The following is a 43,934-nucleotide window of genomic DNA, read 5'->3' as shown; positions in this document are numbered from 1 at the left end:
ACAGGGTGCGGCCGTTGCCGTAGACCCAGCCGGTCGCGGGGCCGAACGGGGCGTAGCCGGCCTGGTTGAGCAGCACCGTGCGGCTGCCGCCGTTCGGGGTGACGCCGACCTCGGTGATGCGGCCCTGGGCGTTGCGCACGTAGTCGACCACGGCGCCGTCGGGGTAGTTCACCGTCTTCAGGTCGCCCGCGGCGGTGTAGCTGTAGTTCACCATGAAGAAGCGGCCACCGACGATCTGCATCTTGGTTTCGACCTGGCCGAAGCGGTCGTAGCAGTAGCGCAGCGCGGCGCCGAAGTTCTTGTTGATGCCGGTCAAACGGCTCCGCGCGAACGAAGGCTCGCCGCCGCAGCCGGTGTTGAAGATGTCGTACTGATAGACGATGTCGTTGCCGCCGCTGGTGGCCAGCATCGACACCGAGGTCAAGCGGTTGAGCGCGTCGTAGTCGTAGGTGTGCGCCTGGGCGTCGTTGGCGTCGAGGCGGCTGTCGAGATTACCGGCGCTGTCGTAGCCGTACTGGGTCAGGCCGGTGTCCGGGCTGCTAAGCGCGGTCACGTCGCCGAAGCCGTTGTAGGTGTAGCCGGTGTTCAAACCCTTGGGATCGGTGACCTGGGTGACCTGATCCAGCGCGTCGTACTGGTACAGGGTTTCGGCGGCGATGCCGCCCGGGTCCTGGACGGTGCGCGAGACGCGGTTGAGCGGGTCGAAGTCGTGGTCGACCACGCGGCTGAGCGGGTCGGTGACCAGGTTGGGGTTGCCGTCGGCATCAAAGGTGGTGCCGGTGATGTGGTTGTCGGCGTCCTTGTGCTGGGTCTGCTCGCCCAGGGCGTTGTAGGCGCGGCCGAGTTGGCGACGCAGGATGCCGCCGCTGTCCTTGGTTTCTTCCTGGGTGCGGTTGCCGGCGGCGTCCAGGGTGTAATGGAGGGTGTTGCCGGCGTTGTCGGCGACGTCGGTCAGGCGCTGGGCGGCGTCGTAGGTGAACACGAGGTAGCGGCCATCGGGCTGGGTCAGGCGCTGGACCAAGCCGGTGGGTTCGTAGATGGCGCGGGTGATGCGGTCGTCGGTTTCGCTGGCGTTGTTGGGGCCGCGGACCTTGGTGGCGGTCAGCCAACCGCGCGGGTGGTATTCGTAGTCGGTGACCACGCCGGCGATGTCCTTGACGGACAACACCCGGCCCTGGGCGTCGTACTGCAGCACCTCGGTGACCTGCCCCAGCGCATTGGTGGTCTTCCACAGGTCGCCCTTGCGGTGCGGGCAGGCGGCAGGGGCGGAGGCGCAGCTGGCGTCGTCGCTGGGGTAGTAGGCGTAGGTGGTGACGTCGCCGACATCGGTGCGCGGGCCGTCGACCGACTTGAGCAGGCCCAGCAAGGGACAGGTGCTGTTGCTGGCGGCGACGTCGGCGGCTTCGCAGTAGGCGTAGGCGGTGGTGCGGGTGGCGTTGGTGGCGGTGTCGCGCACCGCGACCGAGGTCGGCTGCTGGCGCGCATTGCGGACGATGCGGGTCTCGCGGTTGCCGACCAAAGTCATCAGCACGCGGTTGGTGGCCAGCTCCGAGCGCTGCTCGGTGGTGCGCGCCTGCGCCGTGCCCTGGGCCTCGGTGACCGTATGCGCACTGACCAACAGACCGGAGACGGTGTCGGTGATCTCGGCGTACTGGTGCTTGGCGACCGTGCCGTTGCGGTCGGTGACGGTGTCGAGGCGGCGGCGGAAGTCGGTGGTTTCGGGGTAGTAGGTGTAGCTGAGGGTGCCGGCGCTGTTGTTGACGGAGGCGACCTTGCGCGGCGCGCCGCTGGGCGGTGTGGCGGTGAGGGCGTAGGTGTTCACGCGGCCGAGCGCATTGGTGGCCTTGGCCGTGCCGCCCGCGGTGTACTCCAGCAACAAGCCTGCGCCCGCGTCTTGCAGCTCGCTGTACTCCACGCGGTCCTTGGCGTCGTAGGTGTAGCTGCTCAGGCGGCGGCCGTCCTCGGCGGTGACGCCGGTCAACAGCATCGGCGCATTGGATTTGCTGTAGTGGTAGCCCAGCTGCGCGCCTCCGGGATACGTCGCCGTCTGCACCTGCCCCTGCGAGGTGTAGCCGTAGCTGGCCAGCACCGCGCCGCCGGAGCTGATCGATGCCACCGGCGCGGCGCCCTTGCCCGAGGCATAGGCGAACTCCAGGGTGCGGCCGCTGCTGTGCGCGATGGTCGTCAGGCGCTTGAGGGTGTCGTAGCTGTAGCTCAGGAAGGTGCCATCGTCGTAGCGCTGCTCCAGCAGCCGGCCTTCGGCATCGAAAGTCAGCACGCGATCGGCGCGGTAGAGCTTCCATTGCGCACCGGACGCAAGCAGGCGGTCGCCGCTGCCTTCGGTCGCCTCATAGGCCGATCCGACGGGCTTGTAGGCGACGTGCGCGCCGTTGCCCTCGATCAGGCCGTAGTGCAGCGTCGCGTTGCCGCTGGCCGGATCGGTGCCGATGGCCAGGCGGATGTTGTGCGAATGCGTCCAGCCGCCGCCGAAGCCGCCGCCAGCGGCGGAGCCGCCGGAGTGGTAGCTGCGCTGAAAGGCGATCCAACCCAGGTCGAAATCGCGCGTCGTTTCAGTCTTGGCGCCGCTGGTGGTCTGACAGCCCTCCTCGGACGGACAGACGCGCGGAGGGTCGCTGACGTAGGCCATCTCCGAGCCCGGCACGCCGGCGCAGGCCTGCTTGGAGGCGCTCCACGCATGCACCGTGATGTTGGGGCATTGGATCGAACGGTTACGCAAGATCGAGCTGTTCTCGTTGGTGCTGCTGCAATTACCGGGCGAACCGACCGCGTAGCTGGCCGTGTAGGTGGTGGACTCGTTGATGCTCTGGCCGTTGTCCCAGCTGCTGTCCACTTGCCAGTTGGGCGACACGGTCACCACGGTGGACGCGGGGCAGCCCTGCCCGGTGCTGTCCGCGTCCAGACGCTGCTTGATCTGGTCCACGACCATCTGCAGGGTCGCGTTCGGCTGCTGCGGGTCGAGCAGGCTGTGATGGCTCCACTCGCCCACCACCGGCGGCACGCGCTCGAACTCGTACTGGTAGATCGTGCGGTCGCTCAGCACGGTCTGCTTGGTGACTTCGAAACTGAAGGGGCCGTAGGGCAGCGAGGCGGCATACAGGCTCTCCATGTCCTGCTGCACCGCGCGCTCGTTGCTATGAGGCCCGTTGAACGCCCAGGGGCTGGCCCAGACCTGGCCGATCTCCTGCGCGGAGGCGGCGCCGCTCAGCAGCGCCAGCAAGCCCAGCGCGGCCGCGAGCGAGCGCCCGCGCACGGCAATGGAGCGGCGGCGGTTCAATCCTTCGTAACCCATACCATCCCCTTTCGAGTTGTCTGCACCGGCCTCGCGGACGGCGTGGTTTGCTGCTGAGGCGTGCGCGGCGCGAGCCGGGCATGACCCACGATGAGGCCTATCCGTCGCGGTCGCTGCGACAGCCTCCAGAAGAAATCCAACAAAGCGATGACACGCCACCGAACGGCGGGCGCGCCGCGTGCTGCACGGTGCCTGCTCCAGCGTTCGGACCAACGCAAGACCTGCCTGCGACGAACACGAGGCTCTGAAGTGATGGCGATGGGGCCGACGGCGAGCGGCCGGCCGATCCACATTCCGTGTGCGTCACTGCTTGGCTCCCCGGTGGGATGCAGCGGTTCCTGTGCGCCCCAGCACGCGGGTTACAGCCCGGTACGGCGTGGGGCCAGCTTCTACACGGCCGGGGGCGGCGTCAAGTGCCGCGCATCGAGGCTTCGAACCTGTTCGAAGCGTCGAGATTGATGGCACGCAAAGCACATATCTGATGCGGGAAAATCCCGCGCCAAACCGTGCGTGAAGTGCGCCGAAACGGTGCGCTCAGCCGCCCAGCGCCCACCAGGCGCCGACCGCGACGACCGCCAGCGCGCCGGCACCGGCGCCGACCAGGATGCGCTCCTGCCGCCGCGCGCGCGCGAGGGCGTCGCCGTAGGGCATGGTGGTGTGCGCGATCATGGTGTACAGCGGCAACCAGGAATGCGGCAGCAGCCGGTTGAGGGCCACGTCCAGGCGCTTGCGCGCGAGGAACCACGGCGACTGCACCTTCTGGCGCAGCTCGACGAAGTTGGCCTTGGACAGTTCGGCGAGGGTGTCGGTGTGCGGGCGCCGCGAGCGTTCGTAGTCGGCGAACGCGTCCGCGCGCCGGCCCGGATGGCGCGCGAGCGCGGCCATCAGCGCCGAGCAATCCTCGAAGGCCGAGTTCATGCCCTGGCCGTAGAAGGGATAGACCGCGTGGCAGGCGTCGCCGACCAGCACCATCCAGTCCTCGCGACTCCACGGCGCGGTGCGCGTGGTCACCAGCGCGCCGACCGGATGCGCCATCCACTCCTCGACCAGCTGCGGCAGCAGCGGCAGCAGGTCGGGGAAGTAGGTGGCGAACAGCGCGCGCACCTCGTCTTCGCTGCGGGTGGTGGCGAAACTGTCCGGGCCTTCGAACGGCAGGAACAGGGTGAGCGTGTGCGAGCCGTCGCGATTGGGGTGCGAGACGAACAGGCCGTGACTGCGCGGCCACACGTGCAGCGCCTCCAGCTCGATCGCCGAACTGCCGTCGGCGAGCGGCTTCAGGGTGAGTTCCTTGTAACCCCACTCCAGGTATTCCTGGTGGTAGTCGGCGCGTTCGCCGCGCTGCATTTCCTGGCGCGTGCGCGAGAACGCGCCGTCGGCGCCGACCACCCAGTCCGGGCGTACCTTCAAGGTCGCGCCGCCGGTGTCGAATTCGAGTTCGCGCGCGGCCTTGTCGGCCGCGACCAGGCGGTGACCGAAGTGCAGGCGCACCTGCGGGTGGCGCTCGGCGCGGTCCAGCAGCAGGCGGTTGAGTTCGTTGCGATCGATCGAGTGCAGCACTTCGCCGCGATCCTTGCCGTAAGGCTGGTAGCGGGTGCTGCCGTCGGGGGCGTGGATCACGCGCCCGGCCATGGTTACCGAGGTCGGCATCACCGCGTCGATCAGTTCGGCCTCGGTCAGCGCCTGGATGCCGCGCTTGGACAGGCCCAGGTTGATCGAGCGGCCGCCTTCGGCGCCGCTCACGCGCGGGTCGGGGCGGCGTTCGTAGACGTCGACGCCATGGCCGAGCGCGGCCAGGCGCAACGCCAGCAGGGAGCCGGCCAGACCGCCGCCGACGATGGCCACGCGCGCGGCGTTATCCGGAGCGGGTGCGTCAGTCATCGACCGCGGTTCCGACAGCGGCGCGACGTGCGCGGGCGGCGGTGCGCGGCACCGCGCTCAGGCGCGGCGTTTCCTGCGCACCGGCGGACAGGCGCAGCTGCAGTTCCGCTTCGACCAGGGCTTCGATCGCCTGCTCGAAATTGTTGCGGCGCAGGTTGGGCCCGAGCCGGCGCAGATAGGAACGCAGGTAGGCCGCGCGCACTTCCGGCGCGTCGATGTCGCGGCGCAGGAACGGCAGGTCGGATTCGACCATGTGCCGGATCGCCAGCATGGGCACCGGGCTGCGCAGCGGGAAGAACTCCGGATTGCGCAGGCCGGGGCTGCTGTTGCGGGCATGGAACTCGCCCAGCATCAGGCCCAGTTCGACGAAGCCGCCCTTGTTCTCGGCCTGGATGCGGTCGACCACGCTGGCGCCGTCGGCGCCGAGGTTGGGGAACACGATCAGGATCGACTTGTTGACCGCGGCCGCGCCGTTGCGCGGCTCGATTTCCAGGAACAGATCGCGGTAATGCGCGATCAGCTCGGCCATGCGCGCAGGATCCGGATCGGCGTCGGCGACCTCGGTGAGCCAGATCGTGTCCAGGCCCAGCGCCAGCGGCGTGAACGGACACACCGGCCCGGTCCGGCCCAGCTCCGGATGCGGCTGGGCGAGGAACTCGCGCACCCAGCTTACGATGGTGGGCAGCGGCGCGCTGGAGGGCTGGTTGCGCTCGACGTCCGAGGCGCGCAGCAGTTGGCCGCGCGCGGCCGCGCCGGCGCTTTCGACGTGGGTGCGCCCCGCCATCAGGGCCGCATCCGGGTCGGGCAGTTGGAAGGAATCGTTATCTGGGCTCATCGCCTCGCTCCTGGTCCCTGGCTCAGCCGCGTGCCGCATTGCGCACGCTGAGCGGGCGCATGTCGGTCCACCACTCGCGGATGCGAGCCAGGCATTCGTCCTTCGATCCTTCGAAGCCGGCATCGCGCCAGCCCTGCGGGATCGCATACGCCACCGGCAGGATCGAGTACTGGTCTTCGTGATTGACCACCACCCGATACGCACCGAGATCCATCTCTTCTCCTTGCATGACGCCTCCATCGCAAACTCAAGCCGCGGCGCTGACTCCCGCCGCCGAACCCGTCGCCAGAATCGGCGCGTCGGGCAATTCGTCCTCGACCCGGCGGATCGCGCGCACCGCATAGGCGCTGGCCGCGACCGCCGTCATCAGGACCCCAAGGACTATGAACATCAGGCCCAGGCCGCGGCCCGGACCGACGCCGATCCAGGCCCCGACCGATGCGGCCAGGGCGCCGCCGGGCGCCATCAACGGTTCGAACACGCGCTCGGCCAGCGGACCAGCCAGGCAATAGCCCAGGGGCATCGCCGCTTCCGACAGCACGCGCTGGATCGCGAAGCAGCGGCCCTGCAGATCGGCCGGCACCTTGCTCTGCCACAGCGCGGCATTCGACGCGTTGAGCACAGGTAACGTCAGGAAGAAGCCGAAACCGGCCACCAGCACCAAGGCGAAGGACGGCGCCAGGCCGTGCACGGCCAGCAGCACGCCGGCGGCCAGCGAGAAACCCAACACGCCGTGGATGCGCCGCTTCGGGCCGCCCCAGGTGCTCATGGCCAGGCCGCCCAGCAGCAGGCCGCAACCGCCGACCGCCATCTGCACGCCCAGCAGCGCGGCATCGGCGAACGACAGCACCAGCGGCGTGATCGCGATGCTGGCGATGCCGAACAGGAAGTTGGTGGCGCCGAACACCAGCAGCAGGCCGTACAGGCCGGGGCGATCGTGCACGTAACGGAAACCGGTCGCGGCCTCGCGCCACAGGCTCTGCTCGGCTTCGGCGCTGCGCAGCGGGCGCGGCACGCGCGCGAAGCACAGCGCGATCACGCCGATCACGAAGGTGAGCGCATCGACGATCAGCACGCCCTGCATCGAGATGGTGCTGACCAGCACGCCGGCCAGCAGCGGTCCGCCGACCTGGGCGACCGCGAAACCGGTCTGGACCAGACCGTTCACGCGCGTGAGCTGTTCCTGGCTGGCGAGCAGCGGGATGCTGGCCGCATACGCCGGCTGCAGGAAGGCGTTGGCGATCGCCGAGATGCCGACGCCGGCGTAGACGTGCCACAGGGCCAGGCGGTCGGTGGCGTACAAGGCCGCCAGCGCGAACATGGTCAGGGCCGAGACCGCGTCGCAGGCGATCATGGTGCGGCGTCGGTCCCAGCGATCGACCAGGGCGCCGGCGATCGGCGAGATCAACAGCGCCGGCACCGCCATGGCGACGAAGATCAGGGCGAACTGGGTGGTCGAGCCGGTGCTCTGGTAGACCCAGATGCCCAGCGCGAATGAGGTCAGGCGCGAACCCACGCCCGACACCAGCTGGCCGACCCAGATCAGCAGGAAATCGCGCAGGCCGGCGTAGCGGTTCACGCTTCCTCCTCCTCGACCGCCAGCGGCAGGGCGCCGCGGCTGCGCAGGAAATCCAGGTAGGTCGCGAACAGGACCCGGTCGGCCGGCGGGCAAACCAGGCCCAGCGCGGCGACCGCATCGAGGGTGGCGCTGCAATCGAAGCGCGGTTCGCGCGGGTCCGGATCCTGCGGGAACAGGCCGGCGAACGGCGCCAGCGCGTTCTCGCGCGACACCGCCGCTTCGGCCAGCAGGGCCTTGCGCCAGGACGGATAGTCGATCTCTTCCACCGCCAGGCCGGCGTCGCGCATGGTCGCGACCGCCTCGACGATGGGCAGGCGGCGCGGATTGAAGAAGTGGTACTGGCCGTTGGCCTCGCCCGCGCCCAGCGCCAGGCGCACGATCGCGCGACCGACGTAATCCACCGGCGCCATGTCGAAGGATTCGTCGGGCAGGTGCGGGGCGTAGCCCAGCTGCACGCAGCCCTTGATCCAGGCGTTGAAGTAATCGCCCAGGTTGCTGGTGCCCAGGCGGCTGTCGCCGGTGATGCGCGCCGGGCGGTAGATCGCCACGGGCAGGCCGCGTTCGCGCGCGGCCAGCGCCAGCTGCTCACCGACCCACTTGCTCTGGTTGTAGCCGCCCATCTGGCCTTCGGCGTCCGGCGGCGGATCGGATTCGCGCACCACCCGCTCGAGGTGGCGCTCGGTGAGGTAGACGCCCAGGGTCGAGACCAGGTGCACCGGCTTGATGCGGTGGCGCGCGGCCAGGCGCAGCACTTCGACGGTGCCGCCGACGTTGGCCGCTTCCAGGTGTTCGTAGGGCGCCAGGAAGTTGACCTGGCCGCCGTTGTGGAAGATCACCTCGGCGCGTTGCGCGAGCGCATCGAAGGCCGCCGCGTCCAGGCCCAGGCGCGGCGCGGCCAGATCGCCGCACACCGGCCGCAGCCGGCGTTCGTCGCCCGCGCGCCACAGCCCGTAGCTGTCGAGATTGGCGCGGATGCGGCGCAGCCCTTCGGCCTCGCCGTCGGCGCGCACCAGGCACAGCAGTTCGGCCTGCGTGGTGTCGAGCAGCTCGCGCACCAGGTAGGCGCCGAGGAAGCCGGTGGCGCCGGTGACCAGGGCGCTGGCCGGTTGCGCGCGCACGGCCGGCGCGCGCGCGCCGCGCGGATCGATGTCCGCCGGCAACACCACGCGCGCCTGCAGATCGGTGCGCGCGTCGGACACGCCGGCGCGCTGGGCTTCGATCGCGCGCGCCAGGCCGGCCACGGTCGGGCTGGCGAACACCGCCGCCAGCGGCAGTTCGACGCCGAACGCGGCGTGCAGCTTGAACACCAGCGGCAGGGTCGACAGCGAGTCGCCGCCCAACGCGAAGAAGTCCTCGTCGGCGCCGATGTCCTCGCGCCCCAGCACCTCGCGCCAGACCGCGAGCACGCCGGCTTCGGTCTCGCCCTGCGCCGCGCGCAGGACGCGCTCGGCCGCGACCGCGGCCGGCGGCACCGGCAAGGCATGGCGATCGACCTTGCCGTTGCGGTTCAAGGGCAGCGCCGGCAGCGGCACGAACAGCGAGGGCAACAAGGCCTCGGGCAGGCGCTGGGCCAGGAATTCGCGCAGCGACGCCGGCTCCAGCCCGGCCTCGGCCACCACGTAGGCGACCAGACGCTTGTCGCCGGGCCGGTCCTCGCGCAGCGCGGCCGCGGCGGCCTGCACCTGCGGGTGCGCGGCCAGCGCGGTTTCGATCTCGCCCAGCTCGATGCGCACGCCGCGCAGCTTGACCTGGTGATCGCGGCGGCCGAGGAACTGCAGGCTGCCGTCGGTGTTCCAGCGCGCGAGGTCGCCGGTGCGGTACAGGCGCGCGCCGGGGGTTTCGGCGTAGGGATCGGGCAGGAACGCGGCCTGGGTCAGTTCGGGCTGGCCGAGGTAACCGCGCGCGATGCCGGCGCCGCCGATGCACAGCTCGCCGATCACGCCGCGCGGCGCCAGGCCGAGTTCGGCGTCGAGCACGTACACGCGCACGCCCGGCAGCGGCGTGCCGATCGGCAGTTCGGCGCCGGAGAATTCGCCGCCGTCGCGGGTGGACAGCATGGTCGCGCAGACCGAGGCCTCGGTCGGGCCGTAGTGATTGCACAGGGCGACGCGGCCGCCGCTGACGCCGGCGTAGCGACGCACCTGCTCCAGCGGCACGCTCTCGCCGCCGATCATCATCAGGCGCAAGGCCGGCAGCAGCGGACGCGTGCGCTGGGCCGCGAACCAGCCCTCGCTCCAGCGCCGCCACAGCGCGGCCGGCGCGTCGATCGCGGTTACGCCGTAGTCGCGGCAGAAGCTTTCCAGTTCGTACGGTCCCAGTTCGGCCGGGGCCGGATGCAGCACCAGCGCCGAACCGCTGGCCAACGCCGGAAAGATGTCGCCGACCGAGGCGTCGAACACCAACGGCGGAATCATCAGCAGACGCTGGGCGACGAAGTCGTGGCGCGCCATGAAGCCCAGGGCCAGGTTGACCGCGCCGCGGTGCTCGACCACCACGCCCTTGGGCGCGCCGGTGGAACCGGAGGTGTAGATCACGTAGGCCGCGTGCTCGGCGCCGGCGAGTTCGGCCGGCGCCAGGTCGGACGGCGGCACGCTGTCGGTGATCACGCAGGGCACGTCGCCGGCGACCGCGTCGGCGCGCGCGATCAGGGCCGCGGGCGCGACCAGGGCCAGCGCGCCGGCATCGGCGAGCAGGAAGGCGATGCGCTCGTCCGGATGCGCGGGATCGATCGGCACGTAGGCGCCGCCGGCGGCGAGCACGCCGAGCACACCGATCAGGGCCTCGGCGGAGCGGTCGGCGAGCACCGCCACGCGGGTTTCGGCGACCGTGCCCAGGGCGCGCAGGCGCTGGGCGATGCCGTTGGCGCGCCGGTACACGTCGCGGTAGCTGAGCTCGCGTCCCGGCTCGACGATCGCGATCGCCTCCGGGCTGCGCTGGGCCTGGCGCTCGAACAAGGCGTACAGGGTCGGCGCCGGCGGCTGCGGCGCGGCGCCGCCGTCGCCCAAGGCCAGCACTTCGTGGCGCGCGTCCTGGTCCAGCAGCGACAGCCGCGACAGCGGCAGGTCGGGGTCGGCGAGCACGCGATGCAGCAGCACGCCGTACTGGTCGGCCAGGCGGGCGATGGTGGCGGCGTCGAACAGGTCGCTGTCGTAGTCGAGCACGCCGTCCAGGCCGGCCTCGGACGCGCCCAGCGACAGGGTCAGTTCGAAGCGCGAGGTGTGCACCTCGGGCTCGAACCATTCGGTGCGCAAACCGCGCAGGGCCAGCGGCGCGGTGCCGGCGTTCTGCAGCACGAACATGCTCTGGAACAGCGGCGTTCGGCCGGGCACGCGTTCCAGGCGCAGCTGGTCGATCACGCGCTCCAGCGGCGCCTGCGCGTGCTCGAACGCGTCCAGGCAGTGGGCGCGGGTGCGCGCGAGCAGCTCGCGGAAACTGGGATCGCCGGACAGGTCGCCGCGCAGGGCCAGGGTGTTCACGAACAGGCCGATCAGCGGTGCGACGCCGTCGACGCCGCGGTTGGCGACCGGCGAACCGATCACCACGTCGTCCTGACCGGCATGACGGCCGAGCAGGGTCTGGAAGGCGGCCAGCAGCGCCATGAACAAGGTCGCGTGCTCGCGCCGCGCCAGGTCGGACAGGCTGGCGGCGACGCTGAGCGGAATGCGCAGATGGTGGCGCGCGCCGTGCCCGGTCGGCGCCGGCGAACGCGGACGGTCGGTGGGCAGGTCGAGCAGGCCGCTGCTGCCTTCCAGGGCCTGGCGCCAGAACCCGAGCTGGTCGGCGACCTGGCGCTCCTGCGCCGGTTCGCGCTGCCACAGCACCGCGTCGCCGAACTGCAGGCGCAGTTCCGGCAAGGCCGGCGCCTGGCCGTCCAGGCGCGCTTCGTAGCAGCGCGCGAGTTCGTCGAACAGGACGCCGCAGGACCAGGCATCGGAAACGATGTGATGGATCACCACCAGCAGCAGGTGGTCTTCCTCGTCCAGGCGCAGCAGGGTCGCGCGCAGCAGCGGCGCGCGTGCCAGATCGAACGGGCGCTCGGTCTCTTCGCTGGCGTAACGGCGCGCCTCGGCTTCGCGCGAGACCAGGTCCAGTCCGCGCAGGTCGATCAGCGGCAGCGTCGTGGCGACCTCGGCCGCGACGGTCTGGCGCGGCTCGCCCGCGATTTCCGCGAACGAGGTGCGCAGCGCGTCGTGGCGCTGGATCACGTCGCCCAGGGCGCGCTCCAGCGCCGGCACGTCCAGGGCACCGCGCAGGTAGTGATGGGCGTAGACGTGGTAGGCGCCGCTGCCGGGCTGCAGGCGCTCGAAGAACCAGATCCGTTGCTGCGCGGCCGACAGCGGCAAGGGCTCGCCGGGCCGGCTGCGGCGCTGGATCGCATTGTCTTCGGGCAGCTGCGCGTCGGCGTCGCGCGCCGACAGGCGGCGTCGCAGCAGTTCGCGCTGCTGCGGCGTCAGCCGGGCCAGGCGCTCGGCCATCGCGCCGGGCGCGTTGTCGTCGGCCGCGCTCATGCGCCGTCCACTCCGCAGGCGATCGTCGCGCTCATCGTTCGGCGCCCTCGCCTGCCAGCAGCAGTTGTATGTCTTCGTCCGACAATCCTTCGAGCTGGTCGAGCATGCCCGCCAGCGCGTCGGCGTCGACGCTGTCCATGCGCTGGCGCAGCAGCAGCTCGGCGAAGCCGGCCACGCTGGGCGCCTCGAACAGGCTGCGCAGCGCGATCTCGCCGCCGAAGGCCTTCTGCACGCGCGTGATCAGCTGGGTGGCCAGCAGCGAATGCCCGCCGAGGTCGAAGAAATCGTCGTGGATGCCGACCCGCTCGAGGCCGAGCACCTCGGCCCACAGCCGCGCCAGGGTCTCTTCTTCGCCGTTGCGCGGCGCCACGTAGGCCTGCGCCTCCAGGGCGTCGGCGTCCGGCGCCGGCAGCGCCTTGCGGTCGACCTTGCCGTTCGGGGTCAGCGGGTACTGCGCCAGCGCCACATAGGCCGAGGGCAGCATGTATTCGGGCAGGTGCTGGCGCGCATGCGCGCGCAGCTCGGCGCCGTCGGCGGCGCCGATCACGTAGGCGACCAGGCGCTTGTCGCCGGGCCGGTCCTCGCGGCAGACCACGACCGCCTGGCGCACCTGCGGATGCTCGGCCAGCACCGACTCGATCTCGCCCAGTTCGATGCGGAAGCCGCGCAGCTTGACCTGGTGGTCGATGCGGCCCAGCACTTCGATGCGGCCGTCGCGCAGGCGCCGGGCGAGGTCGCCGCTGCGGTACAGGCGCGCGCCGGGGCGCGCGCCGTGACGGTCGGGCACGAACTTCTCGGCGCTGAGCTCGGGCCGGGCCAGGTAGCCGCGGGCGACGCCGAGGCCGCCGATCAGCAGCTCGCCGGGCACGCCCACCGGCACCAGCTGGCCGCGCGCATCGACGATATGCAGTTCGGTGTTGGCCAGCGGGCGGCCGATGCTGATCGCCGCACCGTCGGCGCGCACGCGCTCGACCGCCGACCACACCGTGGTTTCGGTGGGGCCGTACAGATTCCAAAGCTGCGCGCCGCAGTCGAGCAGACGATCGGCGAGTTCGCGCGGCAGCGCTTCGCCGCCGCAGAACAGGCGCAGCTGCGGGCGCCCGCGCCAACCGGCGTCGAGCAGCATGCGCCAGGTCGCGGGCGTGGCCTGCATCGCGCTGGCGCCGGCGCTGTCGATCAGCCGCGCCAGCGCGGCGCCGTCGGCCGCGGTGGCGCGGTCGGCCAGGGCGATGCGCGCGCCCACGCTCAAGGGCAGCAACAGTTCCAGCACCGCGATGTCGAAGGACAGGGTGGTGACCGCGCACATCACATCGTCTTCGCCCAGCCCCGGTTCGCGCGCGACCGCGCTGAGGAAGTTGACCGCGGCGCGGTGCGGAATCTGCACGCCCTTGGGCCGGCCGGTGGAGCCGGAGGTGAAGATCACATAGGCCAGGTCTTCCGGGCCGACGCCGCTGTCGACGCGCGCGCCCGGCGCGGCGTCCAACTCGTCCAGCCACAGCGGTTCGCAACCCGAGGACGGCAGCTGCGCCTGCAGGGCGCGCTCGCTCACGATCAGGCGCGCCCGCGCGTCTTCGAGCATGTAGCCCAGGCGTTCGGCCGGATAGCTCGGGTCCATCGGCACATAGGCCGCGCCGGCCTTGAGCACGCCCAGCAGCGCGACCAGCATGCGCGGCGAGCGTTCGACGAACAGGCCCACCAACTGCCCCGGCCCGGCGCCGCGCGCGGCCAGCGCGCGCGCCAGCGCATCGGCCTGGGCATCGAGTTCGGCATAGCTCAGGCGCTGGCTGCCGCATTCGACCGCGATCGCGTCGGGCCGGCGCTCGGCCTGGCGCTCGAACAGACGATGCAGCGGCGTATCCAGCGGCGCCTCCAGCGCGGTGTCGTTCCATTCGCGCAGCAGGCGCTGGCGCTCCTCTTGCGGCAGGATCTCCAACTCGCCCAGGCGCCGGTCCGGGTCGGCGACGATGGAGCGCAGCAGTTGCTGGAAGTGGCCCGAGAAGGCCTCGATCGTGGCGGCGTCGAACAGGTCGCTGGCGTACTCGAAGAACAGCGCCAGGCCGTCTTCCTGCTCGCCCGCGAACAGGGCCAGGTCCGAACGCGCGGTGCCTGGATTGATCCGGTCGAAATCCACCGGCGTCAGGGTCAGCCCGGCCAGGTGGCTGTCGCCGGACGGGAAATTCTGGAAGAACAGCATGGTCTGGAACACCGGCGCGTGGCTCAGCGAGCGCTCCGGCGCGAGGTCTTCGATCAGGCGCTCGGCCGGCAGGTCCTGGTGCGCATACGCCGCCAGGGTGCTGTCCTTGACCTGCGCCAGCAGGCTGCGGAAGCTCGGGTTGCCGGACAGGTCGTTGCGCAGCGCCAGGGTGTTGACGAAGAAACCGGCCAGCGATTCGAGTTCCTCGCGGCGGCGGTTGGCGACGCCGACGCCGACCACCAGGTCGTGCTGGCCGGAGTAGCGCATCAGCAGGGTCTGATAGGCGGCCAGCACGGTCATGAAGGGAGTCGCGCCCTCCTGCCGGCTCAAGCGTTTGACCGCATCCCAGGTCTCCAGCGCCAGCGTGCTGCGCAGCACTTCGCCGCGGTAGCTCTGCACCGGCGGGCGCGGACGATCGCCGGGCAACTCCAGCACCGGCAGCGGGCCGGCCAGGCGCTGGCGCCAGTAATCCAGCTGGGTCCGCAGGGCCGGGCCTTCCAGCAGTTCGCGCTGCCACAGCGCGTAGTCCACGTACTGCACCGGCAGTTCCGGCAGCGGCGATTCCAGGCCGTCCTGGTAGGCGCCGTAGAGCTGACGCAACTCATCGTTCAACAGGCCCAGCGACCAGCCGTCGACGGCGATGTGGTGGGCGTTGAGGGTGAACAGATGGCGCTGGTCGTCGACGCGCACCAGCAGCGCGCGCAACAGCGGCCCGCGCGCAAGGTCGAACGGGCGCCGGGCTTCGGCGCGCGCCAGCGCGAACGCCGCCGCCTCGCGCTCCGGCGCCGGCAGCGTGCGCAAGTCCTGGCGCTCGATCGGCACCGCCGAGGGCGGCTGCACCACCTGGTGCGGGCCTTCTTCGTCGGCCGCGATCAGGGTGCGCAGGCTTTCGTGACGGCGCAGGATCTCGTCGAGCGCGCGCGCGAACGCGGCCTCGTCCAGCGGCCCCTGCATCCACATCGAGGTCGGCACGTTGTAGGCGGCCGAGCCGGGATCGATCCGGTCCAGGATCCACAGGCGCTGCTGCGCGTACGACAGCGGAATCCGCGCCGGGCGCGCGCGCCGGCCGATCTCGCTGCGCGGCGCGGCCGGCGATTGCTTGGCCAGTTGCTGCAGCAGCAGCGCGCGTTTTTCCGGCGACAGGCCGGCCAGACGCTGATTGATCTCAGTCATGTCCGCCTCCGGGCAGGGTGGCGGCCAGGCGCGCGCTGGCTTCTTCGTCGCTGAGGTGTTCCAGGCTGGCCAGCAGGCTTTCCAGGTCCTCCGGCAGCGCCTCGACGCAGGCGTCGGCGACACGCGCGGCCAGGCGTTCCAGGGTCGCGTCCTCGAACAGCGCGCGCAGTGGCAGTTCGATGCCGTACTGCTGCTCGATCCGCGCCAGCAGGCGCGTGGCCAGCAGCGAATGCCCGCCCAGGTCGAAGAAATTGTCGCCGCGGCCGATCCGCGGCGCGCCGAGCAATTGCTGCCAGATCGCGGCCAGGGCCTGCTCCTCGGGCGTGACCGGCGCGTCGAAGTCGGCGTCGTCCGCGGCGCCGGCCACGGCTTCCGGCGCCGGCAGCGCGCGCCGGTCGACCTTGCCGTTGGGGGTGAGCGGGAAGCGATCCAGCACCACGAAGGCGCTGGGCACCATGTAGTCGGGCAGCGCGGCCTTGAGATGGTCGCGCAGCGCGGCCGTCGCCGGCGCCTCGCCGTTCGCGGTCACGTAGGCGACCAGGCGCTTGTCGCCGGGCCGGTCCTCGCGGCAGTGCACCACCGCCTGGGTCACCGCCGGGTACTGCGCCAGCACCGATTCGATTTCGCCCAGCTCGATACGGAAGCCGCGCAGCTTGATCTGATGATCGATGCGGCCGATCACCTCGAGGGTGCCGTCGCGGCGCCACAGCGCCAGATCGCCGCTGCGGTACAGCCGCCCGCCCGGGGCGCCGAAGGGATCGGAGATGAATTTCTCCGCGGTCAGATCGGGGCGCCCGCGATAGCCGGTGGCCAGGCCGTCGCCGCCGATCAGCAGCTCGCCCGGCACGCCGGCGGGCAGCAATTTCATATGACGGTCGACGATGTGGATCTGGGTGTTGTCCACCGGCTTGCCGACCAGGATCGGGCCGCTGCCGGCGTGCACGCGGCACAGCGCCGAGTACACCGTGGTTTCGGTGGGGCCGTAGAGGTTCCACAGCTCGCGCGCGCAGGGCAGCAGGCGGTCGGCGAGTTCGCGCGGCAGGGCCTCGCCGGTGGAGATGATCTTGAGGCCGGGTTTGCCGCTCCAGCCCAGCTCCAGCAGCATGCGCCAGGTCGCGGGCGTGGCCTGCATCACGTCGATCGCGGTGTCGTCGACCAGGCGGCGCAGGCGCAGGCCGTCGCGCGCGGTGTCGCGGTCGACCAGCAGGATGGTCGCGCCCACGGTCAGCGGCAGCACCAGCTCGAACAGGGCGATGTCGAAGGACAGCGTGCTGATCGCGCACAGCACCTGGCCGCTCGCCAGGCCGGGCTCGCGCGCGACCGAACGCAGCAGGTTCACCGCCGAGCGCTGCTGGATCTCCACGCCCTTGGGCTTGCCGGTGGAACCGGAGGTGAAGATCACATAGGCCGGATCGCGCGCACCGGCGCCGCCCTCGGGCGCGCGCTCGGCGCGGGCGTCCAGCGCCGCGTTCGCGTCGGCATAGACCACGACCGCGACGTCGCCGGGCAGGCTGTCGGCGAGTTCGCGCTGGCTCACCAGCACGCGCGCGGCCGAGGCTTCGAGCATGTAGGCCAGGCGATCGGCGGGATAGGTCGGATCCAGCGGCACGTAGGCGCCGCCGGCCTTGAGGATGGCGAGCAGGCCGATCAGCATTTCCGGCGTGCGTTCGACATAGAGACCGACCAGATCGCCGGGGCCGACCCCGGCTGCGCGCAGCTCGTGCGCGAGCGCGTTGGCGCGGCGGTCGAGTTCGCGGTAGCTGAGCTCGCGCGCGCCGCAGCGCAGCGCGATCGCGTCCGGCGTGCGTTCGACCTGGGCCTGCACTTGCGCGGCGATGGTGGGATCGGCCGGCAGTTCGCGCGCGGTGTCGTTCCAGCGCGCGAGTTCTTCGCGCTCCTGCGCGGTCAGCAATTCCAGCGTGCTCAGCGGCGCGTCGGGCGTGGCCGCGGCCGCGGCCAGCAGGCTCAACAGATGCCCGCACAGGCGCTCGATGCGCGCGCGATCGAACAGGTCGGTGCTGTATTCCAGCATCAGTTCGCGCTGGCCGTGCTGGTTCACGAACAGGCTGAGGTCGCCCTGGGCGCTGCCGTGGGCCAGGTCCATCAGGTGCGCCTGGCGCACCTGCAGCCCGCCCATGCCCAGGCCCAGCGCGGGATAGTTCTGGAAGAAGAACAGCGCCTGCGCGAATGGCGTGTGGCTGGCCGAACGCGGCAGGCGGCGGGTCTCCAGGATCCGGTCCAGCGGCGCGTCGGCGTGCTCCATCGCGCCCAGCACGCTCTCGCGCACCTGCGCCAGCAGCTGGGCGAAGCTCGGATCGCCTTCGATGCGCGCGCGCATCGGCAGGGTGTTGACGAAGAAACCGATCACCGGCTCCAGCTCGACCCGCGCGCGCCCGGCCACGCCCATGCCGACGGTGATGTCGTCCTGGGCGGTGTAGCGCGACAGCAGGGCCTGATAGGCGGCCAGGAACACCATCGACAGCGTGGCCTGGCGTTCGCGCGCGAGCCGCTCGAGCTGCTCGTAGACCGGCGCCGGCACTTCGCTGCGATACAGCGCGCCGCGGAAACTCTGCGCGGCCGGACGCGGCCGGTCGGCGGGCAGGTCCAGCGAGGTCGACGCGCCGTCCAGGCGCGCGCTCCAGTAATCCAGCTGCGGCTGCAGGCCTTCGCCGCCCAGCGTTTCCTGCTGCCACAGCGCGATATCGGCGATCTGCAGCGCGGGCGCGCCGGTGTCGGCCACGCCGCCGGCGCGCAGGGCGTCGTAGGCGCGCTGCAGTTCTTCCAGCAGCGCGTTGGTGGACCAGCCGTCGATCGCGATGTGGTGGAAGCCCAGCAGCAGCAGATGGCGCTGCGGCGCCACGCCGATCAGCGTGGCACGCATCATCGCGTCGCGGCCGAGATCGAACGCGCGCGCGGTGTCCGCGCGCGCCAGGCGCAGCGCGTCGGCCTCGCGCTCGTCGGCGTCGCTTCCGTGCGCGCTCAATTCCTGCCAGGGCAGCTCGATGCGTTCGAGGACGTGCTGGTACGGATCGCCGTCTTCGGCGCGGAACACCGTGCGCAGGGTTTCGTGGCGATCGAGCAAGGTTTGCAGGGCCGCGCGCAGCGCGCCGCGATCGAGTTCGCCGTCCAGCCACAGGCCGACCGGCAGGTTGTAGGCGGTCATGCCGGGCAGGAAACGGTCCAGCCACCACAGCCGGCGCTGGCCGAAGGTCAGCGGAATGCGCGCGGGCCGCGCGCGCGGCTGAATGCGGTTTTGGCCGATGCGCTGACGCGCGCTCAACTGACGCAGCAGTTCGCGTTTCGCAGGCGACAGCTCGGCGATACGCGGGTCGATATCACTCATCCCTGAACTTCCTTGACTTACGAGCATCCTCGGCCGACCTGATCCTGTCGGCACCCCTTTGGCATCCAGCACGCGTCGCTTCGGAGATGCTCTTGCACGCGAACCATGTTCGCGATCATCCTTGGCGTTCCATCCGTGGTGCCCCCGTCCCTATCCTATCCACATAACGAGGCCGGGGGGCAAAAGCGGACCACATCGGTTGCCGGGCCGTCCAGTGCCGGGCGGGGGAAACCGGCGTGGGGAGCGCCTTATCCGGCCGTGGGACGGCCGGTTGCAAGCCCAAATCGAGTATTAGGGGATTCAGGAGCAGCAGCCAGCAGGGAGGGGGAACACATGGATCGACCGTTCTCGCAGCACCGTAATTCGCCCGAATCGCGCACGGACACCGCAACGGCGGGGGCGTGATGGGCCACATCGCAGCCGCTTTGGACGCGTTGATCGCATGGTCGGCGCGGATAGGCGCCGATCCGCTGCTGGTACAGGGCGGCGGCGGTAACACCTCCGTCAAACAAGACGGCACCTTGTGGGTCAAGGCCTCCGGCACCTGGCTCGCGCAGGCGCGCGAGCGCGATATTTTCGTGCCGCTGCCGCTGGACGAAGCGCGCGCCGCGCTCGGCCATGCCGACGGCGAAGCGCGGCTGGCGCGCCTGGGCGTCGCGCACGCCTTGCGGCCCTCGATCGAAACCTCGCTGCACGCGCTGCTGCCGCATCCGGTGGTCGCGCACGTGCACTCGGTGAACACCATCGCCTGGGCGGTGCGCGCGGATGCGCGCGCGCAACTGGGCGCCCTGTTGAACGGCCTGAATTGGGCCTGGGTGCCGTATCGGCGGCCGGGTTATCCGCTCACCCAGGTAGTGCGCGAGGCCTTGCGCGAACGCGCGGCCGACGTGCTGGTGCTGGCCAACCACGGCCTGGTCGTCGGCGCCGGCGATTGCGCCGCGGCCGATGCGCTGCTGAGCGAAGTCGAGCGTCGCCTGGCCCTGCCCGAGCGCTCCACCCGCAGCGCCGATCCCGCACGTCTGCGCGCAGTCAACGACCTGAATTGGGAAGCGCCGCAGGACCCGCGCGTACACGCGCTGGGCACCGACGCGGCCGCGCTGCGGATCGCGCGCGACGGCGCGCTGTACCCGGATCACGCGGTGTTCCTGGGCGCGCATGCGGCGGTGCTGGACGGCGACGGCGCGGACCGGCTGTCGGACGCGGTCGCGCGCTGCACCGCGGCCTGCGGCGTCGCACCCGCGTTCGCGCTGCTGCCGGGCGCCGGCGTGCTGGTCGCGCCGGGACTGTCGGCCGGCGCGCAGCAGATGTTGCTGTGCCTGGCCCTGGTCGCGCTGCGCCTGCGCGGCGACGAGCACCTGGTCTACCTCGGCGACGAGGACGTCGCCGCCCTGGTGGACTGGGAAGCCGAAGCCTATCGCCGCGCCTTATCGCGGCCCGGGCACTGAACCCCACGACCCGCACGACCCCACGGAAGGAGCCCATGCAGATCGTCGTCCCCATGTCAGGTTTCGGAGAGCGCTTCCGCCGCGCCGGTTACCGCGTGCCCAAGCCGCTGATCGAGGTCGACGGCAAGCCCATCATCGCCCACGTGGTCGACCTGTTCCCGGGCGAAACCGATTTCGTGTTCGTGTGCAATCAGGACCACCTGGACCGTCCCGACTACCGCATGGCCGACCAGCTGGCGCGGATCTGCCCGAGCGGGCGCGTGCTCGGGATCGCGCCGCACAAGCTGGGTCCCGTGCACGCGGTGCTGCAGGCGATGGCGCTGCTGGACCCGGACGCGCCGACGATCGTGAACTACTGCGATTTCGCCTGCGCCTGGGACTACCGCGACTTCAAATCCTTCGTGCTCGACAGCGGCTGCGACGGCGCGATTCCCTGCTACACCGGCTTCCATCCGCACATGATGGGGTCGACCAACTACGCCTACGTGCGCACCGACGGCGCGCGCGTGCTCGACATCCAGGAAAAGCAGCCCTACACGGACCAGCCCACGCGCGAGTACGCGTCCAGCGGCAGCTATTACTTCCGCTCCGGCGCGCTGATGGGCGACGCCTTCGAGCGCTGCAGCGCGCGCGCCGACCTCAGCCTGGGCGGCGAGCACTACGTGAGCCTGGCCTACAAGCCGCTGCTGGAAGACGGCGCCTGCATCGCGGTCTACGAGCTCAACCACTTCATGCAGTGGGGCACGCCGCAGGACCTGGAGGAATACCGCTACTGGTCCAACGCGTTCCGGCGCCTGGCCGATCCGGCGCGCCCGCTGGCGCCGCCGCGACAGCGCGGCGCGGTGATGGTGCCGATGGCCGGGCTGGGCGCGCGCTTCGCCAGCGAAGGCTATCGCGAGCCCAAGCCGTTGATCCCGGTCTCGGGCGAACCGATGGTGGTGCAGGCCGCGCGCGATCTGCCGGAACCGGCGCAGCGGGTGTTCGTGCAACGCCGCGACCTGGACGGCGCCGCGCGCATCGCCGAGGCCCTGCGCGCGCGCTTCCCCGGCTGCGCCCTGGTCGACCTGGAGCGGGTGACCGACGGCCAGGCCCGCACCTGCCTGCTCGGCCTGGACGGCCTCGATCCCGAGCAGCCGCTGACCATCGGCGCCTGCGACAACGGCGCGGTGTTCGACGCCGACGCGCTGTCGGCGCTGCTGGCCGACGAGGACGTGGACGTGATCGTCTGGGTCGCGCGCGGCTATCCGGGCGCCGCGCGCCGCCCCAACCACTACGGCTGGGTCGACGAGGTCGGCGGCCGGGTGCTGTCGGTGTCGGTCAAGCAACCGCTGTCGGATCCCGCGCGCGATCCGATCGTGCTGGGCACCTTCACCTTCCGCCGCGCCGGCGATTTCGCCGCCGCCGCGGAGGCGATGATCGCGCGCGACGGCCGCGTCAACGGCGAGTTCTACGTCGACAGCTGCATCAACGACGCGGTCGCCGCCGGCCTCAACTGCCGGGTGTTCGAGGTCGCGCACTACCTGTGCTGGGGCACTCCCGACGACCTGCGCACCTTCGAGTACTGGCAGTCCTGCTTCCACAAGTGGCCCGCCCATCCCTACCGCATCGAGCACGACCCGCGCGTGCCCGCCGACGCCCGCCCGGCCCTGGCCGAGCGCTACCGCATGCGCGATCCGGAGCGCTTCCGATGCTGAGCCCGTACGCGTTCGCCGCAATCCGTTTCGCCGGAGAGTCGTCCCATGGTCCTGCCTAGCACCTACTTCCCCACGCACGAGGAGAACCGCTTCGCGCACGAAGGCGAAGTCGGACTGGCGCGCGAGTTCTTCCTCAAGCACCGCCCGCGCAATCTCGAGTTCCTGCTGTACAAGCGCTACGACTGGATGAACGCCTACCTCAAGCCCGGCCAGCGCGTGGTCGAGTTCGGCGCCGGCTCGGGCTTCAGCAAGGAATTCATCCGCCACGACAACTTCCGCATCACCGACGTGGAAGCGCGGCCGTGGATCGACGATGTCGCCGACGCCATGGACCCGCCCTATCCGGACGGTTCCATCGACGTGGCGGTGTTCAGCCACATGATCCACCACCTGCCCAATCCGCTGCGCTTCTTCCAGGTCATGCAGCGCAAGCTGGCGCCGGGCGGGCTGATCCTGATCCAGGACCTCAACACCTGCTTCCTGCTGCGCCTGGCGCTGCGCGCGATGCGCCACGAGGGCTGGTCCTACGACATCGACGTGTTCGACGACAGCGTGGTCGCCAACGATCCGCGCGATCCGTGGTCGGCCAACTGCGCGATTCCGCTGCTGCTGTTCCGCGACGAGGCGGCGTTCAAGCGCCACCTGCCCGGCTTCGCGATCGAGCGCAACGAGCTCAACGAGTGCTTCGTGTTCCTGGTCTCCGGCGGCGTGGTGGTGCAGGCCAAGACGGTCGAGTTGCCGCGCTTCCTGCTCAAGCTCATCGACGCCACCGACCGCGCCCTGGTCAAGCTGCTGCCGTCGGTGTTCGCGATGGGCCGCTCGGTGGTGCTGAGGAAGATCGAAACGCCGTGACCACCTCCCTGCGCCTGTCCCTGGTGATCCCCTGCTACAACGAGGCCCGCAACCTGCCGTTGCTGGTGGCGCGCCTGCGCGAAACCTTCCTGCGCGAAGACGTGGAAGCGATCCTGGTCGACAACGGCTCCACCGACGACAGCCCGGCGGTGCTGGCCGAACTGCTGCAGGACGCCGAGCGCATCCGCAGCGTGCGCGTGGAGCGCAACCAGGGTTACGGCCACGGCATCCTCGCCGGCCTGCGCGCCGCGCGCGGCCTGGTCGTGGGCTGGACCCACGCCGACATGCAGACCGATCCGGCCGACGCGCTGGAAGGCCTGGCGCTGTTCGACGACCGCGATCCGGACACGCTGTTCGTCAAGGGCCGCCGCCACGGCCGGCCCGCGGCCGACGTGGCCTTCACCGTCGGCATGTCGCTGTTCGAGACCCTGCTGCTGCGGCGCCGGCTGTGGGACATCAACGCCCAGCCGACCCTGTTCGCGCGCGCCTTCTTCGAGCGCTGGCAGGCGCCGCCGCAGGATTTCTCGCTGGATCTGTACGCCTATTACCAGGCCCGGCGCAGCGGCCTGCAGGTGCGCCGCTTCCCGGTGCGCTTCGGCCAGCGCGCCCACGGCAGCTCGCACTGGAACGTGAACTGGCGCGCCAAGGCGCGCTTCATCCGCCGCACCGTGGATTTCAGCCTGCGCCTGCGCAAAGACCTCTCGCACCCCGCATGATCATCGTCCGCCACCGCCGCAACACCCGCGAGGAACTGCGCGCGACCTCGCCCGAGTACGGGATCGAGCTCGACCTGCGCAGCCGCGGCGACGCCATCATCGTCCACCACGACGCCTTCGCCGACGGCGAGGATTTCGAGGACTGGCTGGACGACTACCGCCATCGCCTGCTGATCCTCAACGTCAAGGAAGAGGGCCTGGAGGACCGCCTGATCGCGCTGATGCGCGAGCGCGGCATCGAGGACTGGTTCTTCCTCGATCAGTCCTTCCCGTTCCTGGTGCGCACCGCCGCGCGCGGCGAATCGCGCTGCGCGGTGCGGGTGTCGGAATACGAATCCATCGACACCGCGCTGGCCCTGGCCGGCCGGGTGCGCTGGATCTGGGTGGACTGCTTCACCCGCTTCCCGCTGGACCGCGCCCAGGCCCAGCGCCTGCGCGAGGCGGGCTTCCGCCTGTGCCTGGTCTCGCCGGAGTTGCAGGGCCGCGACGCCGGGCCGGGCATCGCCGCGATGCGCGAACTGCTGGCGCGCGAGGGTATCGCGGTGGACGCGGTCTGCACCAAGGAGACCGCGCTTTGGCGATGAAGCTGACGCGCCTGTGGCAGGACCCGATGCTGCGGACCGTGGAGTTCCGCGCCGGCCTGTTGCTGCGCGCGCTGCTGATCGTGCTGCTGGTGCCGAAGATCCAGCAGCAGTGGTTCCTGCCGTTCCTGGACCATGCGATCCGCTTTCCCAGCCTGGATCCCTGGTCGAGCTTCCTCGCCGCCGGCGGCACGCCGCTGGCCTATCCCTACGGCCCGGTGATGCTGCTGGCGCATGCGCCGGGCAGCGTGCTGGGCTGGCTGGTCGACGCCGCCACCGGCAGCGACGCCTACACCGGCATCGGCTTCCGCCTGGGCCTGCTCGGCGCCGATCTGGCCTGCCTGCTGCTGCTGCGGCGCCTGCTGCCGCTGGAACGGCCGCGCATGCTGCTGTGGTTGTACTGGTGGTCGCCGATCGTGCTGTTCGTGACCTACTGGAACGGTCAGACCGACATCGTGCCGATCGCCTTGCTGCTGCTGTCGCTGCTGCTGATCCGCCGCTATCGCCCGGTCGCCAGCGGCGCGGCGCTGGGCCTGGCGCTGGCGGCCAAGCTCAGCATGGGTCTGGCCGCGCCCTTCATCGGCATCTACCTGTGGCGCAACAAGCGCCTGCGCTCGATGCTGGCGCCGTTCGTGCTGGCCTGCGCGCTGCTGGCGACCCTGCTGACCCTGCCCTGGCTGGCGTCCAGCGGCTTCGTGGCCATGGTGTTCGGCTCGCGCGAGTTCGGCCGCGTGTTCGACCTGGCCCTGCCGCTGGGCGAGGAACTCAAGCTCTACCTCACTCCGACCCTGTACCTGCTCGCGGCCTACGCGGCCTGGCGCTTCCGCCGCATCAGCTTCGAGCTGCTGATCGCCAGCACCGGGCTGTCGTTCTTCCTGGTGGTGCTGGGCACGCCGGCGCCGCCGGGCTGGTACTTGTGGCTGGTGCCGTTTCTGGTCGCGCACCAGCTGCAGGGCGATCGCAGCGCGCGCGTGCTGGCCGGCGGTTTCTCGCTGCTGCTGATCGCGATGCACGTGTTCATCTCCAGCGGCGCCAGCGCGCCCCTGCTGGGTTGGGATCCGGCGCCGGCGATCGCCGCCGTGGCCGCGCACATCAGCCCGCACGTGCATTCGCTGTGGATGACCCTGGTGGTAGCCTCGGGCCTGGTCCTGATCGTGCAGATGCTGCGCGAACGCGTCGGCCGCAACGACTACTACCGCATCGCCCAGAAGCCGCTGGCGCTGGGCATCGCCGGCGATTCGGGCTCCGGCAAGGACACCCTGAGCCGCGCCCTGGCCGGCGTGTTCGGCGACCACTCGGTGGTGCACGTGTCCGGCGACGATTACCACATCTGGGACCGCTACGCGCCGATGTGGAAAGGCCTGACCCATCTCAACCCGCGCGCCAACGACCTGCAGCGCTTCAGCAGCGACGTGCTCGCGTTGATGGACGGCAAGGCCATCGTCTGCCGCCGCTACGACCACACCGCCGGGCGCTTCGAAAGCCCGACCCTGCTGGCCAAGAACGACGTGATCATCGCCTCGGGCCTGCACGCGCTGCACTTCCCGCGCCTGCGCCGGCGCTACGACGTCAGCGTGTTCCTGGACGTGGACGAAGCCCTGCGCCGGGCCTGGAAAATCCATCGCGACGTGCACCAGCGCGGTCACGACCTGGCCGCGGTCAACGGTTCGCTGGAGCGGCGCGCGCCGGATTCGCAGCGCTACATCCATCCGCAGAAGGCGGTCGCCAGCCTGGTGCTGCGCCTGCAACCGGTCAATCCGCAGCAGCTCGAACGCGGCGTCGCGCCCGACCAGGTGCGCCTGAAGCTGGTCGCGCTGATCCGCAACGGCACCTATCACGAGCGCGTGGCGCGGATCCTGATCGGCGTGTGCGGCCTGCACCTGGACGTGCAGCTGGCCGACGACTCGGGCGAGGTCGAGATGGAGATCGAAGGCGACGTCGCCGCCGAGGACATCGCCCTGGCCGCGCGCAGTCTGGTGCCCGGCCTGCAGGAAATGCTGGACATCCGTCCCCAGTGGGAGGACGGCATGAGCGGGATCATGCAGTTGCTGGTCCTGGTGCACACCGAAGAAGCCCTGAAGAACCGAATCCAATGAGCCTGAATATCCACAACACGGACACGGCCCTGCGCGCGCCGCAGGCGATCATCTTCGACACCGACAACACCCTCTACGCCTACGGCCATCCGCACGCCTGCGCGACCGTGGCGGCCGAGGAGAAGGCGGTGCGCCTGCTCGGCTGCGAGGTCGGCGACGTGCGCCAGGCCTTCTCGCAGGCGCGCCAGGAGGTGAAGCAGCGCCTGGGACGCACCGCCAGTTCGCACAGCCGGCTGCTGTACTTCCAGCGCGGCATCGAACTGCTCGGGCGCAAGACCCAGCTGGTGATCACCCTGGACCTGGAGCAGACCTACTGGCGCACCTTCCTGGCCCACTGCGAGCTGTTCCCGGGCGTGCGCGAGTTCCTGATGGCGCTGCGCAGCCGCGGCATCGGTACCGCGATCATCACCGACCTCACCTCGCAGATCCAATTCCGCAAGATCATCTACTTCGGCCTGGACGACTGCTTCGACTACGTGGTGACCTCCGAGGAGGCCGGCGCCGACAAGCCGCAGGAAGCGCCGTTCCAGCTGGCGATCGACAAGCTGGGCATCCAGCCGGAACGGATCTGGATGATCGGCGACGACCCGGCCAGCGACATCGCCGGCGCGCGCCGCTTCGGCATCACCACCCTGCTGCGGGTCGATCGCGCGCACAACGGGCATGCGCGCGAGTCCGCGCCGGACCTGGTGTTCGACGACTTCGAGGAACTCAGCCGCTACCTGTTCTCGGGCAAGGTCGAAGGCTGGGCCGCGCAATGAGCGCACGCCTTCGCCGCCCGCGCCACGCCGCCCTTCGGAGCCAGACCGCATGAACCTCGCCGTGCACCGGATCTCCCGCGAACGCTGGACCGTCGCCGCCCTGTTGAGCCTGCTGCTGGCGACCCTGCCGGCGGTGGCGCTGGGGGCGTATGTGCCGACCGCGTTCGCGCCCAGCATCGCGCTGGCGATCGCGCTGGCCTTGGCCGCGTTCGCCACGCCCTGGCTGGCGCGGCGCCTGCCCGCGGAATGGGACGGGCTGAGCCGCGCGCATCCGCTGTGGAGCGCGCTTTGGCTGCTGGTGGCGCTGGCCGCGATCGCGCGCACCGCCGGCGTCGCCTTGTTCATGCTCGACCCGGCCCAGGCCCAGGCCTCGGCCTACTGGTTCGACGAATTCTACGTACGCCACAACTGCTTCTCGGGCATGTGGAAGGCGGCCGGCCTGGCCGCGCAGGGCGTGCCCAATCTCTACGATCCCGAGCACTACGCCGGCATGGAAGGCCGCTTCAAGCTGGACGATTTCCTGTACCTGCCGCAGTTCCTGATCCTGCCGCGCGCCGGCATCGCCATCAGCGACGGCTTCATCGAACTGCGCGCATTGTGGTTCGCGATCGAAGGCGCCGTGCTAGCCGCCAGCGTGTTCGCGCTGGGCCGCTGGATCGGCGGCACGGCCGGACGCCGCATCGCCCTGCTGATGCCCGCGCTGTGGTTGAGCACGCCGGTACTGCTGACCCTGCAGCTGGGCAATTTCCAGATCGCCGCGATCGCGATGTCGCTGCTGGCGATGATGCTGTTCTGGCGCGGCCGCCCGATCGCCGGCGGCGCCCTGCTCGGCTTCGCCGTGTTCAAGCTGTTCCCCGGCCTGCTGGGCCTGTACCTGCTGGCCGCGCGGCGCTGGCGCGAGGCGGCGTGGACGATCGCGTTCGCGGCGCTGTACAGCGTGATCGCGCTGATCTGGCTGGGCACGGCGCCGTTCGAGGCCTTCTTCCAGTTCCAGGCGCCGCGCATCCTCAGCAACGAGTCCTGGGCCTTCCTGTGGCTGGATGGGCTGGAGCCGGTGGTGGCGATCAACGATTCGGTGCCGGGCCTGACGCTGAAGCTCGAGCTGCTGGGCGTGGGCGGGATGACGCCGGCGGTGGAGAAGGCGGTGTCCTGGGTCTGGACCCTGGCCGTGTTCGCTTTGGCGATCTTCGCCGCGCGCCGCGCGCGCGCGATGTCGCGCCTGGAACTGGTCTCGACCTGGCTGGCGCTGCTGGCCCTGGCCGCCTACCGCAGCCCCTTCGTGCCGGACCACAACGGCCTGTTCGCACCGATCTGGCTGTGGCTGCTGGTCGCCGCCGGCAGCCGCCTGCAACCGCCGCGCGTGATCGCGCTGGCGCTGGCCTACCTGGCCCTGAGCGCGGTGCTGCCGTTCGGCGGCATGCCCCTGCCCGAACTGATGGGCCGCCTGGCCCTGTCCACCTTCAGCCAGTTCGTCGCGCTGGGCCTGTGCCTGTGGGTGCTGCTGCGCCGGCCGTTGGGCGAAACCGGCGGCGCGCGCGCATCGACAGCGCCGGCGTCGGCGCTGTCGATGGGCTGAGGGTTAGCGGCCGACCACGACCCGCCAGTGCGCGGGTCCGAGCGCCTGCCAATCGATCTCCACCGGCAGGAACTTCTCGATCAGGCGCGCGTTGCTGCTCAGGTGCTCGCTGATCGTGGTGGTGGTGAACTCGCCGCCACCGGCCAAGGCCATCGGCAGCAGCAGCTGATCGCCCAGGTGCTCGCCCACGCAGGCCGGCGAATCCAGATAGGCCCGGACCTCGTCGGCGAGCTTGCCCGCGACCTGCTCGGCCATCACTCCGCGCTCGCCGTGACCGGTGAAGGTCTCGCAGTGCAGGGCGTGGCGCACCCGCACGCTCAGCGCGTTGCCAGGGCCGATCGCCGGCCGCACGCTGCGCAACTCCAGCGCACTTTCGTCCAGACCCAGGCGCTCGCCCAGCACGTCCAGCTCGCGGCGGCCGATGCCGGCCGACAGCCCCGACAGCAGCGCGGTGGCCTGCAGCGACTCGCGCTCGCCGCGGGTGTCGAACACGCAAGGCAGCAGCCGCGCGCCGGGCCGCACCGTCGCGTGCAGCACGCCGCCGCCGGCCGGATAGAAACCGTGACGCTCCAGGCGCAGCGAGGCGTCCACGCCGATGCGGCGCAGGGCCGGCAGGTAGCTGTCGGCGATGAAGTCGGCGCTGGGCGCGAGCGGGTTGTGGGTGCCGCCCTCCAGCACCAGCTGCGAGGGCGCGTCGCAGGACCACAGCGCCGGCAACACCGTCTGCAGCACCAGCGTGGTCGAGCCGGCGGTGCCGGTGGCGAAGCGATAGTCGCCCGGCACGACCTGGCCCGGCTCGAAGCGCAGGCTGGTCGCGCCCAGGTCGACGCCGTGCACGAAGGCGCGGCCGACCGTCGCCGCCGCGTTGACGGCGGTGAGGTGCTGGCGCATCAGGCCGGGGCGCGAACGCTTGGCGCGGATGTGCTGCATCGTGAAGCCGATGCCCGTGCACAGGCTCAGGCTCAAGGCGGTGCGCAGCAGTTGCCCGCCGCCCGCCGAGCCGTCGAGTTCGATCATGTCCATTGCGATTGTCCGATAACGATGCGGACGGAGCCCGGCTCCGTCCGCTTTTCCTTTGCCTATGCCGCGCCGCCCGCGGGCGGCGCGCTCAACCCTTGACGCAGACCACCTGGCGCAAGGTATGCACGATCTCGACCAGGTCGCTCTGCGCGGCCATCACGGCTTCGATCGGCTTGTATGCCGCGGGCGACTCGTCGACCACCTCCGCGTCCTTGCGGCACTCCACGTGCGCGGTGGCCTTGACGTGATCGTCCACGCTGATCAGCTTGCGCGCCTGGGTGCGGCTCATCACGCGGCCGGCGCCGTGGCTGCAGCTATGGAAGCTGTCGGCGTTGCCCAGGCCGCGCACGATGAAGCTCTTGGCGCCCATGCTGCCGGGAATGATACCCAGCTCGCCCTTGCGCGCGCTCACCGCGCCCTTGCGGGTCACGAACACGTCCTTGCCGAAGTGCTGCTCGCGGTTGACGTAGTTGTGGTGGCAGTTCACCGCCTCGGCCGCCGCCTCGAAGGGCTTGGCGATCGTCTGGCGTGCGGCCGCGACCACGTGCTGCATCATGATCTCGCGGTTGATACGCGCGTAACGCTGCGCCCAGTCCACCGCGAACACATAGTCGGCGTAGTGCTCGCTGCCCTCCGGCAGATACGCCAGATCCTGATCGGGCAGGTTGATCATCCAGCGGCGCATGTCCTGCTTGGCCAGCTCGATGAAGTGGGTGCCGATCGCGTTGCCGACGCCGCGCGAGCCCGAGTGCAGCATGAACCACACGCGCTGCTCCTCGTCCAGGCAGACCTCGACGAAATGGTTGCCGGTGCCCAGCGTTCCCAGGTGGTTGAGGTTGTTGGTGTTCTTCAGGCGCGGATGGCGCTCGCAGATGCGCTGAAAATCGGCGACCAGCTGCGACCAGCCCCCGACCGCGCGCTCGGGCGGGTTCTGCCAGGCGCCCTTGTCGCGCAGGCCGCGGCCGGCGGTGCGGCCGTGCGGCACCGCGCGCTCGATCGCGCTGCGCAGCGGCGCCAGATCGTTGGGCAGGTCGCTCGCGGTCAAGCTGGTGCGCGCGGCGATCATGCCGCAGCCGATATCCACGCCGACCGCGGCCGGCACGATCGCGCCGATGGTCGGCACCACCGAGCCCACGGTCGCGCCCTTGCCCAGGTGCACGTCAGGCATCACCGCGATCCAGCGGTGGATGAAGGGCAGCTTGGCGATGTTCTGCAACTGCTGGCGCGCCTCGTCCTCCAGGGGGACGCCGCGGGTCCACAGCTTGATCGGGGCGGAGCCGGGCTCCTGGATGACGTCGTAGTTCTGCGTGCTCATAGGTTTTCGCTCTATCTATCGATGGTGTTCCGGTACCGCCGCCCGCGGCGATGCGGGTAGACGCGGCGCCCTCGTCGCGCCTTTCGCGGCCTGGCTGGCCCCATTGCCAGCCAGGCGCCGCGACCGCTGACCACCCAAGCCGGAAGCTGCTGGGGCACCTGTACTAGAGCAATCGCCATGCCAACCTCGGCATAAATTATTATCTATTTGATTTTAAAGAATTTATATCCAACTCTCGCATTCAACGAAGCCGTGACACTTGCGAATTTTGTATACTTTTGGCGCGTCTCTTATCGGAACAGATATGCGCAAGCGCCAGGTCGTGATCGGCATGCTCGGCACCACCCTGGACAGCGGCAAAGGTCCCGGGCGCTGGGAAAAGTGGCGGCCGACGGTGTCGCTGGGCATGCACCAGGATTTCCTGCTCGATCGCCTGGAGCTGCTGCTGGACCAGCGCCGCTACGGCAACCTCGCCCAGGTGGTGCGCGAGGACCTGGCCCAGGCCTCGCCCGAGACCCAGGTACGCCTCCACGACACCTACCTGGCCGACCCCTGGGATTTCGAGGGCGTGTACGCGGCGCTGCACGACTTCCTGGGCGGCTACGAGTTCAAGCCGGACGAGGAGGACTACTACGTCCACATCACCACCGGCACCCACGTCAGCCAGATCTGCTGGTTCCTGCTGACCGAGAGCCGCCACTTCCCGGGCCGCCTGCTGCAGACCTCGCCGCCGCGCAAGCAGGGCGGCGGCGACCCGGGCACCTATGCGGTGATCGACCTGGACCTGTCGCGCTACGACCTGATCGCGCAGCGCTTCCAGCAGCAACGCCTGCAGGACCGCGACCTGCTCAAGAGCGGCATCGCCACCCGCAACGCCGCCTTCAATCGCATGATCGAGCAGATCGAAACCGTCGCCACCCGCTCCAAGGCGCCGATGCTGCTGATGGGCCCGACCGGTGCCGGCAAGAGTCAACTGGCCAAGCGTGTGTTCGAGCTGAAGAAGCTCAAGCACCAGTTGCCTGGCCAGTTCGTCGAGGTCAACTGCGCGACCCTGCGCGGCGACGGCGCGATGAGCGCGCTGTTCGGCCACGTCAAGGGCGCCTACACCGGCGCGGCCGGCGACCGCGCGGGGCTGTTGCGCTCGGCCCATCGGGGCCTGCTGTTCCTGGACGAGATCGGCGAACTGGGCCTGGACGAGCAGGCGATGCTGCTGCGCGCACTGGAAGAAAAGCGCTTCCTGCCGGTGGGCAGCGACAAGGAGGTCGAAAGCGACTTCCAGCTGATCGCCGGCACCAACCGCGACCTGCACGAGGCCGTGCAGCGCGGCCGCTTCCGCGACGACCTGCTGGCGCGCCTGAACCTGTGGACCTACCGCCTGCCCGGCCTGGCCGAGCGCGCCGAGGACATCGAGCCCAACCTGGATTTCGAGCTCGAACGCTGGTCGCGCGAGCAGCACCAGCGCGTGACCTTCAACCGCGAGGCGCGCGAGCGCTACCTGCGCTATGCGACCAGCGCCGAGGCGGCCTGGAGCGGCAACTTCCGCGACCTGGGCGCCTCGGTGATGCGCATGGCGACCCTGGCCAACGCCGGACGCATTCAGACCGCCCAGGTCGAAGAGGAGATCGAACGCCTGCGCCGGCTCTGGCGCTCGCGCCGGCCGGCTTCACCGCTGCAGGCCCTGCTGGGCGAGCGCTGGGACGAACTGGACCGCTTCGACCGCGTGCAACTGGAAGACGTGGTGCGCGCCTGCGCGCGCGCGAAGTCGCTGTCGCAGGCCGGACGCGAGCTGTTCGCCGTCTCGCGCAGCCAGCGCGCGAGCACCAACGACGCCGACCGCCTGCGCAAATACCTGGCGCGCTTCGAGCTGGATTGGGATCAGTTGCGCGCGGCCGCGGCCGAGCTCGCCCAAGGCGACAGGGGCTAGAAAACCCGCGCAGTTCCGGCCCCATGGAGACGCGCATGTAAACGTTGCCAGCGCGCATTCATCCGCCGTTTTGTTCGGCGAATGAGCCGCAAACCCTTTGTTTACAAGCATTTAACGAGCATGACTTTCGGCGTGACCGTGCACGAACCCGAGAGTTCCTAAACTTTCAAGTACAAAATTCAGCTTCGATTGAATCGGCGCTTGGATACTGCGCCACATCCGAATCACAAGAGCCGCCCCACCCCGAGGCGCCGCGATTCGGACGAACAAAACCAATAAGAGGCTGAGACCTTTATGAAGCGCACTTTGCTTGCCCTGATCCTGCTTGCCGCCCTGCCGTTCGCCGCGTCCGCGGCCGAGGGCGTGTCCTACACCTACGTCGAAGGCGGCTACGCCAAGACCAATACCGATGGCGGCGACGCCGACGGCTGGGCCCTGAACGGCTCGGGCGCGATCGCCGACAACTTCCACATCTTCGGCGGCTACAGCAAGCAGGAGATCGACGACACCAATATCGATTTCGACCAGTGGCGCGTCGGCCTGGGCTACAACCACGAGTTGAACTCGCGCCTGGACCTGCTGACCCGCGTGGCCTACGAGAAGTTCGACGCCGGCCAGGGCCTGGACTTCAACGGCTACAGCGTCGAAGCCGGCGTCAACGGCGTGCTGACCCCGAACATCCAGGGTTATGCGCTGGCCGGTTACGAGGACTACGAGAAGTCCGACGGCGAGTTCTACGGCCGCGTCGGCGCTCTGGTCAAGTTCAACGACACCTGGGGCGTGAACGGCGACGTCAAGTTCGTCGACGGCGACACCCAGTTCTTCGTTGGCCCGCGCGTCAGCTTCTAAGCGCGAGCGTTACCCCGCACCAATCGCGATTCTCTCTCTCCCCCGAACGTCGCGATCGAGCCCGGCCCCGGCCGGGCTCTTTTTTTGCGCCCAACCGGTGAATCCTGCCCCAGGGCCCTCCTGGTCGAAACTGTGTCCCTTTTGGCAGTTGTGGCCATGTGAAAGTTTCGTTATCGTGCGCCCCGCCGCAATGCGGCATGGACGCAAACCAAACATCAGGATTGAGAATTCATGAAGAAGCAACTCGTGCTGGCAGCGCTGCTGGCCACCGCTCCGTTCGTCGCTTCGGCCGAGGGCCTGAGCTATTCCTACGTCGAAGGCGGCTACACCCGCGTCGACGTCGACACCGGCTTGGCGGGTTTCGACCCGGAACTGGACGGCGGCTACATCCGCGGTTCGGTCGAGCTGGGTGAAAACTTCGCCGTCTTCGGCCACTACAGCAAGACCCAGGACGATGTCCGCGTCAACGGCATCCCCGGCACCTTCGACACCGACTTCGAAACCGCCGAAATCGGTTTCGGCTACCACGCCGACATCAGCGACCGCGCCGACTTCATCGCCGAGCTGTCGTACCTGCGTCAGGAAATTTCGGTCGAGAACGACAGCGGCGAAGGCAAGGGCGGCAAGCTCAACCTCGGCATCCGCGGCGAGATGACCGACAGCCTGGAAGGCTGGGTCAAGGCCGGCTACATCGACGGCGGCGACTTCGAAGGCGACTTCGTCGGCACCCTCGGCGGCCAGTACAAGTTCAACCAGACCTGGGGCGTCGTGGCCGAGGTCGAGTTCATCGAAGACAGCACGCAGTACATGATCGGCGCTCGCGCCAGCTTCTGATCCATCGAAGCGATCGAACGAGAGGAGAAGCCCGGCTTGCCGGGCTTTTTCTTTTGAGGCCGGCGAACTGGGCGGGAACCGCCCGAACGCGCGGCCGTGCGCCTTGCCGATCGCGCGCGTGCAGGCACCGCGCAGGACTCGATCGCGACTTACGCTGCCCCCATCGAAGCCAGGCCCGTAGGATGCGGTGAGCCGAAGGCGAACCGCATCGCCGCGCCGCTTCGACGCGAGCCGCGCGCCTTATTCCTCGCCGCCCTCCTGCTTGCCGTCCTCGTCCGCCGGCAGGCGCTCGAGAATTTCGCGCAGCGACTGCTCCACTTCGCGTTCCAGCTGCTTCTGGTTCATCGCCGCGGCGCTGGCCAGGTCCAACTCCTCGCACGCGACCGAACGCGGCTCGTCCTTGCAGACCTTGCGGATGCCGGCCAGCAGCTTGTCGTCGCCGCTGTTGTGATAGGCCTCGACCACGTTGCCGCAGCCTTCGCGCACGTGCATGGCGCAGACGCGGTCGTAGTAGCCGGCCGCGCCCGCCCAGTCGCCGCGCATCGCGGCGGTGTGGCCGATGCCCATGCAGGCCGACATCGAGCCGCGGCTGCAGCAGGCTTCGATGCCGTCGGGGTCGCTGAGCGCGCAATGGTCGACGCGGTAGGGCCGCTCGATGATCCGGTCGCTGGCGACCGGCAGCGGCAGCGCCGCGCAGGTCTCGGGCACGCCGCGCAGGTAGACGGTGAAGCGGGTCCAGTCGTCCATGCCGACCAGGGTGTCGTCGCCCAGCCAACGCAGCACGAAGTCGTCGCCCTTGTCGTGGCGCACCAGCACCTGGTCCTCGCGCAGGCGGTAGCGCATGGTCGGCTCGCCGTCGCTGGAGGCGGCCACCGCGCGGTCGTCGCCGAAACGGAACACGTCGAACAAGCCGCCCTCGCCGCTGGCATAGGTGCCGCAGGGCTGCTGCGGCTTGCGCCGCGCCGGCGCGTCGCTGAGCGCGATCACCTTCAGGCCCTGCGCGTGCTTGCAGGCCTGCGCGTCGAGGCGCCCTTGGCAGGCATCGACCAGGGTGTCGCGCGCGCTGGCGTAGCGGCCGGCGATCCAGTCCTGCTCGGCCAGCGCCGTGCAGGCCTTGGCCGAGCGCGCCTGGCGGCAGCCCACCCGCAGCGCGGCCAGCTGCGGCGCCGACACCGCCGCGGTGCGGAACAGGTACAGCGGCGCGTTCGGATCCGCGGGCGCCAGCGCCTTGACCCATTCCTCGCAGGCGTAGGGGCTGGCCTCGTCGCGGCAATAGGCTTCCAGGCGTTGCGCGCGCTGTTCGGCCGGCATCTGGTGGTCGTAGGCGAGTTGGCCGACGCAGGCCTGGATGTCGCCGGCGGCGCAGGCGAGGCGGTCCTGATCGGCCTCGGGCGTGCCCTCCGGCGCGCGCGCCACGCCCGCGCCCAGGGTCGGCACGCAGACCGCCGGCGCGCGGCGTTTGTAGGTCAGCGCTTCGCTGCGCATGCGGTCGGCCGGCAGGACCAGACGTTCGCCATCGGCCTCGATGCGGTAGCCGTCGAGCAGGGCGTTGTCGGCGTGGCGCATCCACAAGGTGTCGCCCTCGATCCGGTAGCGCCAGGCCGCGGCGTCGACGTAGCCCTGGCGGTCGCGCGCGCTCACGCCGTTGCCGGCGAAGCTCAGCAGCGGCGCGTAGTCGTTGTCGGGTTCGTATTCGCCGCACGGCGGCACGGCGGCCCAGGCGGGCATGGAGAAACACAGCAGCAGCGGCAGGGCCGCGAGAAGCGCGCGCATCGGAAGTCCGTTTCGGCGGGGGAGATCGCGCTAGTGTGGCCTCGACCCGGCCGCAGGCCAAGGCGTGCGGCGGCGAGGCCCGCAAATCGGAACGCGGAACTCAGCCGAACAGTTCGTGCGGGTATTCGGGTTTCTGTTCGCGCGCGAGCAATTGGCGCAGGCCGTCGGCGGGCGTGATCGTGCCGTGCAGCACGGCCTGGACCGCGCTGGAGATCGGCAGCTCGATGCCGTGGCGTTCGGCCTGGCGCATGACTTCGTCGGCGGTCTGCACCGATTCGACCACCTGGCCGATCTCGCGCACTGCCGCTTCGATGCTCTGGCCGCGGCCCAGGGCCAGGCCCAGGCGGCGATTGCGCGAGAGATCGCCGGTGCAGGTCAGGACCAGATCGCCGAGGCCAGCCAGGCCCATCAGGGTTTCCGGCTGGCCGCCGATGGCGTGGTTGAGGCGCAGCATCTCGTTGAGGCCGCGGGTGATCAGGCCGGCGCGTGCGTTGAGGCCCAGCTGCATGCCGTCGGCGACGCCGGTGGCCACCGCGAGCACGTTCTTCATCGCGCCGCCGAGTTCGGCGCCGAGCATGTCGTCGCCGGTGTAGGCGCGGAAGCTCGGGCCGTGCAGCACGCCGGCGACGGCGCGCGCGAAGGCGGCATCGTCGGAATGCACGGTCAGCGCGGTCGGCAGGCCTTGCGCGACTTCCTTGGCGAAGGAAGGACCGGTGACCACGGCCAGCGGCACGTCGTCGCCCAGCACTTCGGCCGCGACTTCGTGCAGGAAGCGGCCGCTGCCGGGTTCGAAGCCCTTGGTGGCCCAGGCCACGCCCGCCCGCGCGGGACGATGCGGGGCGAGCGCGCGCAGGGTTTCGGCGAAGGCGTGCGAGGGCACCACGACCAGCACCAGGTCGGCGCCGGCCAGCGCGGCCGCCATGTCGGCGGTCGCGCGCAGCGATTCCGGCAGGGCGATGCCCGGCAGGTAACGCGGGTTTTCGTGTTGCGACTCGATCGCCGCGACGCCGTCGGCGTCGCGGCCCCACAGCACGGTCGGATGACCGTGGCGCGCGATCAGGGCGGCGAGCGCGGTGCCCCAGGAGCCCGCGCCCAACACCGCCACGCGCGGCGAGGCCTCACCGGAATTCGCGTCCGTGCCCATGCCGTGGTCCGATCGCGGGCGGCCCTCAGGCGTTGCCCGCGGTCTCCGCGTCGGCCAGGCCGCCGGGCTGCTGCGAGGCGCGCTGACGCAGGCCTTCGGCGTACAGGGCGTCGAAGTTGATCGGCTGCAGGAAGAACGGCGGGAAACCGCCGGACTGGATCAGGTCGCTGACCAGCTGGCGCGCGTACGGGTACAGCACGTTCGGGCAATGGGTGCCGAGCATGCCGTCCAGGGTGGCCTCGTCGAAACCGGACAGGCCGAACACGCCGGCCTGCTTCACTTCGACCAGGTACATCGGCTTGTCGCCGGCGGTGCAGGTCAGGGTGATGCCCAGCACGACTTCGAAGGCGGCGTCGTTGAGGCGCTGCACGCTCTGGTTGAGGTTCATCTGCAGCTGCGGCTGCGCGGTCTCGTTGAACACCGCCGGCGCGCCGGGGACTTCGAAGGAGACGTCCTTCACGTAGATCTTTTCGACCGTGAACGCCGGACCGGCGGCTTCGACCGGCGCGACGGCGCCGTTGACGTTTTCTTCGGACATCGGATGACTCCAGCGGTGTTTGGTGTTTGACGATGCGGTCGAAACCGCGGAAAGAGGCCGATTATGGCATGCGTGGATTCGGCGCCCCGCGTTCAGGCGTGGGGGCGCCGCGCGCCGCGCGCAAGGGGCCGCCGCGCACGGCGGCCCGGCCGGCCTGGATCAGGCGCGGCCCTTGACCAGCGGCAGGTCGGCCTGCTGCCAGGCCTGCACGCCGCCGTCGAGCCAGTAGACCTGCTCGAAACCGGCCTTCTTCAGGCGCTTGGCGGCGTCGGCCGAGGCCTGGCCGTTGCGGCAGACCATGACCACCGGCAGCGACTTGGCGCTGGCCAGCAGCTTGTTCTCGGGATCGAACTGGCCGGGCGAGACCGAACGGCTGCCGGCGATGTGGCCCTTCTCGAAATCGGCGGTCGCCGACAGGTCGACCACCAGCGCGTTCTCGCGATTGATCAGACCGGTCAGCTCGGCCGGGCGCAGGGCCTTGTAGCCGCGAAACAGGCGCGCGCCCTCGGTGTAGACCAGTGCAACGGTCAGGCCGACCAGACCCATCGACAGGAACATGTGGCGGCTGCCGAAGGCAAGCAGTTCTTCTAGGGTCACAGGATCACGGGGACGGACGGATGGGGGCGCGATTGTCGCCCACGGCGGCGGGCGGCGCAAAAAAGCCTCGCCGGGCCCGTCGCGACGGGCCCGAGGCCGGGTTTACATGCCGTCCCAGAGGTCCGGCAGGCCCGAGGTCAGCCACCAGGTCTTGGCGATCGGGTCCCAGCGCCATTCCTCGCGGTAGCGCACGGTGCGTTCGGCCTGGGTGTGGCGGTTGATCACGCCGATCTCGATGTCGCGCACGGCCAGGCCGCGCTCCTTGTCCAGGCTGGAGCCGACGTCGCGGTAGGACGACACCTGGACCTGCTTGTAGCGCTCCAGCTCCAGCGCGGTGACCGGGTGGGCCTTGCGGTAGATGGGATCGATCAGGTTCTGGGCCTGTTCGAATTCGCCCCAGCGCACCGCGCCGGACCAGGCGTACTGGTTTTTATCGAGCTCGTTGGTCTTCTTGCTGGCCAGGGCGCCGCCGGCGACCGCGCACAGGCACAGCAGCAGCAGGACTTTGAACAGGCGCATCGGGTGTCTCCGGCAAGGGACCGCGTCGGCCGACATGCTAGCCGGTTCCGCGGCCGCTGTCGGTGTCGGCCGTCAGCCGCGGGCGATGGCGACGTAGCGGGCGGTGAAGTCGGTCGCGACCCCGCCCTCGGGCAGGCGTACCCGCGCCACCAGACCGGTGCGGGCGCGTCCGCGCTCGCGCAGCGTGCTCAGGAAGCTGTCCCAGTTGGCGTCGGCGGCCAGCTCGGCGTCGACGTCGATGTCGGCGAACAGCGGCGCGAGGTAACGGATCTGGCTGTCGGCCACATAAACGTCGGCATCGATGCCGGCCTGTTCCAGGCGCAGCGAGACCAGTCCCCACGAGGCCAGGGTCATCATCGAGGCCAGGCTGCCGCCGAAGGCGCAGCCCTTGTCGTTCACGTGCTGCGCCAGCGGCGCGTGCAGGCGCAGGCGCCGGCCGTCGTAGTCGGCGACGTTGAGCTGCATCGCCGCCACCGGCGGCATCGATTGATAGTGGTGACGCAGGCGTTGCAGGGCTTCTTCGAGGCTCATGGGGGTCGCGCAGGGGGAGGGGGAGTGGATGCCGCGCCTTGCGCGGCTGTGCCAAGCTGCCGGCATGCGTCCGCACACACCGCCACAACCGCCGCGATGGTACGTGATCTCGTTGCGTCCCAGCGCTGCGCATTCGGGCTTACGCCAAGCTGCGAAAAGATACGGTGGCGCATTGATCGCGCTGTCGCCGTGGCGTTTGCGCCCGCGCGACGACGAGGCCGCGCGCGCCGCCTTGGATGCCGCCCTGGCCGCGCCGTATGCGGTGTTCACCAGCCCCGCCGCGGTGCGCGCGGCGCAGGCATTGCGCCCGCTGCGCGACGACGCGCGACGCCTGTGCTTCACGGTCGGCGCCGGCAGCGCGGCGGCCTTGCGCCGCGCCGGCGTGGCGCAGGTGCGCTCGCCCGAACGCATGGACAGCGAAGGCCTGATCGCCCTGCTCGACGAGGTCGAACTGGCTGGCCGCAGCGTCGGCCTGGTCACCGCGCCCGGCGGCCGCGGCGCGCTGACCCCGGCCCTGCAGGCGCGCGGCGCGCGGGTGCTGCGCGCGGATGTCTACGAGCGCGAACCGATCGCGCCAGCGCCGCGCGCGATCGCGCAACTGCGCGCGCTGGACGCGCCGGCGCTGCTGGCTTTGTCCAGCGGCGACGCCCTGCAGCGCATCCTCAATGCGCTGCCCGACGACGCCGCGCGCGCCCTGCGCGGCGCCACCGTGCTGGCCGCCAGCGAACGCCTGGCCGCACTGGCGCGCGAACTCGGCTTCGCCCAGGTCCGGCTCGCGCCCGGGCCGCGCCCGCACGAATTGCTGGCGGCCGCGCCGGAACGGCTGCTTCGGCCCGGGAAGTGACTTGCGACGACGGGCGTTCCGGTAGCATGGCGGTGTCATGAGCGCCTCCCCCGAATCCTCCGCCCCGGCCTCCCCCACTACCCGGCCCGCCCCCGACGTGTCCTCGCCCGCTCCCGCCCCTCGCCGTTCCTCCTCCGCCTGGCTCTGGTTGTTGCTGCTGGCCCTGCTCGCCGGCGGCGGCTGGTATGGCTGGAAGCATTGGCAGATGGCCGAAGCGCGCGACCGCGCCGCGGTCGCCGACGCCGACCTGCGTCTGGACGCGCTGGACGAGCGCATCAACGCCCTGCGCAACGATCAGCGCTCGCAGAACCGCCGCCTGCAACAGGCCGACGCGACCAACCGCGTGCTGCGCGACGAACTGCACGGCATCGGCACGCGCGCGAGCCTGATCGAAGACAGCGTGTCCAAACTCGCCGACCCGGACCGCCACGGCGCCCAGGCCATGCGCCTGGACGAGACCGAGCTGTTGCTGAGCCTGGGCCAGCAGCGCCTGCAGATCGCCGGCGACCTGGCCGGCGCGCGCCGCGCCTATGCGCTGGCCGGCGGCGTGCTCGACGGCGTAGACGACCCGGCCTACCTCAGCCTGCGCCAGACCCTGATGCAGGAACGCGCCGCCCTGGACGCGCTGGGCATCGATCCGCGCGTAAGCGCGATGGCGCAGCTGGACGCGTTCTCGCGCGGCCTGAGCCTGGCGCCGGTGCGCGACGCCCAGGACGCCGCGCCGCGCGCGCCGTGGTGGCAGCGCGCGTTCGGCAACATCATCGACGTCCAGCCCAGCGACGGCGCGGTCGCGCTGCGCCCGGCCGATCGCGCGATCGCGCTGGCCGGCCTGCAGTTGGAGATTTCGCTGGCGCGCGCCGCCGCCGAACGCCGCGACGACGCCGGCTACCGCAACGCGCTGACCCGCGCCGACGGCTGGCTGCAGCGCCTGGCGCCGGCCTCGGCCGCGCGCACGCGCCAGCGCGACACCCTCAAATCGCTGGCCGCACTGCCGCTTTCACTGACGGTTCCCACGCTGGGCAGCACACTGCAGCAACTGCGCCAGTTGCGCACCACGCGCTGAGGAGATCGGGTGAATCTATTCCGCAACCTGCTGTTCTGGATCGTGCTGGCCCTGGCCGGCGCCCTGGTCGCGCAGCTGCTGGTGCAGGACCCGGGCTATGTGCTGGTGCGCTACGGCGGCAACGACTACACCACCAACGTACCCAAGGCGATCCTGATCGCGGGCGCGAGCCTGATCGGCCTGTGGCTGGCCTGGAAGGTGCTGTCGCTGCCGTTCGCGGCGGTGCGCCGGCACCGCAAGAAGCAGGCGCGCGCGCGCCTGATCGACGGCCTCGACGCCCTGCATCAGGGCCATTGGTCGCGCGCCGAGAAGTCGCTGGCCCTGGCCGCGCGCAGCGACGACGTCGCCGCGATCGCCCACGTCGGCGCCGCCCAGGCCGCGGCCGCTCGCGGCGATGCCGCCGCCAGCGCGCAGCATCTGGACAGTCTGGGCAACAGCGGCCAACCGACCGCACGCGCGCTGGCCGCGGCCGAACTGGCCCTGGCCGAGGATCGCGCCGACGAGGCCCTGGCCGCACTCGACGCACCCGCCGCGCAGCCGCTGCCGCCGCGCGGGCTGCTGCTGCGCGCACGCGCGCTGGCCGCGCTGGGCCGCGCCGGCGAGGCCTACGGGCTGCTCGGCCCGCTGCGCCAACAGCATGCCGTGCCGGCCGAGCGCCTGGCCCGGTTGGAAGCGCAATGGGCCGAAGCCTCGCTGCGCGAAGCCGCCGACGCCAACGTCCTGGCCGACCGCTGGGAGGCGTTGCCCAAGCCGCTCAAGAGCGAACCCGCCGCGGTCGCCGCCTACGCCGAACGCGCCGCCGCGCTGCGCTGGGAAGAAGCCGCGGCCAAGAGCCTGGAACAGGCGCTGGACACGCGTTGGGACGAATCCCTGGCCGCCCTCTACGGCCGCCTGCCGATCGGCCGCCTCGACGCGCGCCGCGGCAACGCCGAGCGCTGGCTGCCCGCGCACCCGGCCAGCCCAGCGCTGCTGGTGACCCTGGCGCGCCTGGCCCGTGCCCAAGGCCAGTGGCCGCAGGCCGAGGCCTATCTGCACCGCGCCCTGGCCCAGGGCGCCAACAGCGAGGCCTGGGAAGAACTGGGCCACGGTTTCGCCGCCGCCGGCGACGATGCCCGCGCGAGCCTGAGCTACGCCAACGCCCTGCGCGCCGCGCGCGGCGAGGCCGCCAGCGAATTGCCGGGCCGCGACCTGCGGCAGAAGATTTTCGACGAGGCCGTGGTCGAGGAACGCGACGAGCACGGCATGCCGCGCCTGCGCGGCTGAGTGGGTTGCACCCTGGTCGCGCGCCGCGATCGGCGCGCGCGGCCGGGCCCGCAGCGCGCCCGAGTCAGCGGCCGCCGACGTAGGTCGGCAGGCTGGCCAGGAAATCCCGGCCGCAGCCTTTGAAGCGGGTATAGACCGGGCCGATGTGGCTGGCCGTCAGGATCCGCGACACGCTCATGCCGCCGATCAGCAGAGCCAGCAAGCTCAGCGCGCCGGCCAGGATCACCCAGCCGCGCTCCATGTCCACGCCCATGAACATCAGGGACACGCCCACCGGCACGCTGGCCAGGGCGATGCCCAGGCCGATCCGGCGCCGGCGCCGATGGCGCGCGCACAGGCCGGCGCTCACGCGCGTGTGCTTGCGCACCATCGCCGCGACCAGCGCGTAGATCAGGATGTTCAACAGGATCAGCAGGTACCAGGCCGGCGAATGCCAGTAGTAGCGACGGTGCTTGATCGGCTCGATCGCCGGCGCATTGCACTTGATGCAGCGCGGCGGCAGCTTGCACTCCGCGCGCACCACCAGCACCGAACCTTCCCGCCAGCAATCGCCGTCCAGCTCGACCCGGGTCGGCGCGACATACAGCGGCGCTTTCGGCGCCTGATACGGATTGAACGCGGTCATCGGTTCCCCTGTTGCGACGATATCGGCGCCGCCCCGCGGGCCCGCGCCGTTGGGCGCCCCGCCTGCGCGCGCCATCCCCATGGCGGCGCGGCGCGCCCGTGGCGAGGATACGAGGCCGCGCCCGCGCTTGCCTAGCGCCGCGCGAGCAAATCGCGATACACCGCCAGGTCGCCGGCCGAATAGCAGCAGAAGATCGCGCGCGGCGGGCGCGCCTGCGCGGCCAGCGACTCGGCCACGGCGGCGACCGCGATCCGCGCCGCAGCCTCGATCGGATAGCCGTAGATGCCGGTGCTGATCGAGGGAAACGCGATCGATTCCAGTGCGCGCGCCTGCGCCAGCGCCAGCGCGTTGCGGTAGCAGGCGGCCAGGGTCTCGGCCTCGCCGCGGCCGCCGCCGCGCCAGACCGGGCCGACGGTGTGGATCACGTAGCGCGCCGGCAAGCGGTGGCCGCGCGTGAGCTTGGCCTCGCCCGGGCGGCAACCGCCGAGCAGGCGGCATTCGGCCACCAGCTCGGGACCGGCGGCGCGGTGGATCGCGCCGTCGACGCCGCCGCC

At 70.6% G+C, this 43,934-nt stretch carries 32 protein-coding genes (1 of these 32 running past the window's edge); 14 read left to right on the top strand and 18 right to left on the bottom strand.

All coding sequences use genetic code 11. The annotated features are described in order from the left end of the window. The 8 genes from V1318_RS12735 to V1318_RS12700 form a co-directional block, all read right to left on the bottom strand. The coding region (locus tag V1318_RS12735; RefSeq protein WP_332940055.1) for a DUF6531 domain-containing protein at nt 1–3,310 on the bottom strand (3,310 nt) is incomplete at its 3' end. Nucleotides 3,311–3,844: 534 nt separating this feature from the next. Next, entirely contained in the window at nt 3,845–5,188 is a 1,344-nt protein-coding gene (locus tag V1318_RS12730) for an NAD(P)/FAD-dependent oxidoreductase (RefSeq protein ID WP_332940054.1), read from the bottom strand. Then, nucleotides 5,181–6,023, bottom strand: a complete 843-nt coding sequence (locus tag V1318_RS12725; protein ID WP_332940053.1) for a DUF6875 domain-containing protein — start codon at nt 6,021–6,023, stop codon at nt 5,181–5,183. The genes V1318_RS12730 and V1318_RS12725 overlap by 8 nt, the downstream gene beginning before the upstream one ends. Nucleotides 6,024–6,045: 22 nt before the next feature. Continuing rightward, the gene (locus V1318_RS12720) at nt 6,046–6,252 is read right to left on the bottom strand and encodes an MbtH family NRPS accessory protein (protein WP_332940052.1); all 207 of its coding nucleotides are present in this window, start codon (nt 6,250–6,252) and stop codon (nt 6,046–6,048) included. 18 nt (nt 6,253–6,270) lie between these two features. After that, nucleotides 6,271–7,602 carry an MFS transporter gene (locus V1318_RS12715; protein ID WP_332940051.1) on the bottom strand — a complete coding sequence of 444 codons (1,332 nt, stop codon included), beginning with the start codon at nt 7,600–7,602 and terminating at the stop codon, nt 6,271–6,273. Beyond that, nucleotides 7,599–12,110: an amino acid adenylation domain-containing protein gene (locus tag V1318_RS12710; RefSeq protein ID WP_332940050.1), complete on the bottom strand. Its 4,512-nt coding sequence runs from the start codon at nt 12,108–12,110 to the stop codon at nt 7,599–7,601. The genes V1318_RS12715 and V1318_RS12710 overlap by 4 nt, the downstream gene beginning before the upstream one ends. A 31-nt stretch (nt 12,111–12,141) precedes the next feature. Next, complete coding sequence (locus V1318_RS12705; RefSeq protein WP_332940049.1) at nt 12,142–15,477, bottom strand: amino acid adenylation domain-containing protein; 3,336 nt, start codon at nt 15,475–15,477, stop codon at nt 12,142–12,144. Continuing rightward, the gene (locus V1318_RS12700; RefSeq protein ID WP_332940048.1) at nt 15,470–18,820 is read right to left on the bottom strand and encodes an amino acid adenylation domain-containing protein; all 3,351 of its coding nucleotides are present in this window, start codon (nt 18,818–18,820) and stop codon (nt 15,470–15,472) included. Before V1318_RS12700 ends, V1318_RS12705 begins: the two co-directional genes overlap by 8 nt. A gap of 404 nt (nt 18,821–19,224) precedes the next feature. Here V1318_RS12700 and V1318_RS12695 point away from each other — a divergent pair, with 404 nt between their 5' ends. Genes V1318_RS12695 through V1318_RS12660 form a run of 8 tightly spaced genes read left to right on the top strand, consistent with a single transcriptional unit; the run spans nt 19,225 to nt 28,541 of the window. Next, a complete protein-coding gene (locus V1318_RS12695; protein ID WP_332940047.1) occupies nt 19,225–20,265 on the top strand; it encodes a class II aldolase/adducin family protein in 1,041 nt (346 codons plus the stop codon). A 35-nt stretch (nt 20,266–20,300) separates the two neighbouring features. Beyond that, nucleotides 20,301–21,959: an NTP transferase domain-containing protein gene (locus tag V1318_RS12690; RefSeq protein ID WP_332940046.1), complete on the top strand. Its 1,659-nt coding sequence runs from the start codon at nt 20,301–20,303 to the stop codon at nt 21,957–21,959. A gap of 45 nt (nt 21,960–22,004) precedes the next feature. Then, complete coding sequence (locus tag V1318_RS12685; protein ID WP_332940045.1) at nt 22,005–22,811, top strand: class I SAM-dependent methyltransferase; 807 nt, start codon at nt 22,005–22,007, stop codon at nt 22,809–22,811. Continuing rightward, nucleotides 22,808–23,527, top strand: a complete 720-nt coding sequence (locus V1318_RS12680) for a glycosyltransferase family 2 protein (RefSeq protein WP_332940044.1) — start codon at nt 22,808–22,810, stop codon at nt 23,525–23,527. The genes V1318_RS12685 and V1318_RS12680 overlap by 4 nt, the downstream gene beginning before the upstream one ends. Further along, a complete protein-coding gene (locus tag V1318_RS12675; RefSeq protein ID WP_332940043.1) occupies nt 23,524–24,111 on the top strand; it encodes a phosphatidylinositol-specific phospholipase C/glycerophosphodiester phosphodiesterase family protein in 588 nt (195 codons plus the stop codon). The genes V1318_RS12680 and V1318_RS12675 overlap by 4 nt, the downstream gene beginning before the upstream one ends. Further along, entirely contained in the window at nt 24,108–26,204 is a 2,097-nt protein-coding gene (locus V1318_RS12670) for a hypothetical protein (RefSeq protein ID WP_332940042.1), read from the top strand. Before V1318_RS12675 ends, V1318_RS12670 begins: the two co-directional genes overlap by 4 nt. After that, complete coding sequence (locus V1318_RS12665) at nt 26,201–26,965, top strand: HAD family hydrolase (RefSeq protein WP_332940041.1); 765 nt, start codon at nt 26,201–26,203, stop codon at nt 26,963–26,965. The genes V1318_RS12670 and V1318_RS12665 overlap by 4 nt, the downstream gene beginning before the upstream one ends. A 49-nt stretch (nt 26,966–27,014) precedes the next feature. Further along, nucleotides 27,015–28,541: a glycosyltransferase family 87 protein gene (locus V1318_RS12660; RefSeq protein WP_332940040.1), complete on the top strand. Its 1,527-nt coding sequence runs from the start codon at nt 27,015–27,017 to the stop codon at nt 28,539–28,541. Nucleotides 28,542–28,544: 3 nt separating this feature from the next. Here the strand turns inward: V1318_RS12660 and rtcA are convergent, their stop codons facing one another. Both rtcA and V1318_RS12650 read right to left on the bottom strand, forming a co-directional pair. Then, a complete protein-coding gene (gene rtcA, locus V1318_RS12655; RefSeq protein ID WP_332940039.1) occupies nt 28,545–29,564 on the bottom strand; it encodes an RNA 3'-terminal phosphate cyclase in 1,020 nt (339 codons plus the stop codon). A gap of 85 nt (nt 29,565–29,649) precedes the next feature. Next, nucleotides 29,650–30,876 (bottom strand): RtcB family protein, encoded by a 1,227-nt coding sequence (locus V1318_RS12650; protein WP_332940038.1) that lies wholly within the window; start codon nt 30,874–30,876, stop codon nt 29,650–29,652. Between the two features lie 304 nt (nt 30,877–31,180). Between V1318_RS12650 and rtcR the strand changes: the two genes are divergently transcribed. From rtcR to V1318_RS12635, 3 genes are all read left to right on the top strand, one after another. After that, entirely contained in the window at nt 31,181–32,800 is a 1,620-nt protein-coding gene (gene rtcR, locus V1318_RS12645) for an RNA repair transcriptional activator RtcR (protein ID WP_332940037.1), read from the top strand. A gap of 294 nt (nt 32,801–33,094) precedes the next feature. Continuing rightward, nucleotides 33,095–33,649 (top strand): Ax21 family protein, encoded by a 555-nt coding sequence (locus tag V1318_RS12640; protein ID WP_332940036.1) that lies wholly within the window; start codon nt 33,095–33,097, stop codon nt 33,647–33,649. A 231-nt stretch (nt 33,650–33,880) separates the two neighbouring features. Continuing rightward, nucleotides 33,881–34,483 carry an outer membrane beta-barrel protein gene (locus tag V1318_RS12635; protein ID WP_332940035.1) on the top strand — a complete coding sequence of 201 codons (603 nt, stop codon included), beginning with the start codon at nt 33,881–33,883 and terminating at the stop codon, nt 34,481–34,483. Nucleotides 34,484–34,723: 240 nt separating this feature from the next. Here the strand turns inward: V1318_RS12635 and V1318_RS12630 are convergent, their stop codons facing one another. The 6 genes from V1318_RS12630 to V1318_RS12605 all read right to left on the bottom strand — a co-directional run bounded on the left by V1318_RS12630 (nt 34,724) and on the right by V1318_RS12605 (nt 39,585). Continuing rightward, on the bottom strand, nt 34,724–36,256 hold the full coding sequence (locus V1318_RS12630) for a hypothetical protein (RefSeq protein WP_332940034.1): 1,533 nt from the start codon (nt 36,254–36,256) through the stop codon (nt 34,724–34,726). 100 nt (nt 36,257–36,356) lie between these two features. Continuing rightward, complete coding sequence (locus tag V1318_RS12625) at nt 36,357–37,400, bottom strand: NAD(P)H-dependent glycerol-3-phosphate dehydrogenase (RefSeq protein ID WP_332940033.1); 1,044 nt, start codon at nt 37,398–37,400, stop codon at nt 36,357–36,359. A 25-nt stretch (nt 37,401–37,425) separates the two neighbouring features. Next, nucleotides 37,426–37,938: a protein-export chaperone SecB gene (gene secB / locus V1318_RS12620; protein WP_332940032.1), complete on the bottom strand. Its 513-nt coding sequence runs from the start codon at nt 37,936–37,938 to the stop codon at nt 37,426–37,428. Nucleotides 37,939–38,097: 159 nt separating this feature from the next. Then, nucleotides 38,098–38,535 (bottom strand): rhodanese-like domain-containing protein, encoded by a 438-nt coding sequence (locus V1318_RS12615; RefSeq protein WP_332940031.1) that lies wholly within the window; start codon nt 38,533–38,535, stop codon nt 38,098–38,100. Nucleotides 38,536–38,637: 102 nt separating this feature from the next. After that, entirely contained in the window at nt 38,638–39,054 is a 417-nt protein-coding gene (locus tag V1318_RS12610; protein ID WP_332940030.1) for a hypothetical protein, read from the bottom strand. Nucleotides 39,055–39,126: 72 nt separating this feature from the next. After that, complete coding sequence (locus V1318_RS12605) at nt 39,127–39,585, bottom strand: YiiD C-terminal domain-containing protein (RefSeq protein WP_332940029.1); 459 nt, start codon at nt 39,583–39,585, stop codon at nt 39,127–39,129. A 64-nt stretch (nt 39,586–39,649) separates the two neighbouring features. Between V1318_RS12605 and V1318_RS12600 the strand changes: the two genes are divergently transcribed. Genes V1318_RS12600 through V1318_RS12590 form a run of 3 tightly spaced genes read left to right on the top strand, consistent with a single transcriptional unit; the run spans nt 39,650 to nt 42,755 of the window. Then, complete coding sequence (locus V1318_RS12600) at nt 39,650–40,429, top strand: uroporphyrinogen-III synthase (protein WP_332940028.1); 780 nt, start codon at nt 39,650–39,652, stop codon at nt 40,427–40,429. Between the two features lie 37 nt (nt 40,430–40,466). Next, nucleotides 40,467–41,492, top strand: coding sequence for a hypothetical protein (locus V1318_RS12595; protein ID WP_332940027.1), 1,026 nt, complete (start codon nt 40,467–40,469; stop codon nt 41,490–41,492). A gap of 9 nt (nt 41,493–41,501) precedes the next feature. Continuing rightward, nucleotides 41,502–42,755 (top strand): heme biosynthesis HemY N-terminal domain-containing protein, encoded by a 1,254-nt coding sequence (locus V1318_RS12590; RefSeq protein WP_332940026.1) that lies wholly within the window; start codon nt 41,502–41,504, stop codon nt 42,753–42,755. Between the two features lie 64 nt (nt 42,756–42,819). Here the strand turns inward: V1318_RS12590 and V1318_RS12585 are convergent, their stop codons facing one another. Together V1318_RS12585 and V1318_RS12580 are read right to left on the bottom strand one after the other, a co-directional pair. Beyond that, nucleotides 42,820–43,380, bottom strand: coding sequence for a hypothetical protein (locus tag V1318_RS12585; protein ID WP_332940025.1), 561 nt, complete (start codon nt 43,378–43,380; stop codon nt 42,820–42,822). A gap of 131 nt (nt 43,381–43,511) precedes the next feature. Beyond that, nucleotides 43,512–43,934, bottom strand: partial view of an O-acetyl-ADP-ribose deacetylase gene (locus tag V1318_RS12580; protein WP_332940024.1) — the 3' portion only. Its footprint extends 84 nt past the window's final position; the window shows 423 of its 507 coding nt (coding positions 85–507); its start codon lies off the right edge, out of view; its stop codon occupies nt 43,512–43,514.

Origin of the sequence: Lysobacter sp. CCNWLW3, from assembly GCF_036697405.1 — a bacterium.
Classification (GTDB): domain Bacteria; phylum Pseudomonadota; class Gammaproteobacteria; order Xanthomonadales; family Xanthomonadaceae; genus Lysobacter.
This window is presented reverse-complemented; position numbering and strand designations above follow the sequence as displayed.

Bases quoted from the DNA above. Each gene is read 5' to 3' on its own strand.
- V1318_RS12730 (WP_332940054.1), bottom strand. From the start codon at position 5,188: ATGACTGACGCACCCGCTCCGGATAACGCCGCGCGCGTGGCCATCGTC.
- V1318_RS12725 (WP_332940053.1), bottom strand. From the start codon at position 6,023: ATGAGCCCAGATAACGATTCCTTCCAACTGCCCGACCCGGATGCGGCC.
- V1318_RS12720 (WP_332940052.1), bottom strand. From the start codon at position 6,252: ATGCAAGGAGAAGAGATGGATCTCGGTGCGTATCGGGTGGTGGTCAAT.
- V1318_RS12710 (WP_332940050.1), bottom strand. From the start codon at position 12,110: ATGAGCGCGGCCGACGACAACGCGCCCGGCGCGATGGCCGAGCGCCTG.
- V1318_RS12705 (WP_332940049.1), bottom strand. From the start codon at position 15,477: ATGACTGAGATCAATCAGCGTCTGGCCGGCCTGTCGCCGGAAAAACGC.
- V1318_RS12700 (WP_332940048.1), bottom strand. From the start codon at position 18,820: ATGAGTGATATCGACCCGCGTATCGCCGAGCTGTCGCCTGCGAAACGC.
- V1318_RS12695 (WP_332940047.1), top strand. From the start codon at position 19,225: ATGGGCCACATCGCAGCCGCTTTGGACGCGTTGATCGCATGGTCGGCG.
- V1318_RS12690 (WP_332940046.1), top strand. From the start codon at position 20,301: ATGCAGATCGTCGTCCCCATGTCAGGTTTCGGAGAGCGCTTCCGCCGC.
- V1318_RS12685 (WP_332940045.1), top strand. From the start codon at position 22,005: ATGGTCCTGCCTAGCACCTACTTCCCCACGCACGAGGAGAACCGCTTC.
- V1318_RS12675 (WP_332940043.1), top strand. From the start codon at position 23,524: ATGATCATCGTCCGCCACCGCCGCAACACCCGCGAGGAACTGCGCGCG.
- V1318_RS12670 (WP_332940042.1), top strand. From the start codon at position 24,108: ATGAAGCTGACGCGCCTGTGGCAGGACCCGATGCTGCGGACCGTGGAG.
- V1318_RS12665 (WP_332940041.1), top strand. From the start codon at position 26,201: ATGAGCCTGAATATCCACAACACGGACACGGCCCTGCGCGCGCCGCAG.
- V1318_RS12660 (WP_332940040.1), top strand. From the start codon at position 27,015: ATGAACCTCGCCGTGCACCGGATCTCCCGCGAACGCTGGACCGTCGCC.
- rtcA (WP_332940039.1), bottom strand. From the start codon at position 29,564: ATGGACATGATCGAACTCGACGGCTCGGCGGGCGGCGGGCAACTGCTG.
- V1318_RS12650 (WP_332940038.1), bottom strand. From the start codon at position 30,876: ATGAGCACGCAGAACTACGACGTCATCCAGGAGCCCGGCTCCGCCCCG.
- rtcR (WP_332940037.1), top strand. From the start codon at position 31,181: ATGCGCAAGCGCCAGGTCGTGATCGGCATGCTCGGCACCACCCTGGAC.
- V1318_RS12640 (WP_332940036.1), top strand. From the start codon at position 33,095: ATGAAGCGCACTTTGCTTGCCCTGATCCTGCTTGCCGCCCTGCCGTTC.
- V1318_RS12635 (WP_332940035.1), top strand. From the start codon at position 33,881: ATGAAGAAGCAACTCGTGCTGGCAGCGCTGCTGGCCACCGCTCCGTTC.
- V1318_RS12630 (WP_332940034.1), bottom strand. From the start codon at position 36,256: ATGCGCGCGCTTCTCGCGGCCCTGCCGCTGCTGCTGTGTTTCTCCATG.
- V1318_RS12625 (WP_332940033.1), bottom strand. From the start codon at position 37,400: ATGGGCACGGACGCGAATTCCGGTGAGGCCTCGCCGCGCGTGGCGGTG.
- secB (WP_332940032.1), bottom strand. From the start codon at position 37,938: ATGTCCGAAGAAAACGTCAACGGCGCCGTCGCGCCGGTCGAAGCCGCC.
- V1318_RS12610 (WP_332940030.1), bottom strand. From the start codon at position 39,054: ATGCGCCTGTTCAAAGTCCTGCTGCTGCTGTGCCTGTGCGCGGTCGCC.
- V1318_RS12605 (WP_332940029.1), bottom strand. From the start codon at position 39,585: ATGAGCCTCGAAGAAGCCCTGCAACGCCTGCGTCACCACTATCAATCG.
- V1318_RS12600 (WP_332940028.1), top strand. From the start codon at position 39,650: ATGCGTCCGCACACACCGCCACAACCGCCGCGATGGTACGTGATCTCG.
- V1318_RS12595 (WP_332940027.1), top strand. From the start codon at position 40,467: ATGAGCGCCTCCCCCGAATCCTCCGCCCCGGCCTCCCCCACTACCCGG.
- V1318_RS12585 (WP_332940025.1), bottom strand. From the start codon at position 43,380: ATGACCGCGTTCAATCCGTATCAGGCGCCGAAAGCGCCGCTGTATGTC.